This is a genomic window from Actinoplanes sp. 13 (assembly GCF_056134165.1).
In genome coordinates this window covers 516,639-574,309 of record NZ_JBVYOQ010000002.1, presented here as the reverse complement: position 1 = coordinate 574,309, position 57,671 = coordinate 516,639, and the positions used below count along the sequence as shown (strand labels likewise).

General features: G+C 72.6%; 43 protein-coding genes and 1 pseudogene (2 of these 44 cut by a window edge). 28 read left to right on the top strand and 16 right to left on the bottom strand.

The window, feature by feature from the left end:
* The 3 genes from recD2 to AC0NH5_RS07130 all read left to right on the top strand — a co-directional run.
* Window positions 1-75, top strand: the 3' portion of a protein-coding gene (recD2, locus tag AC0NH5_RS07140; RefSeq protein WP_474401141.1) for an SF1B family DNA helicase RecD2. It extends 2,106 nt beyond the left edge of the window; 75 of the gene's 2,181 nt are visible here — the last part of the coding sequence; its start codon lies off the left edge, out of view; its stop codon occupies window positions 73-75.
* A gap of 287 nt (window positions 76-362) precedes the next feature.
* The gene (locus AC0NH5_RS07135; RefSeq protein WP_474401140.1) at window positions 363-1,025 is read left to right on the top strand and encodes a cutinase family protein; all 663 of its coding nucleotides are present in this window, start codon (window positions 363-365) and stop codon (window positions 1,023-1,025) included.
* Window positions 1,026-1,230: 205 nt separating this feature from the next.
* Window positions 1,231-1,866 (top strand): DUF4360 domain-containing protein, encoded by a 636-nt coding sequence (locus AC0NH5_RS07130; protein ID WP_474401398.1) that lies wholly within the window; start codon window positions 1,231-1,233, stop codon window positions 1,864-1,866.
* Window positions 1,867-1,872: 6 nt separating this feature from the next.
* Here AC0NH5_RS07130 and AC0NH5_RS07125 read toward each other — a convergent pair whose 3' ends face one another.
* From AC0NH5_RS07125 to dhaK, 5 genes are all read right to left on the bottom strand, one after another.
* Window positions 1,873-3,156, bottom strand: coding sequence for a YibE/F family protein (locus tag AC0NH5_RS07125; RefSeq protein WP_474401138.1), 1,284 nt, complete (start codon window positions 3,154-3,156; stop codon window positions 1,873-1,875).
* A gap of 76 nt (window positions 3,157-3,232) precedes the next feature.
* Entirely contained in the window at window positions 3,233-3,898 is a 666-nt protein-coding gene (locus AC0NH5_RS07120) for an acetoacetate decarboxylase family protein (protein ID WP_474401136.1), read from the bottom strand.
* Between the two features lie 48 nt (window positions 3,899-3,946).
* The gene (locus AC0NH5_RS07115; RefSeq protein ID WP_474401135.1) at window positions 3,947-5,509 is read right to left on the bottom strand and encodes a methyl-accepting chemotaxis protein; all 1,563 of its coding nucleotides are present in this window, start codon (window positions 5,507-5,509) and stop codon (window positions 3,947-3,949) included.
* A 99-nt stretch (window positions 5,510-5,608) separates the two neighbouring features.
* The gene (dhaL, locus tag AC0NH5_RS07110; protein ID WP_474401133.1) at window positions 5,609-6,235 is read right to left on the bottom strand and encodes a dihydroxyacetone kinase subunit DhaL; all 627 of its coding nucleotides are present in this window, start codon (window positions 6,233-6,235) and stop codon (window positions 5,609-5,611) included.
* 3 nt (window positions 6,236-6,238) lie between these two features.
* A complete protein-coding gene (dhaK, locus tag AC0NH5_RS07105; protein WP_474401131.1) occupies window positions 6,239-7,240 on the bottom strand; it encodes a dihydroxyacetone kinase subunit DhaK in 1,002 nt (333 codons plus the stop codon).
* Between the two features lie 83 nt (window positions 7,241-7,323).
* Here dhaK and dhaM point away from each other — a divergent pair, with 83 nt between their 5' ends.
* The 3 genes from dhaM to AC0NH5_RS07090 all read left to right on the top strand — a co-directional run bounded on the left by dhaM (window position 7,324) and on the right by AC0NH5_RS07090 (window position 9,488).
* Complete coding sequence (dhaM, locus tag AC0NH5_RS07100) at window positions 7,324-7,710, top strand: dihydroxyacetone kinase phosphoryl donor subunit DhaM (RefSeq protein ID WP_474401129.1); 387 nt, start codon at window positions 7,324-7,326, stop codon at window positions 7,708-7,710.
* The gene (locus AC0NH5_RS07095; protein WP_474401127.1) at window positions 7,694-7,954 is read left to right on the top strand and encodes an HPr family phosphocarrier protein; all 261 of its coding nucleotides are present in this window, start codon (window positions 7,694-7,696) and stop codon (window positions 7,952-7,954) included. Before dhaM ends, AC0NH5_RS07095 begins: the two co-directional genes overlap by 17 nt.
* Before the next feature lie 172 nt (window positions 7,955-8,126).
* Window positions 8,127-9,488 (top strand): glycoside hydrolase family 10 protein, encoded by a 1,362-nt coding sequence (locus tag AC0NH5_RS07090; RefSeq protein WP_474401125.1) that lies wholly within the window; start codon window positions 8,127-8,129, stop codon window positions 9,486-9,488.
* A gap of 137 nt (window positions 9,489-9,625) precedes the next feature.
* On the opposite strand, the gene AC0NH5_RS07085 is transcribed toward AC0NH5_RS07090, so the two are convergent.
* Window positions 9,626-10,903, bottom strand: coding sequence for an acetyl-CoA C-acetyltransferase (locus tag AC0NH5_RS07085; RefSeq protein ID WP_474401123.1), 1,278 nt, complete (start codon window positions 10,901-10,903; stop codon window positions 9,626-9,628).
* Between the two features lie 52 nt (window positions 10,904-10,955).
* Between AC0NH5_RS07085 and AC0NH5_RS07080 the strand changes: the two genes are divergently transcribed.
* The 6 genes from AC0NH5_RS07080 to AC0NH5_RS07055 all read left to right on the top strand — a co-directional run bounded on the left by AC0NH5_RS07080 (window position 10,956) and on the right by AC0NH5_RS07055 (window position 18,049).
* Window positions 10,956-12,296, top strand: coding sequence for a 3-oxoacyl-ACP reductase (locus AC0NH5_RS07080; protein WP_474401121.1), 1,341 nt, complete (start codon window positions 10,956-10,958; stop codon window positions 12,294-12,296).
* Between the two features lies 1 nt (window position 12,297).
* Window positions 12,298-13,341 carry a MaoC family dehydratase gene (locus AC0NH5_RS07075; RefSeq protein ID WP_474401120.1) on the top strand — a complete coding sequence of 348 codons (1,044 nt, stop codon included), beginning with the start codon at window positions 12,298-12,300 and terminating at the stop codon, window positions 13,339-13,341.
* Window positions 13,342-13,797: 456 nt separating this feature from the next.
* Window positions 13,798-15,045 (top strand): acyl-CoA dehydrogenase family protein, encoded by a 1,248-nt coding sequence (locus tag AC0NH5_RS07070; protein WP_474401119.1) that lies wholly within the window; start codon window positions 13,798-13,800, stop codon window positions 15,043-15,045.
* Between the two features lie 14 nt (window positions 15,046-15,059).
* Complete coding sequence (locus tag AC0NH5_RS07065) at window positions 15,060-16,598, top strand: AMP-binding protein (RefSeq protein ID WP_474401117.1); 1,539 nt, start codon at window positions 15,060-15,062, stop codon at window positions 16,596-16,598.
* Window positions 16,599-16,616: 18 nt separating this feature from the next.
* The gene (locus AC0NH5_RS07060; protein WP_474401116.1) at window positions 16,617-17,426 is read left to right on the top strand and encodes an SDR family oxidoreductase; all 810 of its coding nucleotides are present in this window, start codon (window positions 16,617-16,619) and stop codon (window positions 17,424-17,426) included.
* Between the two features lie 179 nt (window positions 17,427-17,605).
* Window positions 17,606-18,049, top strand: a complete 444-nt coding sequence (locus AC0NH5_RS07055; protein ID WP_474401115.1) for a DUF6879 family protein — start codon at window positions 17,606-17,608, stop codon at window positions 18,047-18,049.
* Here the strand turns inward: AC0NH5_RS07055 and AC0NH5_RS07050 are convergent.
* From AC0NH5_RS07050 to AC0NH5_RS07040, 3 genes and pseudogenes are all read right to left on the bottom strand, one after another.
* On the bottom strand, window positions 18,039-18,668 hold the full coding sequence (locus AC0NH5_RS07050; protein ID WP_474401396.1) for a DUF3320 domain-containing protein: 630 nt from the start codon (window positions 18,666-18,668) through the stop codon (window positions 18,039-18,041). The genes AC0NH5_RS07055 and AC0NH5_RS07050 overlap by 11 nt on opposite strands.
* Window positions 18,669-18,776: 108 nt before the next feature.
* Window positions 18,777-23,216: pseudogene (locus AC0NH5_RS07045) on the bottom strand (DUF4011 domain-containing protein); the annotation flags it as partial.
* A 114-nt stretch (window positions 23,217-23,330) separates the two neighbouring features.
* On the bottom strand, window positions 23,331-24,911 hold the full coding sequence (locus tag AC0NH5_RS07040; protein WP_474401113.1) for an FAD-dependent oxidoreductase: 1,581 nt from the start codon (window positions 24,909-24,911) through the stop codon (window positions 23,331-23,333).
* Window positions 24,912-24,992: 81 nt separating this feature from the next.
* On the opposite strand from AC0NH5_RS07040, the gene AC0NH5_RS07035 reads away from it, so the two are divergent.
* Entirely contained in the window at window positions 24,993-25,598 is a 606-nt protein-coding gene (locus AC0NH5_RS07035) for a helix-turn-helix domain-containing protein (protein WP_474401112.1), read from the top strand.
* Window positions 25,599-25,736: 138 nt separating this feature from the next.
* Here AC0NH5_RS07035 and AC0NH5_RS07030 read toward each other — a convergent pair whose 3' ends face one another.
* The 3 genes from AC0NH5_RS07030 to AC0NH5_RS07020 form a co-directional block, all read right to left on the bottom strand.
* Window positions 25,737-26,675: an NAD(P)-dependent oxidoreductase gene (locus AC0NH5_RS07030; RefSeq protein ID WP_474401111.1), complete on the bottom strand. Its 939-nt coding sequence runs from the start codon at window positions 26,673-26,675 to the stop codon at window positions 25,737-25,739.
* 72 nt (window positions 26,676-26,747) lie between these two features.
* The gene (locus tag AC0NH5_RS07025) at window positions 26,748-28,283 is read right to left on the bottom strand and encodes a glycosyltransferase family 39 protein (protein ID WP_474401110.1); all 1,536 of its coding nucleotides are present in this window, start codon (window positions 28,281-28,283) and stop codon (window positions 26,748-26,750) included.
* Window positions 28,284-28,419: 136 nt separating this feature from the next.
* Window positions 28,420-30,537, bottom strand: coding sequence for a PhoX family protein (locus tag AC0NH5_RS07020; protein WP_474401109.1), 2,118 nt, complete (start codon window positions 30,535-30,537; stop codon window positions 28,420-28,422).
* Between the two features lie 301 nt (window positions 30,538-30,838).
* Here AC0NH5_RS07020 and AC0NH5_RS07015 point away from each other — a divergent pair, with 301 nt between their 5' ends.
* The 4 genes from AC0NH5_RS07015 (at window position 30,839) to AC0NH5_RS07000 (ending at window position 38,027) form a co-directional block, all read left to right on the top strand.
* Window positions 30,839-33,343 (top strand): alpha-L-arabinofuranosidase C-terminal domain-containing protein, encoded by a 2,505-nt coding sequence (locus tag AC0NH5_RS07015; RefSeq protein WP_474401108.1) that lies wholly within the window; start codon window positions 30,839-30,841, stop codon window positions 33,341-33,343.
* Between the two features lie 46 nt (window positions 33,344-33,389).
* Window positions 33,390-34,748, top strand: coding sequence for a family 43 glycosylhydrolase (locus AC0NH5_RS07010; protein ID WP_474401106.1), 1,359 nt, complete (start codon window positions 33,390-33,392; stop codon window positions 34,746-34,748).
* Window positions 34,749-34,878: 130 nt separating this feature from the next.
* A complete protein-coding gene (locus tag AC0NH5_RS07005; RefSeq protein WP_474401104.1) occupies window positions 34,879-36,333 on the top strand; it encodes a PAS domain-containing protein in 1,455 nt (484 codons plus the stop codon).
* Entirely contained in the window at window positions 36,330-38,027 is a 1,698-nt protein-coding gene (locus AC0NH5_RS07000; protein WP_474401102.1) for a putative bifunctional diguanylate cyclase/phosphodiesterase, read from the top strand. Before AC0NH5_RS07005 ends, AC0NH5_RS07000 begins: the two co-directional genes overlap by 4 nt.
* On the opposite strand, the gene AC0NH5_RS06995 is transcribed toward AC0NH5_RS07000, so the two are convergent.
* Complete coding sequence (locus tag AC0NH5_RS06995) at window positions 37,948-39,456, bottom strand: flavin-containing monooxygenase (RefSeq protein WP_474401100.1); 1,509 nt, start codon at window positions 39,454-39,456, stop codon at window positions 37,948-37,950. The genes AC0NH5_RS07000 and AC0NH5_RS06995 overlap by 80 nt on opposite strands.
* Complete coding sequence (locus tag AC0NH5_RS06990; protein ID WP_474401099.1) at window positions 39,453-41,135, bottom strand: GMC oxidoreductase; 1,683 nt, start codon at window positions 41,133-41,135, stop codon at window positions 39,453-39,455. The genes AC0NH5_RS06995 and AC0NH5_RS06990 overlap by 4 nt, the downstream gene beginning before the upstream one ends.
* Before the next feature lie 121 nt (window positions 41,136-41,256).
* Between AC0NH5_RS06990 and AC0NH5_RS06985 the strand changes: the two genes are divergently transcribed.
* On the top strand, window positions 41,257-42,066 hold the full coding sequence (locus tag AC0NH5_RS06985) for an alpha/beta fold hydrolase (protein ID WP_474401097.1): 810 nt from the start codon (window positions 41,257-41,259) through the stop codon (window positions 42,064-42,066).
* Between the two features lie 484 nt (window positions 42,067-42,550).
* On the opposite strand, the gene AC0NH5_RS06980 is transcribed toward AC0NH5_RS06985, so the two are convergent.
* The gene (locus AC0NH5_RS06980) at window positions 42,551-42,742 is read right to left on the bottom strand and encodes a hypothetical protein (protein WP_474401096.1); all 192 of its coding nucleotides are present in this window, start codon (window positions 42,740-42,742) and stop codon (window positions 42,551-42,553) included.
* Window positions 42,743-42,893: 151 nt separating this feature from the next.
* Here AC0NH5_RS06980 and AC0NH5_RS06975 point away from each other — a divergent pair, with 151 nt between their 5' ends.
* The 5 genes from AC0NH5_RS06975 to AC0NH5_RS06955 all read left to right on the top strand — a co-directional run bounded on the left by AC0NH5_RS06975 (window position 42,894) and on the right by AC0NH5_RS06955 (window position 51,670).
* A complete protein-coding gene (locus AC0NH5_RS06975; RefSeq protein ID WP_474401095.1) occupies window positions 42,894-43,649 on the top strand; it encodes an SIR2 family NAD-dependent protein deacylase in 756 nt (251 codons plus the stop codon).
* A gap of 208 nt (window positions 43,650-43,857) precedes the next feature.
* Window positions 43,858-44,316 (top strand): MaoC family dehydratase, encoded by a 459-nt coding sequence (locus AC0NH5_RS06970; protein WP_474401093.1) that lies wholly within the window; start codon window positions 43,858-43,860, stop codon window positions 44,314-44,316.
* Window positions 44,317-44,494: 178 nt separating this feature from the next.
* Window positions 44,495-46,063 carry an MFS transporter gene (locus AC0NH5_RS06965; protein WP_474401091.1) on the top strand — a complete coding sequence of 523 codons (1,569 nt, stop codon included), beginning with the start codon at window positions 44,495-44,497 and terminating at the stop codon, window positions 46,061-46,063.
* A 14-nt stretch (window positions 46,064-46,077) separates the two neighbouring features.
* Complete coding sequence (locus tag AC0NH5_RS06960; protein WP_474401089.1) at window positions 46,078-46,701, top strand: TetR/AcrR family transcriptional regulator; 624 nt, start codon at window positions 46,078-46,080, stop codon at window positions 46,699-46,701.
* Between the two features lie 136 nt (window positions 46,702-46,837).
* Window positions 46,838-51,670, top strand: coding sequence for a DUF4011 domain-containing protein (locus AC0NH5_RS06955; RefSeq protein WP_474401087.1), 4,833 nt, complete (start codon window positions 46,838-46,840; stop codon window positions 51,668-51,670).
* Between the two features lie 25 nt (window positions 51,671-51,695).
* On the opposite strand, the gene AC0NH5_RS06950 is transcribed toward AC0NH5_RS06955, so the two are convergent.
* Window positions 51,696-53,501 (bottom strand): polysaccharide biosynthesis protein, encoded by a 1,806-nt coding sequence (locus AC0NH5_RS06950; RefSeq protein WP_474401085.1) that lies wholly within the window; start codon window positions 53,499-53,501, stop codon window positions 51,696-51,698.
* A 170-nt stretch (window positions 53,502-53,671) separates the two neighbouring features.
* On the opposite strand from AC0NH5_RS06950, the gene AC0NH5_RS06945 reads away from it, so the two are divergent.
* The 5 genes in view from AC0NH5_RS06945 to AC0NH5_RS06925 are tightly spaced (each overlapping or abutting the next) and all read left to right on the top strand, a layout consistent with a single transcriptional unit that may run on beyond the window.
* On the top strand, window positions 53,672-55,090 hold the full coding sequence (locus AC0NH5_RS06945) for a tyrosine-protein kinase domain-containing protein (RefSeq protein WP_474401084.1): 1,419 nt from the start codon (window positions 53,672-53,674) through the stop codon (window positions 55,088-55,090).
* Entirely contained in the window at window positions 55,087-55,827 is a 741-nt protein-coding gene (locus AC0NH5_RS06940) for a TylF/MycF/NovP-related O-methyltransferase (RefSeq protein WP_474401082.1), read from the top strand. The genes AC0NH5_RS06945 and AC0NH5_RS06940 overlap by 4 nt, the downstream gene beginning before the upstream one ends.
* Window positions 55,827-56,633 carry a transketolase gene (locus AC0NH5_RS06935; protein WP_474401080.1) on the top strand — a complete coding sequence of 269 codons (807 nt, stop codon included), beginning with the start codon at window positions 55,827-55,829 and terminating at the stop codon, window positions 56,631-56,633. Before AC0NH5_RS06940 ends, AC0NH5_RS06935 begins: the two co-directional genes overlap by 1 nt.
* Complete coding sequence (locus AC0NH5_RS06930) at window positions 56,630-57,577, top strand: transketolase family protein (RefSeq protein WP_474401078.1); 948 nt, start codon at window positions 56,630-56,632, stop codon at window positions 57,575-57,577. Before AC0NH5_RS06935 ends, AC0NH5_RS06930 begins: the two co-directional genes overlap by 4 nt.
* Window positions 57,552-57,671, top strand: partial view of a DegT/DnrJ/EryC1/StrS family aminotransferase gene (locus AC0NH5_RS06925; protein WP_474401076.1) — the beginning only. Its footprint extends 993 nt past the window's final position; 120 of the gene's 1,113 nt are visible here — the first part of the coding sequence; it begins with the start codon at window positions 57,552-57,554; its stop codon lies off the right edge, out of view. Before AC0NH5_RS06930 ends, AC0NH5_RS06925 begins: the two co-directional genes overlap by 26 nt.

Genomic DNA, 57,671 nt, shown 5'->3' with positions numbered 1-57,671 from the left:
GCCCTGGCCGCCGCCGTCCGCACCGTCGGCGCGGGCCGCCGCCACACCGCCCTTACCGCCCGCCTCACCCCCTGACCACCCGCGTGTGAAGTTGAGGCTCGGATCGAACCGCAACTCCACACGCAGGTGGGGTGCACGCGGGTGGGCGGGACGAAGCGTGTGAACTTGAGGCTCCGATCGAACCGCAACTCCACACGCAGGTGGGGTGCACGCGGGTGGACGGGACGAAGCGTGTGAAGTTGAGGCCCGGATCGAGCCCGAAGTTCACACGCTGAAGTGTGAGACGGGAGTCGCAGATCCTGGTGGGGGTGTTCCCGCGTAGTGCGTGCCAGATGTCGGCAACCGACGGAAGGAACGTCAACATGCGCAAGAGCAGGATGGTGACACTCGTGGCGGCGGGTGCGGTGACCATCGGCGGATTGGCCGTCGCACCCCTGACCTTCGCCGCGACGGCACCTCGCAACGGATGCCCCGATGTGGAGGTGCTCGGGGCGCGCGGCACGACCGAGCGGCCCGGCCTGGGCGTGCTGCTCACCCCGCTCGCCCAGCGGATCACCCGGGACGTGCCGCAGACGGTACGCACCACCGCGGTGGACTACCCGGCCTCCTTCAACTACACCTCGAGCGTGCGGCAGGGCGTGGCGGACCTGACCGCGAAGGTCCAGCGCACCGCCGCGGCGTGCCCCGGGACCAAGTTCGTGCTGACCGGGTACTCCCAGGGCGCGGACGTGGTCGGCGATGCGGTGACCGGGCCGCTCGCCGGTGACCTGGACCAGGTCGCCGCGGTGCTGTTGTTCGGCGATCCGAGCTTCACCGCCGGTGAGCCGTTCAACGCCGGCGACGGCAACCGGTCCGGGATCTTCCCGCGCCGGCGTGGCACGCTGAGCGCCGTCGCTGACCGGACCCAGTCGTACTGCAACCGCAACGACCGGTTCTGCCAGGGCGGCGCGAGCCTCGCGGCGCACCTGGACTACTCGAAGTTCATCGGTGACGCGACCGCGTTCACCGCGGAGCGCGTCGGATAGCACAATCCGCGCCGCGGCGGGCGGCCGTTCGCCGAATTCGGGACGAATGGCCGCCTTTGCCCAAACTTCCGTTCTGCTGTTTCCGGCACTCCGCACCCCGTTCGCGGAAATCACTATGGTGAGCAACGGAAACGATGCCGAATTCTCTTTTCCGAACCATTCTCGGATCGGCTGGGAATTCATCGGACAGACGGAGGTATTTCTCATGTTGCGCACTCTCACCACCGCGGCGGCAATGCTTTCGACGCTGGGCGTGGCGGCGCCGGTCAACGCGGGGCCGCCGCCGGTGCCCGACGAGATGATGATCATCGACGTGGTCAAGGCGAACGGCTCGGGCTGCCCGGGCGACAGCGCGGCGATCACGGTGTCCGAGGACAACAAGGCCTTCACGGTCACCTACTCCGAGTACACCGCGCAGGTCGGGCCGGAGTCCGGGCCGCTGGACTTCCGGAAGAACTGTCAGCTCGCCCTGGACATCAAGGTGCCGTCCGGATTCACTTTCGCGATCGCCACCGCCGACTACCGGGGATTCGCCAGCCTGCGCAGTGGCGCCTGGGCCGAGCAGAACGCGAACTACTACTTCCAGGGCTATTCGCAGACGACGCGCACCAAGCACAGTTTCAAGGGCCCGATGGAGGACGGCTGGCAGCGTACCGACCAGGTCGGAATCGCTTCGCTCAACTACCTCAGGTGCGGTGACCGGCGCTTCCTGAACATCAACACCGAATTGCGGGTGAACCGCGGCTCGTCGGACGCCAAGAAGCACACCAGCTTCATCTCCATGGACTCCACCGACGCTTCCATCAACACCCTTTACCGGGTGGTCTGGAAGAAGTGCTGACCTAGCTCACCGATCTACGAAGGCCGCCCACGGGTCTTCCGGCGGACGCTGCGCCCCACCCCCGGCGGGCGCGGCGCCGCCGGTCGGCCGAGTGTGGTCCGCCTGCGCGGGCTGAGCGGGCCGGACCGAGCGGGCGGCCAGATACGCGGCCAGCGCCGTGGTGATCGGCACCGCGGCGACCAGGCCGATCGTGCCGACCGCGCTGCGCACCAGCTCCTGGGCGATCAGCTGCGAGGTGAGCAGCTCGCCGACCGGGGTGTTGCCGGCCGCGAAGAGCAGCATCAACGGCAGCGACGCGCCCGCGTACGCCAGCACGATCGTGTTGATCACCGAGGCGATGTGTGCCCGGCCGATCCGGGTCGCGGCGCCGTAGAGCCGCCGGAAGCCGTACGCCGGGTTGGCCACGGCCAGCTCGGTCACCGTGGCGGACTGGGTGACCGTCACGTCGTCGAGCACGCCGAGCGATCCGATCACGATGCCGGCCAGCAGCAGGCCGCGCATGTTGACCTCGCCCTGGGTGATGGTCAGGAAGTTCGAGGTCTCGTCGGCCACCCCGGTCAGATGCACCACGCTCGTCGCCACCGCCGCCAGCACCGCCGTGATCGCCAGGCTGGCCAGGGTGCCGGCCACCGCGATCGTGGTGGTGAGCGAGAAGCCGTGGGTCAGGTAGAGCACGATCAGCATGATCGCGGCGGCCCCCACCACCGCCACCGCGACCGGGGAGCGGCCGTCCAGGATGGCCGGGACGATGAACCAGAGCAGGATGCCGAAGGTGACGGCCAGCCCGGCGAGCGCGGTGAGCCCGCGCCACCGGCCGAACGCGATCACCGCGAGCGCGAATGCCGCGCCGAGCAGCCAGAGCTGGCTGTCCCGCTGGTGGTCGATCACCGAGTAACCGACGCTGCCGTCCTCCTCGTTCAGCGCGAGCAGGACCACGTCGTCGCCGGCGCTCACCTCGGGGGCGCCCGGACCGGACGGCAGGTCGGTGGTGATCTCGGCGCCGTCGTCCAGTTTCACCGTCACGGTCCCGCAGCCGGTCAGCGGCGTCTCACCCTCCGGCACCGCCGGGCACTCCACCGGCGCTACCGAGGTGATCTGGCCGAAGACGCGTACCGGCCCGTCCGGGCCGCCGGCCTGCGGGGTGTCCCGCGGCCAGAGCAACGCCATCCCGACGATCGTGATCAGCACCGCCGGGATCAGCAGGAACAGCGTGAGCCGCCGGGCGCCGGGCAGGACCGGGTGCTCCTCGCCGGGGGCATGGTGACGGTGGTCGTGGCCGGCCGGGTTCATCTCGCTCCTCGTCGCAGGTCGGCGGTACGTGCCTGGGGCGAACCGTACCTTCGACGAGAAGACGGGGTGACGACGACTAGGGTCGGGCGGCGCGGGCGCGGTCTGCGGCGGAGCGGCCGAACACCAGCCAGAAATCGGTGACCGCCAGACTGAGCACGGGACGGCGTCCGGCCAGGTGACCGAGCGGTCCGCCCGGCTCCGGGCGCCAGGCCGCATCGGCCGTACGCAAACCGGCGCGGCCTCGCACCGGTGTGCGCCGGACGGCCTCGCCGAGAGCTTGGGCGACAGTCATGCGCACCGGGAAACGGCCCGGCAGCTGTCCTTTCAGCCGGACGAGGGCCGAGCTGATCGTCGCCCCGGAGGGCGCCGGCAGCGTGGCCGTCGCGTCCACCAGCGGCTCGGTCCCGGTGTCGATCCGCAAGTCGGCCATCTCCTTGGGGATGCCCCAGAGCCGCCGGCCGCCCTCGCGCGAGGCGACGCTGTCCACCCAGATGTCGGTGATGCTCACCCGGGGCCGGCCCCGCTCATGCATCAGCACCGCGCTGAGCAGCTCCTGGTAATGCAGGACGCCGCCGGGCTCGTAACGAACCCAGGCGGCGCCGACCACGACCCGCCCGCCGATCGTGACCGGGCGCAGGCTCGCGTGCAGAACCGGGGGCAGCTGCGGGAGCCGCCCCCGGGGAATCAGGAAGACCGACAGGAACATCTGACCGCGCAGGTGCCAGGGCTCGGGCGGGTACATGCCCTCCACATTGGCACCTGTCGACGTGTCGCACCAGACACCGCGACCTCAGTAGCGGAAGCGGGACACCACCGACTGCAGCTGGGCGGCCGTCGCGGTCACGTCGTCGGCGGCGTGCCGGGTGTCGCCGACCGTGTCGGTGGTCCGGCGGGCCGCCTCGGAGACCGAGCCGATGGTGGCGGCGATGTCGCCGGCGCCGCTGGCCGCCTCGGTGAGCGTGCGGTTCATCTCCTGCGTGGTGGCGGTCTGCTCCTCCACCGCGGAGGCGATGGTGAGCTGGATGCCGTTGATCCGCTCGATGATCTCGGAGATCTCGCCGATCGCGCTGACCGCGCCGCTGGTGTCGGCCTGGATGGCCTGCACCCGCTGGGAGATGTCCTCGGTCGCCTTGGCGGTCTCCTGGGCCAGGTCCTTGACCTCGCCGGCCACCACCGCGAAGCCCTTGCCCAGCTCACCGGCGCGGGCCGCCTCGATGGTCGCGTTCAGCGCGAGCAGGTTGGTCTGCTCGGCGATGCTGGTGATCACCTTGACCACGGTGGCGATCTCCGCCGAGGAGTCGCCGAGCCGGGCCACGATCGCGTTGGTGGCCGAGGCGACCTGCACCGCCTGTGCCGCCACCTCGGTGGCCTCCGAGGTGGAGACGCTGATGTCGCGGATCGCCGAGCCCATCTCCTGCGAGCCGGCCGAGACGATCTGCAGGTTGTTGGAGACCACGTCGGCCGCGGCGGCGACCGTGCCGGCCTGCGCGGAGGCCTGGTTGGCGGCGCTGTCGACGGCGACCGAGACCGAGCTGAGCTGCCCGGCGGCGGTCTGCAGGGTGCTCACGCTGCCGGCCAGCTGCACGACGTCCTCACGAAGGCGGGCGATGCCGCGGTCCAGCGCGCCGGCCATCCGGCCGATCTCGTCCTGGCCGGTGACCCCGGAGGTGCGGGTGAGGTCACCGTCGGCGAGGCGCTCGGCGAGGTCGGAGACGCTGCGGACGGTCTGCCCGACGCGGGACGCGACCCGGAAGCCGATCAGCAGGCTGAGCAGCACACCAGCGGCGAGCACCAGACCGATCGTCCAGGTCGCGGTGGTGCCGGCCTCCTCGGCGTCGGTGATGCTCTGCTCCGCGAGCTGCACCGCGTGCTTCTGCAGGGCGGCCTGGTCGGCGGCGAGTGCGGCGCGCAGCTTCTGGTACTTCTTGAGGGACTCGCCCGAGTCGGCGTTCGCGCTCGGCGGCGCCGTGATGAACTCGAGGTACGCCGCCCAGTCCTTCTCGGCCTTGGCGACCGTGGCGTCCCCGGGCAGGTTCTTCTCGAGGATGGCGAACGCCTCGGTGAGGGCCTTCTGGTTGCCCGCCATCCCCTCCTTGATCATGGCGTCGAGGCTGGGGTAGAGCTGCATCGCCGAGACGTTGCCGCTGAACGCCTCGACGTTGGTGCTGAACGACCCGACCGCCGTCGTGATCGCCAGGGACTGGCGCTGCGCCGTGGCGGCGTCGGTGTTCAGGTCGTGCACCGTCTTGACGGCCACGCCGCCGACCAGCAGGCCGCTGACCGTCGCGGTCAGCGCGGCCGCGCTGATCTTCGTCCGCAGGGAGCGGTTGTCGAACAATCCGCCGATACCCATGTCCATGTCCTCCTCAGCCGATTGCCCGTTACAGCGGGCAAGTTCGGCTCCACCGGTGTGCGGTTGAGGAGCTGTCGGTAGCGGTTGAGGAGCGGTGCGTCAGGCCCCGGTCACCTGGGCCAGGGCGCGGAAGATCAGGGCGGTGGAGGTGGCCCCCGGATCCCGGTGGCCGACGCTGCGCTCGCCGAGATAGGAGGCGCGGCCCTTGCGCGCCTGCATGCCGGTCGTCGCCTCGGCACCCTCCTCCGCCGCCCGGGCCGCCGCCGCGGCCGCCGTGGCCAGGTCGCCGCCGCCTGCCACCGCCTCCTCGAAGGCGTCCAGGGCCGGCCGGTACGCGTCCACGATGGTCTTGTCCCCCGGCTGCGCCCCGCCCAGCTTGCGCACCGCCTCCAGCCCGGCGTCGAGACCGGCCACCAGGGCGGCGAGATCGACCTCCGGCCCGGGCGGGAGCGCCTTGCCGAGGGCGCGCAGGGCGCTGCCGTAGAGCGGGCCGGACGCGCCGCCCACCTTCGAGATCAGGGTCGCGCCGGCCTTGACGAAGACCGCGCCGACGGCCTCCGGCGGCGTCCCGTCCAGGGCGGTGACCACGGCGGCGAACCCCCGGTTCAGGTTCACCCCATGGTCGCCGTCGCCGATCGCCGAGTCCAGCCGGGTGAGCCGGTCGGACTCGGCGGCGACGGCGCCGGCGGTGGCACGCAGCCAGGCGAGGGCGGTGGCGACGTCCACTTCTCACGCACCCCAGCGCAGGCCGGGGGTACGCACCGGGGCGTCCCAGAGGCGGAGCATCTCGTCGGTGGCCCGGGTCAGCGTCAGCGACAGGCCCGCCATGTCGAGGCTGGTCACGTAGTTGCCGACCAGCTGGCGGGCGATCCGGATGCCACGGTCGGCCAGCACCGTGGCGACCTCCCCGAAGACCAGGTAGAGCTCGAGCAGCGGGGTGCCGCCGAGCCCGTTCACCAGCACGATCACCTGGTCGCCCCGGTCCACCGGCTTGGCCTCCAGGATCGCGTCGAGCGCTTCCCGCACCAGGTCCCTGGCGGGGCGGAGCTTCTCGCGGCGGCGGCCCGGCTCGCCGTGGATGCCGACGCCGACCTCGATCTCGTCGTCCGGCAGGTCGAACCCGGGACGGCCGGCCGCGGGAGTGGTGCCGGCCGTCAACGCGTACGCGAAAGAGGCGGACGCGGCATTGACCTCGCGGCCGACGGCCGCCACCTCCGCCAGCTTGCCGCCCTCCTCGGCGCGGGCGCCGGCGATCTTCTCCACCAGCAGGGTGGCGCCGGTGCCGCGCCGCCCGGCCGTCCACGTCGAGTCCTGCACCGCGACGTCGTCGTCGACCAGCACCGTCTCCACCGTGATGCCCTCGTCGGCGGCGAGTTCCGCGGCCATCTGGAAGTTCATCACGTCGCCGGTGTAGTTCTTCACCACGTGCACCACGCCGGCCCCGCCGTCGACCGCCTTGGTGGCGGCGAGGATCTGGTCCGGCACCGGGGAGGTGAAGACCTCGCCGGGGCAGGCGGCGTCGAGCATGCCGGGCCCCACGAAACCGCCGTGCAGCGGCTCGTGCCCGGAGCCGCCGCCGGAGACCAGCGCGACCTTGCCGGGCCGCGGCGCGCCGGCCCGGACCACATAGTTGTCGGTGGTGTCGACGCGCAGGTCGCCGGGGTGGGCGGCGGCCAGCCCGGCGAGTGCCTCGGCGACCACGTCGGCGGGGTCGTTGATGAACTTCTTCACGGCCGGCTCCTTCCTCGAGGGCTCGACCCTCAGCATGGTCGCGCTGGGCGATTCGGCCAAGACCTTGAGTAACATCCACGGACATGGCGCTCGTCGGGATCGTGCTCGTGTCACACAGCGACAAGCTGGCCCAAGGCCTGCGGGACCTGCTGCGGCAGGTCGCACAGGAGGGGGTACGCGTAGAGCTCGCGGCCGGGACCTCCGACGGTGACCTCGGCACCAGCTCGGACCTGATCGAGGCGGCCGTCGCCCGGGCCGGCACCGGGGCCGGCGTGGTCGTGCTGGCGGACCTGGGTAGCGCGGTGCTGACCGCCCGGACCGTGCTGGAGGATCTCCCCCCCGGTCCGGTGCTGGTGGACGCGCCGTTCGTCGAGGGCGCGGTGGCCGCGGCGGTGCTCGCCTCGACCGGCGCCGATCTGGCCACCGTCGCCGAGGCCGCCCGGGAGGCGCGCGATGTCCCGAAGCTCTGAGATGTCGGTCGTCCTGCCGGCCGCCCTGCACGCCCGCCCGGCCGGCGCCGTGGTGCGGGCGGTCGCCGTCTTCACCGCCGAGGTCGAGGTGCGGCACGGCGAGCGGTCGGCGAGCGCGCGCAGCGCCCTGCGGTTGATGTCGCTGGGCGCCCCGGCCGGGACCGCGGTCCTCGTGCACGGCGTGGGCGACGATGCCGAGGCCGCGGTGGCGGCGGTGGCGTCAGCCCTGGCGTCCGCGACGTGAGCCACCGAAACTTTCGGTCCCGCCGATGGCCATGGGCACGCTCCCATCCTCATCATTACCGGCAAGAACGGACATGTTGACCTAGGTGAATGCGCGGTGGGATCACTAAAGTTTCGGCCGTCGATGTCCCCGGCATCGACAGTCGTTCCCGCCTACCCGAAGGCAGATCCCCATGTCCCGTCCCCGCACCACCGTCGTCGCGCTAGCTGCCGGGCTCTTAGCGGCAGCCGGCACGTTCGTCGTCCTCTCCCCCGCCGCGAACGCCGCCACCACGCTCGGCTCGGCGGCAGCCGCACAGGGCCGTTACTTCGGCACGGCGGTGGCCGCCTACAAACTGTCCGACTCCGTCTACTCCGGAATCCTGGACCGGGAGTTCACCTCGGTCACCCCGGAGAACGAGATGAAGTGGGACGCCACCGAGCCGACCCAGGGCACCTTCACCTTCAGCAGCGCCGACACGATCGTCAACCGGGCCATCGCGAACGGGCAGGCCGTCCGCGGGCACGCGCTGGCCTGGCACTCGCAGCAGCCGGGCTGGGCGCAGAACATGAGCGGCACCGCGCTGCGCACCGCCATGCTCAACCACGTCACCCGGGTCGCCACCCACTACCGCGGGAAGATCGACTCGTGGGACGTGGTGAACGAGGCGTTCGCCGACGGCGGCAGCGGCGCCCGGCGCGACTCCAACCTCCAGCGCACCGGCAACGACTGGATCGAGGCGGCGTTCCGCGCCGCGCGGGCGGCCGATCCGGACGCCAAGCTCTGCTACAACGACTACAACACCGACGGGCAGAACGCGAAGAGCAACGCGGTGTACGCCATGGTCCAGGACTTCAAGGCGCGGGGCGTGCCGATCGACTGCGTGGGCTTCCAGTCACACTTCAACGCGCAGTCGCCACTGCCCTCGGACTACCAGGCCAACCTGCAGCGGTTCGCGAACCTGGGCGTCGACGTGCAGATCACCGAGCTGGACATCGAGGGCTCCGGCACCACGCAGGCGAACACCTACGCCGCGGCCGTGCGCGCGTGCCTCGCGGTGACCCGCTGCAACGGCATCACCGTGTGGGGCATCCGGGACACCGACTCGTGGCGGGCCAGCGGCACCCCGCTGCTCTTCGACGGCAGCGGCAACCCGAAGCCGGCGTACCAGGCAGTGATCAACGCCCTCGGCGGCAGCGTCGACCCGACCAGCTCACCGACCATCTCGCCGTCGAGTTCGCCCTCCAACCCGAACCCGGGCACCGGCGGCTGCGCGGCGACCGTGTCGGTGAACGCCTGGAACGGCGGCTTCGTGGCCACCGTGAAGGTCACCGCCGGGCCGGCCCGGATCACCGGCTGGTCGGTCGGCGTCACCCTGCCGTCCGGCTCGTCGGTCGCCAACACCTGGAACGCGAGCGCCTCCGGCAGCGGCGGCGCGGTCTCCTTCACGAACGTCGGCTACAACGGCGGCGTGAACGCGGGCGCCAGCACCGAGTTCGGCTTCCAGGGCACAGGCGGCGCGCCCACCGGCACCCCCACCTGCACCACCCGCTGACCCTGGCAAGCCCGAGCGTGTGAAGTTCGGGTGCGTACCGCACCCGAACTTCACACACAGCACTGTGCGCGCGAGGTCAGCGTGTGAAGTTCGGGTGCGTATCGCGCCTGAACTTCACACGCGGGGTTTGCGCGGGGTCAGCGTTCCAGGATGGCGACGACGCCCTGGCCGCCGGCGGCGCAGATGGAGATCAGGCCGCGGCCGGAACCCTTGCGCGCGAGCAGCTTGGCCAGGGTGGCGACGATCCGCCCGCCGGTCGCGGCGAACGGGTGACCGGCCGCCAGCGACGACCCGTTGACGTTCAGCTTCGCGCGGTCGATCGAGCCGAGCGGGGCGTCCAGGCCCAGCTTCTCCTTGCAGAACTCCGGCGACTCCCACGCCGCCAGAGTGGCCAGCACCTGCGATGCGAACGCCTCGTGGATCTCGTAGTGGTCGAAGTCCTGCAACGTCAGCCCGTTACGCGCCAGCATCCGCGGCACCGCGTAGGCCGGCGCCATCAGCAGACCCTCGTCGCCGTGCACATAATCCACCGCGGCGACCTCGGAGTCCGCGAAATAGGCCAGCACCGGCAGCGAGTGCGCGGCCGCCCACTCCTCCGACGCCAGCAGCACGGTCGACGCGCCGTCGGTGAGCGGCGTCGAGTTGCCCGCCGTCATCGTCGCGTCCTGGCTGCCGTACACCGGCTTCAGCGAGGCGAGCTTCTCCGGAGTGGAGTCGGGACGCAGATTCTGATCACGGGTCAGCCCCAGATAGGGCGTCAGAAGATCATCGAAGAACCCGCTGTCGTACGCCGAGGCGAGCCGCTGATGCGACGTCAGCGCCAGTTCGTCCTGCGCGGCCCGGTCGACGTTCCAGCGCCGGGCGGTGATCGCCGCGTGCTCGCCCATCGACAGCCCGGTCCGCGGCTCCGCGTTGCGCGGCAGCTCCGGCTTCAGCGCCTGCTGCGGGCGGAGCTTCGCCACCGCCTTCAGCCGGTCCCCGAGCGACCGGGCCCTGTTCAGCTCGAGCAGCGCCCGCCGCATGTCCTCGTTGAGCTGCAGCGGCGCGTCCGAAGTGGTGTCCACACCGCCCGCGACGCCGGAGTCGATCTGCCCCAGGGCGATCTTGTTGGCCACCAGGATCGCGGCCTCCAGGCCGGTCCCGCAGGCCTGCTGGATGTCGTACGCCGGGGTGCGCGGGTCCAGCCGCGAGCCGAGCACCACCTCACGCGTCAGGTTGAAGTCCCGGGAGTGCTTGAGCACGGCGCCCGCGACCACCTCGCCCAACTGCTCGCCGGCCAGGCCGAACCGGGCGATCAGGCCGTCCAGCGCGGCGGTCAGCATGTCCTGGTTCGACGCGCGGGCGTACCTGCTGTTGGAACGGGCGAACGGGATCCGGTTCCCGCCCAGGACGGCGACGCGGCGCACGGTGGGCACGACTATCCTCCACATCGACGGCAAGCAAGCTACTCACCGGTAGGCTACTCGCATGGCTGACAGGTACGCGAACTTTGCCAACTCCGGCGTCGGCCGGACCGTGGTCAAGCGACTCGGGCTGCCTGATCCGCCCCGGCTGCGGCGCCACCGGCCCGGCGACCCCCTCACCGACGGGCCCGTCCTGCTCGGCGCGGCCCCCGGCGGACGCCTCGCCGAACCGGTTCGCAAACTCCTCGAGAGCGCCGGCACCGAGGTGGTCGAGGACGGCGCCGACGGGGTACGACACGCGGCGCTGATCTTCGACGCGACCGGGATCGGGGAGTCCACCGGACTCCGCAGTCTCTTCGAGTTCTTCCACCCGTACGCCCGAAGTCTGAAGTCCTCCGGCCGCGTCATCGTGCTCGGCACCCCACCGGAAGCCACCGCCGGGCCCGGCGAGGCGACCGCGCAGCGGAGCCTGGAAGGTCTCACCCGCAGCATCGGCAAGGAGTTCGGCCGCGGCGTCACCGCCCAACTGGTCCACGTCGCCCCCGGCGGTGAGGCGGCCGTCGAGTCCACCCTGCGGTTCCTGCTCAGCGGACGATCCGCCTATGTCTCCGGGCAGGTGATCGGGATCGGTCCCGGTACCCCGCCCGTGCCGGCCGACTGGGAACGGCCCCTCGACGGCAGACTCGCACTGGTCACCGGCGCGGCCCGGGGCATCGGCGCGGCCATCGCCCGCACCCTGGCCCGCGACGGCGCCGACGTGATCGCCCTGGACGTGCCGGCCGCCGGCGATGCCCTCGCCGACGTGGCCAACGAGACCCGCGGGCGCGCGCTGCAACTGGACCTGACGGCCCCGGACGCGGCGGCGCGGCTCGCCGGATATCTGGCCGCCGGGCCGCATGCCGGGGTCGACATCGTCGTGCACAACGCCGGCATCACCCGGGACAAGACGATCGCGCGGATGGACGCCGCGCAGTGGGACTCGGTGCTCGCGGTCAACCTGATCGCGCCGGAACGGGTCAACGACGTGCTGCTCGCCCGCGACCTGATCCCTTCCGGCGGGCGGATCATCGGGGTGGCGTCGATCGCCGGCATCGCCGGGAACCGCGGGCAGACCAACTACGCGACCAGCAAGGCCGGGGTGATCGGCATGGTCCGGTCCCGCTCCGGTGAGCTGCTGGGCCGCGGCATCACGATCAACGCGGTGGCGCCCGGGTTCATCGAGACGGCGATGACCGCCAAGATGCCGCTCGGACTGCGCGAGGCCGGTCGGCGGCTGAACAGCATGTCGCAGGGCGGCCTGCCGATCGACGTGGCGGAGACTATCGCGTGGATGGCGTCACCCGGATCGGCGACCATCACCGGCAACGTGGTCCGGGTCTGCGGCCAGAGCCTGCTGGGGGCGTGACATGGTCGCGGTCGTCGAGGTGAGCGACGGTCCGGGGACGGGGGCGTCGTACGCGCGGGCGGCACTCGGCATGCTGCCCGGGACGCGGCGCGGCTCCACACTGCCCGACGTGGAGATCCGGCATCGGGGGGTGGCGGTGGACCGGGAGCACCTGGCGTCGTACGACCGGGTGTGCGGATTCCGCCTCAGCGACACCCTGCCGGCGACCTATCCGCACGTGCTCGCGTTCCCGCTGGCCATGCGCCTGATGACGGCGGCGGACTTCCCGCTCCCGCTGATCGGCCTGGTGCACGTGGCCAACCGGATCACAGTGTTCCGGGCGGTGTCCGCCACGGAGCGCCTGGACCTGGCGGTGCGGGCTGTCGACCTGCGGGAACACGCGCGTGGGCGGCAGTTCGACGTGGTGGCGACGGCCTCGGTGGAGGGTGTCGAGGTGTGGCGGGGCGTGTCCACCTACCTGCGCATCACGTCCTCGCGCCCGGCCGCCGACAGCCCCACAGGCCGCACCCCCACAAACGCCGGCGCGCCTGTCGGCGGGCCCTCTACAGGCAGGCCCTCTGCAGGTGGCATCCCCTCCACCGGCGGCGGCCCCTCCGCCGGCGACACTTCGGACGGTGGCTCCTCGGTCAACGGCTCGTCGGACGGTGGCTCCCGAGGCGGCCCGGCCGGCGGGCCGGGGCGGTCGGCAGGCGGTGCGGTGTGGCGGGTGCCTGCCGGGGTGGGCAGCGAATATGCCGCCGTCTCCGGTGATCGCAACCCGATCCACACGTCCCGCCTCGGCGCCCGGCTGTTCGGGTTCCCGCGCCCGATCGCCCACGGCATGTGGACCAAGGCACGCGCCCTGGCCGCGCTGGAAGGCCGGCTCCCCGACGCCTATACCGTCGACGCCACCTTCAAGGCGCCGGTGCTCCTCCCGGCCCGCGCGACCTTCACCACGACGCCCACTCCGGACGGCTGGGAGTTCGCCCTCGCCTCCCAGCGCCCCCACCTCCTCGGCACCGTCACCCCCGTCCCGGCATCCGGCCCCGCCTCCACCCTCGCCTGAGCCCGGCTGGCATTCCGGCATGATCCCGCGCTGTTTTACCTGCGTGAGAGCCGGCCGAGCAGCTGGGCCGGCGCTCACCCACGCTTCGCCGCCATGATTACGTGGACGGCCGCCGGCCGGGCACGCTGGGCCGGCGCCCATCCACGCTCCGGGCCATGATCACGTGGATGGGCGCCGGCCGTCGCACTCGGCCGACGCGGGACGGAACGCGGCGCGCACCGCCATCGCGGCGCAGGCAGGCAGGCGCGGCGTGGCGGGCGGGCGTGACGCGGGCGGGCGGCGCGGGCGTGGCGCGGGCGGGCGTGCGTGGCGCGGGCGGTGTGGCGCGGGCAGGGCGCGTGGAGCGCCGGCGGCGCGTGATGGCCGAGGTGGCGGCTGATGGGGCCTTGCCTGTGAGGTGGAGCACTCTTAAAGTTACCGGCGAGTTAACCACCGCTGCCGAAGGATTGATCCGCCGTGGAGTTCTGGCTCGACCTGAACGAGGAGCAACAAGAGCTGCGGGAGTGGGTGCACGGGTTCGCCGAGTCGGTGATCCGGCCCGCCGCCCCGGAGTGGGACGAGCGTGAGGAGACGCCGTGGCCCGTTCTGCAGGAGGCGGCGAAGATCGGGCTGTACGGCTTCGAGTTCCTGGTCAACACGTGGTCGGACACGACCGGCCTGAGTCTGCCGGTGGCCAACGAGGAGCTGTTCTGGGGTGACGGCGGGATCGGCATGGCGATTTCCGGCACGTCGCTGGCGGTCGCCGCGATCTACGGCTCGGGCACGCCGGAGCAGCTCGTCGAGTGGGTGCCGCAGTGTTTCGGCGACGCGAGCGACCCCAAGGTGGCGGCGTTCTGCAGCACCGAGCCGGAGGCCGGGTCGGATGTGGCGTCGATGCGCAGCCGGGCGGTCTATCACGAGGCTTCCGACGAGTGGGTGCTGAGTGGGCAGAAGGCCTATGCCACCAACGGCGGCATCGCCAACGTGCATGTGGTCACCGCCAGCGTGGACCCGTCGCTGGGTTCGCGCGGCCAGGCGGCCTTCGTGGTGCCGCCGGGGACGAAGGGCCTGGCCGGCACGCGGAAGCTCAAGAAGCTGGGTCTGCGCGCCTCGCACACCGCTGACGTGTTCCTCGATGACGTGCGGGTGCCGGGCAGCTGCCTGCTGGGCGGCAAGGAGGCCCTGGACAAGCGCCTGGCCCGAGCGCGTGAGGCCCAGCAGGCGCAGGAGCGGGGTGAGCGGGCGCCGGGCCGGTCGCGGTCGGGGCAGGCCGCGATGCGTACGTTCGAGTTGTCCCGTCCGGCGGTGGGTGCGCAGGCGATCGGTATCGCCCGCGGCGCGTACGAGTACGCCCTGGAGTACGCGAAGACCCGGGTGCAGTTCGGCCGCCCGATCATCGAGAACCAGGCCGTGGCGTTCGCGCTGGCGGACATGCGGATGGAGATCGACGCCGCCCGGCTGCTGGTGTGGCGGGCCGCCTGGATGGGCCGCAACGAGCGCCCGTTCGCGGCCGGTGAGGGCTCGATGTCGAAGTTGAAGGCCGGTGAGGTGGCTGTCGCGGTGACCGAGAAGGCGGTGCAGATTCTCGGCGGCGCCGGTTATCTGCGCGAGCACCCGGTGGAGCGGATGTTCCGCGACGCCAAGATCTACACGATCTTCGAGGGCACCTCGGAGATCCAGCGCCTGGTGATCGCCCGCGCCATCTCCGGGGTGCAGATCAGATAGAGGAGGGCGTCACCGTGGATCTGCCGTTCATCGCCGCGACCATGGCCAGGCGCGGGCTGCTCACCCCGGGGCATCCCGGCCGCGTCGTCCGGCAGTTCGGCGCGCTCGGCCGGTGGGGTTTCGGTCTGGCCGGCGAGGTGCGGCAGGCCGCCGCCCGCAGCCCGCGGCGGGTCGCCGTGGTCGACGACGAGCGGCGTGTCACGTACGCCGAGCTGCTCTCCCGTTCGGAGCGCCTGGCCCGGTCCTTGCCGGTGTCTCCCGGTGACCGGGTGGGTCTGCTCTGCCGCAACTCGGCCCGGATGGTGGAGGCCCTGGTCGGCGTGGCCACGCTCGGCGCCGACCCGGTGCTGATCAATACCGGTCTGTCGGCGACGCAGTTGAAGACCGTCGCGGAGGATCAGGGCCTCGCGGCGCTGATCCACGACGACGAGTTCGGGCCGCAGCTGGCGCTGGTGCAGGGCGTCGAGATGCTCACCGAGCGGCGGATCGCCGAGCTGATCAGCGCGACGCCGCCGGGTCCGGCGCAGCCGCCGGAGCGTCCCGGCCGCACCATCGTGCTCACCTCCGGCACGACCGGGATCCCCAAGGGCGCCCGCCGGCCCACGCCGGGCGGTTTCCGGCCGCTCTGCTCGGTGATCGACCGGATTCCGCTGCGGGCCGGCGACCGGATCATGATCGCCGCGCCGCTCTTCCACACCTGGGGGTTCGCCGGCCTGCAGATCGCGCTGGCGCTGCGCGCGACGATCGTGCTGCACCGGCGGTTCGATCCGGCGGCCGTGCAGGCCACTCTGACCGGACGCGACTGTGCCGCGCTCATCGCCGTACCCGTCATGCTGCAGCAGATGATGGAGCTCCCACCGCGGGCGAAGGCACCCGGCCTGCGGGTCGTCGCGGTCAGCGGCTCGGCTCTGCCGGGTGGCCTGGCCACCCGCTTCATGGACCGGTACGGCGACGTCCTCTACAACCTGTACGGCTCGACCGAGGCCTCCTGGGTCTCCATCGCCACCCCGGCCGACCTGCGTGCCGCACCGGCCACCGCCGGGCGGCCGCCGCACGGCACCCGGGTCGCGGTGCTCGACGACGAGGGCGGGCCGGTGCCGGCCGGGCGGGTGGGCCGGCTGTTCGTGGTCAACGAGATGCTGTTCGAGGGCTACACCAATGACGCCGCCACCCGCATGTCGGACGGCCTGCTCGGCGTCGGCGACCTGGGGCACCTCGACGAGCGGGGCCGGGTCTACGTGGACGGCCGGGAGGACGACATGATCGTCTCCGGCGGGGAGAACGTCTATCCGGGTGAGGTCGCCGACCTGCTCGCCGGCCTGCCGCAGGTGCGCGACGTCGCGGTGATCGGCGTTCCGGACCCGGAGTACGGCCGGCGGCTGGCCGCGTACCTGGTGGTGCGGGACGGCGAGAAACTGGACGAGGAGGCGGTGCGCGAGCACGTGCGGCGTCATCGGGCCCGGTTCTGCGTGCCGCGCGACGTGATCTTCGTGGACGAACTGCCGCGCAACGCCACCGGCAAGATTCTGACCAGGGAGTTACCGCGCGGCTGAGCCGGGTACCCGGGCGGCATGCCTGAACGTTTTGACAGCTATGACCGGGTAGCGGTGGTGACCGGAGGGGACTCCGGTATCGGTGCGGCCAGTGCCGTCGCGCTGGCCGGGGCGGGTTTCGACGTCGGCGTGACCTATCGGTCCGACCGGGACGGCGCCGAGAGGACCGCGGCGGAGGTACGCGCACTGGGGCGCCGCTGCGAAACCCGGCAGATCGACCTGTCCGAGCTGCCGGGCGCGGCCGACGTCATCGACGACCTCGCCGACGCGCTGGGCGGCCTCGGCGTGCTGGTCAACTGCGCCGGCACCGGCATCTCGACCCCCGTGGTGGACACCGGTTACGACCAGTGGCGTGAGGTCCTGGCCGTGGATCTGGACGGCCCGTTCCTCTGCGCCCAGCGCGCCGCCCGCCGCATGATCGCTGCCCGCCGCGGTGGCCGGATCATCAACATCACCAGCGTGCACGAGCACGCGCCCCGGGTCGGCTCGGGGGCGTACTGCGCGGCGAAGGGCGGGCTGGGCCTGCTCACCAAGGTGATGGCGCAGGAGCTGGCGGCCGACGGGATCACCGTCAACGCGGTGGCGCCGGGCGAGATCGCCACGCCGATGACCGGCAACGAGGACGTCGACCCGTTCACGGTGGACCGGCCGGGCGTGCCGGTGGGCCGTCCCGGCGACGCCCGCGAGGTGGCCGCGGTGGTGGCGATGCTGGCGTCGCCCCAGGCGGCCTACGTCACGGGCGCGTCGTGGGTGGTCGACGGCGGCATGCTGCTGATGGGCCCGCAGGCGGGTTCCCACCTGCAGAGCAGCGAGTGGCGCAACGGCTGATCGGAGATTTTCTGCAAGTTGCACAAACGACGCTCCCCACTGGACCTTGAGCACCCATCGTGACCATCGTGATACGCAGTGTCATCGATGGGTTCGGGAGGGTCCGGCATGCGACTGCTGCTCCAGGGCGCGTTCGACGATCTGTCCGGACGTTCGACCGATCGGCGTTCCATCTGGAGGTGGCCGACGTCTATCACACCGCGGAGGAGTCCGAGCCGATCCGCCGCTTCCTGGACGGGGAGCCGGACGACTTCGCCTGGCAGCAGCCGTGGCTGGACCTGATCCGGTCGGCCACGGCCGCCGGGCGCGCCGTGCAGCGGCTGCGGGTGATCACCGTCCCGCACGTGGAGTACACCCGGTGGCTGCTGACCATCTCGCATCTCAACGCCGAAGCCGGCGAGGAGATCCGCTGGCTCCCCCGGCACCAGGTCAACGGGCTGCCGATCACCACCGACGACTTCTGGCTGTTCGACGACGACCGGGTGGTGTTCACGCTGGCCGCGCCGGACGGGTCGTACGGCGGCGCGGAGACCGTCGACCCGGTGATCGTGCGGCACTGCGCCCGGATCCGCGCCGCGCTGTGGCCGGCCGCGATCCCGCACGCCGATTACGTCAGACTCTGACCACGCCGCCGCCGGCCCGGTGATGCGGCAGGGTCGCCACGTCCGGCAGGTCGAGCAGGTCGTCCGCGGGCGCGGCGATCAGCCCGTTGCGGTGCGCGATCAGCCGGCCCACCTCGACCAGCTCGTCGAGCATCAGGCCGAGCCGCGCGGTGGCCGTCTCGTCGCCGCCCCAGCCGAACAGCCGCCCGGCCGCGGCCAGCAGGTCGTCCCGCTCGACCAGCCCGGCGTCCAGCACCAGATATTCCAGACCCAGCTGGAGCTCCGGGTCGGCGACCTGATCCGGTGTGCGCTCCACGCCGTCGCCGGGCACCCGTACCGCCGGGATGGGCGGGTCGGCGGCAGTGACGAAGGCGCCGTCGAACCCCGCACCCGAGGCGCGGACGGCCGACTCGATCGCCTTGCGCAGCGCCGGGGTGACCCGGGCGATCGCCCACGCCTCCCGCAGCCGGTCGATCAGCGTGGACAGGTGCACCGGGCCCTCCACCTCGGCGATCCGCTCGACCGCGGGAACGAGCAGGGCCTGATCGTCGGCCCGGGCGCCGGCGGGCAGGGGCGCCAGGCCGGCCCGCTCGTAGGGCAGCGCCCACTCCGGCGCCTGGGCCGGGCGGGCGGAGAGCAACTCCTCGTCCGGTGCGGCGAAGACGTCCGGTGTGGCCAGCGCGTTCTCGATGGCCACCCGCAGCCGGGCGGCCTCCTCGTCGCGATGCTGGTGCCACGCGACGCTCCAGATCCGGTGCAGGTGCCAGCCCCGGGCGTGCAGGAGCTGGTCGTGCACCCGGTCCCGGTCGCGGGCTGACGGCGCCAGCCGGTACCCGGGTCCGTCGAAGCGGATGCCCAGCACGTACCGGTCGTTCGCGCGTACCCCCACCTCGACGCGGCAGGGACCGACGCCCACCTGGGGCGTCACGTCGTATCCCCAGCCCGCGACGGTTGCGAGGACGGAGTCCTCGAGGGCAGTGGACCGGTGCTCCGGCGCCGGGCCGCCGCGCTCCGCGTGGTCGAGGTACTCGGCCAGCCGGCGCTCGCCCTCCCCCGCGGACTCGTCCCGCGCCCCGGCCGGGATGGCGGTGACCACCTCGACCCGCTGCCGGGCCCGGGTGATCGCCACGTTGAGGCGCCGCGCACCGGTCGGCCCGCCGGCCGCGCCCAGGTCGGCACCGGTGCACACGATGATCACGTCGCGCTCGTCGCCCTGCGCGGCGTCGGCGCACTTGACGAAGAGGTCCGGCAACCGCCGGCCGGCCAGCGCGGCCTCGACCGCGTCGGCGACCTCGTCCACCTGCCCGGCGGTCAGGGTGACCACGCCGAGCGACAGGCCGGGCCGGGTGGTGAGGTGGTGCAGCACCCGGGCGGCGACGTCCCCGTCGGCGAACAACTCCACACCGACGTCCGCGCCGGACGGGATCGCGGCCGGGAAACTGATCAGCCGCCCGTGATAGAAGGCCTGGTTGGCGAACTCGATGAGGCTCTCGTGCCGGCTGCGGTAATGCCAGTCCAGGCCGAGCCGGGTGAACGCGCCGCAGTCGTTCGCCACCACCAGCACCGAGGTCCGGTCCGGCGCCGGCGGCAGCTGGGCGTCGTCGCCCACCACGATCAGCGACGTCCCGCGGTACGCGCACGCGACCGCCGCCGCCGGGGTCATCCGGGACGCCTCGTCGATGATCACCACATCGAACCGGGTCTCGGCGGGCAGGAGCCGGCTGACCGCGGCGGGCGGCATCAGCACGCACCGCTCGGAGACGGCCGCCTCGAGCACGGTGCCCGCCGCGTCGGCGAGCAGGGCGGCGTCGAGCCGGCGGAACTCCTCGACCAGCTCGGCGCGGGCCGCGCTCCCCAGCGGCTCCAGACGCTCGTCGCCGGCCACCACCTCGTCGATCCAGGCCCGGTACGCCGTCCGCTCGATCACCCGCACCACCCGGGCCGCCTCGACACCGTGGTCGGCGCAGTAGTCGGCGACCGTGTCCAGGCCGTACTCGGCCAGCACCTCCCGCGCGGCCAGGTAGTCGAACCACTCGCGCTGCCCGTCCGGGTCGTCGCGCAGCTCCCGCAGCAGGTCCCGGGCGGTCTCCAGACGGTCCAGCGCGGTGCCGAGGCGGACCTGGCGGGCCGGCCCGAACGCCTCGATGATCCGCTCGCGGGCGTCCTGCCAGGCCTCGATGAGCGGGGTAAGGTCGGTTGCGCTCACCTCGGCGGTGAGGGCGTGCGCCTGGTCACCGGTGAGCGGGGCGTCGACGCCGGTGCGCAGCGTGCGGGCCCGCGCGGCCCACTCGATCGCCTCGCCCAGCGCGCGCTGATCGGTCTCCCGGCCCCGGTACGCGCCACCGAGCGCCGTCTGGTGCCCGGGCCCCGCGGCGGCGAACGCGGCCTCGGCGTCCAGCACCCGCTGCCGGGCCTCGATCACGGTGGTCGCCTCCGCGACGTTCAGGTCCCGGCCGACCGCGTCGCCCAGTCGCCCGAGCAGCGCCGCCACCTCCCGCAGCGGCCCGACCTGCGCGCGCATCCAGGCGATCGCCGCCTGCACGCTGCCCTGGCCCAGCACCGGGCGGGCGGCCGGCTCGGGCTCCGCGGCGAGCGTGCCCCGCCAGTGCCGGAACACATCCCGGGCCTCGGTGACCGTGCGCAGCAACGTGTCGTCCGGGCGCTCGGCGCTCACGTGGTCGACCACGGCGGCCAGCGCCTCCGGCGGGGTCACCCGCAGCGCCTCGTCGGCGGTCTGCAGAGCCCGGCCGATCGCCCGGAAGTCGGTGTCCAGCCGACGCCAGTACCGCCCGAGCAGCCCGGCGTGCTGCCGCTCGGCGGCGAGCAGGCCCTCGTACGCGCGCCGCCAGGCCACGGCCAGCTCCAGCTCGGCGACGGCGTCCTCCACCGCGACGCCCGGCGCGGCGAGCCCGGCCACCGTCTCCTTGTCCCGCCGGTGCGGGGCGAGCAGCTTGCGGGCGCCCCGGTGCACGGTGGCGAACCGCTCGGCCAGCTCCTCGACCGGCGCGGTGAGCACCTCGTCGGTGAAGAACTCCCGCGCCGGCGCCCGGGCGGCGGCCACCGCCTCCACGTGCCGGCGCAGCGACGCCGCGGCGTTGTGCACCGCGCTCTGCGCGCCGGGCGCGAACCACGCCCGGTCCGGCTTGTCCGGGCGCCCGGACAGCTCGGCGAGCAGGTGCACCAGCTCCACGTCGGAGAAGGTCACCACGTCGGGCAGCCTGAGGCGGCCGGTCACCCGGTCCAGGTCACGCTGCTGGTGCTCCAGCTCGTCGGCGTCCGCGGCGAACCGGCCGGCCAGCGTCTTCGCGTCGGCGGCGGTGAGCGGCTCCAGGCGCACGGCGGGCGGGTCGAGCCGGGGCGGTTCCGGGATCCGGCCGTCGAGCGGGGCGGCCAGGTCCGCCCACCGCAGGCCGAGCCGGGACTCGACCTGCTCGGTGGCCTGCCGCAGCGCCTCGATCTGCTCGGCCAGATCGTCGGCGGCCTGCCGGACCGGGCGCAGCGCGGCCACGGTGAGCCACTGGTCGGGAACGTCCGGCGGGCGTTGCGCGGCGTGTGCGGCGATCTCCGAGAGCACCGCGGCGTCGGCCGGCAGGCGCAGGTGGAACGCGGCGGCCAGGGCGGCGTCCGGCGCGGTGGCCTCGGCGAGATCCTCCAGGGTGAGCTGGGCCAGGAACAGCGCGTCGTCGACCGGCTCTCGCTCGATCACCTCACGCCAGCGGAAGCCACCGCGCTCGGTGGCCGGGCGCCAGGCGGTGGCCAGGAGGGTGGCGGCCTCGCGGATCCGGTCCAGCGCGGCGCCGGTCAGGGCGGCGGCCTGGAAGCCGGGCGCGGGCGCCTCCGGCTCGCCCGCGAGGCGGTCGAATTCGCCGATCACATCGTGCAGGCTGCGGCCCAGCGGTTGGCGCGCTTCGTTCACGGCCCGGGCGTACGCGGTGAGCTGGTCCCGCCGCTCGCGGAGCAGGGCCCGGCCGGTCTCGTCCGGGCCCGGTTCCGGCTGCGCGGCCGTCGCCTCGGCGCCGTCCCGCTGCTCCCCGGCGCCCCATCGGTCGAGCAGGTGGTCGCCCAGCCCGACGGCGGCCAGCCGGGTCTGCACAGTGTCGAGCGCGGCGGCCTTCTCGGAGACGAACAGCACCCGCTTCCCGGCGTGCGCCAGCGCGGCGATCATGTTGGCGATCGTCTGCGACTTGCCGGTGCCGGGCGGCCCGTCGACGACGAAGCTGTGCCCCCGCAGGGCGGCGGACACGCAGGCGCGCTGGCCGGCGTCGGCGTCGAGGACCAGCGGCACCTCGTCCGGCAGGGTGTCTATCTCATCCTCGTCCGGGGCGATCGGGTCGAAGACGAAGGCTCCGGCGGTGCCGTCGGCAGCGGCCAGCGCCCGGACGACCGGGTGCGCGACGACGGTGTCCTCGTTGTCGATCAGGTCGCGGCGGATCTCCTCGGCGGCCGGGTCGAGGCGGGCGAGCACCACCGTGTCGGCGGTCCGCCATCCGGCGCGACCGGCGATCACGGCGTCGACCTGTGCCTTCATCGCCGCGGGGTCGAGCTCGGCCGCGGGCAGGGTCACGCCCATCGGCTCGAGCCGGGTCGCCAGCGCCGGGTTGACGCACGGGTCCCCGGCGCCGGCCCGCAGCTTCGGCATGTCGTCCGGGCTGTCGGCGACCAGCTCCACCGGGACCAGCAGCAGCGGGCTGGCGTGGCCGGCGCCGTCGCCGTCCTCCCAGTGCAGCAGGCCGACCGCGAGATGCAGCACCGGGACGCCGCGGTCCTGCTGCTCCTGCCGGGTGTGGCGGTGAAGGCGGCGCAACAGCGGGTGCAGCACGTCGGCGGGCAGCTCGGTGCGGAGCACGTCCCGCTGCTTCGCCCCGCCGGCGTTCTGTCTCGTCCGGTCCGCGCCCGTCTTCGTCCGGTCCGCGCCCGTCTTCGCCGTGTCCGCGCCCGTCTTCGTCCGGTCCGCGCCCGTCATCGTCGTGTCCGCGCCCGTCAGGAGGCAGTCGCCGCCCGACTGCAGCGCCTGCACCACGCCGGTCGCATCCGGGGTGACGATCTCCACCAGGTCGGCACCGCCGCGGGGCAGGTTGACGAGGCGGTTGGCCGCGCCCGGCTCGACGATCCCGTCGCGCCAGGCCGCGAGCGCCGCCCGGGCGTCGTCACCCGGGCCGGGCTGTTCTTCAGCATCATCCGGCCGCATGTGCTCATTCCAGCAAGGCGACGGCCGCTGTGGTGCCGATTTGCCCGGTTAGCCGGAAACGGTTACCCTGCCCCGCTCTCCTCCGAGCTGTTTCGGCCCCCTCCGGCGGACCGGTCAGCCTCGGCGGCGAGCCACCAGGACCGCGTCGTGGATCGTGATCGGGCGGCCGGCCGGATCCGTGAACGGCCGCGGGCGGGTGTCCGCCGCGACGACGTCCCACTGCTCCGGGCCCAGACCGGCGGCGATCTCCTCGGCCGTGAACAGCATGTCCGGGAAGTGCATCCGGCCGACGGAGGTGGCCAGGTCGGACGGGTGGTGCCCGACGACCAGCAGGGTGCCACCGGGAGCCACGGCGCGGGCCAGCCCGGCGTACAGCTCCTGCCGCGCCTGCGGCGGAAGGTGCATGAACTGTGCGGAAACCAGATCGTACGACCCATCAGCGGCCGGCTCCCGGCGCAGATCCACGTGGCTGAAGGTGATCCGCTCGGCCACCCCGGCGTCGGCGGCGTGCCCGGCCGCCCGTTCGAGCGCGACGGTCGAGATGTCCACCGCGGTCACCTCCCAGCCCCGGCCGGCCAGCCACACCGCGTCGGCGCCCTCACCGCAGCCGACGTCCAGGGCCCGGCCCGGCTTCAGCCCGTCGGCCTCGGCCACCAGCTGCGGGTTCGGGCGGCCGCTCCACACCGCCGGCCGGCTGCGGTACCGCTGTTCCCAGGCCTCCTCGGTGAACATCGTGGAGATCCGCTCCCGATAGCCGGCCACCGCGTTCCGGGTGTCCTCGGCGATCAGATCCAGGTTGATCGCGGCGGCCGCGGTCTGCCCACCGGCCGCGGCGACGGCGACGGTCGCCGAGAGGTTGGTGACGTTGCCGGCCGCCCAGACCCCCGGCACCGAGGTGGCGCCCTGCTCGTCCGCGACGATCCGGCTGCCCATCACGTGCCCGTGCATCTCCACGTCGGCCGGCTTCAGCCCGAGCGACTCGAGCAGCTCCGACCGTGCGACGAACCGCGGGCCGACGACCAGCGCGTCCACCGCCACCTCGGCGCCGGACTCCAGGCGCACCCCGGTCAACCGGTCCGCGGTCACCTGCACCGCGGCGATCGGGCCGGGCACCAGCGCGATGCCCCGGGCCGCCAGCTGCTCGGCCTGCTCCCCGGCCGGCTCCGGGTGACCGTTGAGCAGGAGCAGCACGTGCGGGCTCAGCTGACGCCACATCTGCGCCTGAAGGCTGCTCAGCGGCCCGCTCGTGATCACGCCGATCCGCTGGTCGCGCAGTTCCCAGCCGTGGCAGTACGGGCAGTGCGCCACGTCCCGGCCCCACCGCTCGCGGAGCCCGTCGATCTCCGGCAGCTCGTCGGCGAGTCCCGTGGTGACCAGCAGCCGCCGGCCGCGCACCTCCCGGCCGCCCGCCAGGCTCACCCGGAAAGCGTCACCGTCTCGCACCGCCGACTCGGCCCGCCCGTCGAGGATCTCCGCGCCGTAGCCGGTGATCTCCGCCCGCCCCGCGGCGAGCAGCTCGGACGGCGACTTGCCGTCGTGCCCGAGAACGTTCTGCATGTGCGCGGCCGGGGCGTTGCGCGGCTCACCGCTGTCGACCACCAGCACCGACCGCCGCGACCGGGCGAGCGCGAGAGCTCCACCCAGTCCGGCCGCGCCGCCGCCGACCACCACCACGTCGTAGGTCTGCTGTTCCACAGGTCTCCCCTTCCGTACCGTCTCCGCGTTCTCGCCCACCGTGCTCCACAGTTCGGCGAAACAGCAACTAATGTTGCCGGTATGGCAAAAGAACCCGAGGACGTGACCGCCGATCTGGAGACCGCCCTCAACGGCGTCGGACCACGACTGAGGGAGCTGCGGCAACGCCGCGAGATCACCCTCCACCGGCTCAGCGAGAGCACCGGCATCTCGGTCAGCACGCTGTCCCGCCTCGAGTCCGGCGCGCGCAAACCCACCCTGGAACTGCTGCTGCCGCTGGCCCGCGCCTATCAGGTGTCACTCGACGAATTGGTGGACGCGCCCGAGACCGGCGACCCGCGGGTGCGCGCCCGGCCGATCGAACGCAACGGCCGCACGTACATCCCGCTGACCCGCCGGCCGGGCGGCCTGCAGGCCTTCAAGCAGATCCTGCCGCCGGACGCCCCGGACTGCGACCGGGAACAGAAGACCCACGAGGGGTACGAATGGCTCTACGTCCTCTCCGGCCGGGTCCGCCTGATCCTCGGCGACCATGACATCACGCTCACGCCGGGCGAGGCCGCCGAGTTCGACACCCGGCTGCCGCATCTGGTGCTGAACCCCGGCCCCGAGCACGCCGAGATCCTCAACATCTTCGGCCCGCAGGGCGAACGCCTCCACGTCCGTGCCCGCACCACGCCCCGCTGACCCCGCACCACCGCCTGTGTGTGAAGTTCGGGTTCGCTGCGCACCCGAACTTCACACACCGCCCGGTGCAGCAGGTTGCGTGTGAAGTTGCGGTTCGGTACGCACCCGAACTTCACACACTGCCGGAGGGCGGGTGGGTCAGGTGACGACGTTGCGCAGGGGGCGGCCGGCGGTGAAGGCGGCGAGGTTGTCGGTGAGCAGGGCCGACGCGCCCAGCGGCCGTCCGCCCGCGGCGTGCGGGGTCACGATGACGCCGGGCTCGTCCCAGAGCGGGGAGTCCGGCGGCAGCGGCTCGGTCTCGAAGACGTCCAGGGCGGCGCCCGCGATGCGGCCGGCGCGCAGGGCGCCGAGGAGGGCGGCCTCGTCCACGGTGGCGCCCCGGCCGACGTTGACGACCCAGGCGTGCGCCGGCAGCAGGGCGAGGACGCCGGCGTCGAGGGCCCGGGTGGTGGCGGGCGTCGCGGGCAGGATCGAGATCAGGACGTCGGTGCGCGGGAGCAGGTCGGCGAAGGCGTCCCGCGTGACCACCGGGAAGCCGTGCCGGGTGCCGGGCGTGCGGGCGATGCCGGTGACGTCGGCACCGAGCGCGGCCAGCAGCGGGGCGAGGGTGGCGGCGATACTCCCGAAGCCCCAGACGGCCACGTTCGCGTCGCGCAGGGTACGGAAGTTGGCCGTCTCGTGGACCGGCTGCAGACCGCCCAGCTCGGTGGCCCAGCGGTGGCCGATCTGGGCACGGATCGACAGGTTGAGCCGGCGGGCGGCGGCCAGGACGAGGGCGAGGGTGTGTTCGGCGACGGTGCGGTCGTGCAGTCCCAGACCGGCCGTGACCAGCACGTCCGGGGCGAAGCCGGCCTCCAGGACCTGGTCCGGGCCGGCGGCGAGGGTCTGCACCCAGCGCAGGCTCTTCAGGCGGCGGGCGGCGTCGGCGAGGGTGTCCGGCGGGGTGCCCCACACCACCAGCACCTCGGCGTCGGTGTGCTCGGAGGGGATGGGCCGCCGCACGTCGTAGACGGCGGTCACGGCGCCCGCGGGCAGATCCGGGTCGAGTTCGATGGTGTCGGGCAGCAGGACCTTCATGGCGCAAGAATGCCACCGCCCGGGCCGCACGGCGCGCCGGGGAAGGCAGCGCGACGGGCCGGAGGGCGGCGGTCAGCCGCGCCGGACGTAGAGGGCCACCGTCGCCCGTTTCGGCTGCCAGAAACCGGCGCGTTCATAGCCGGCGAAGAAGGACCGCAGCTCGCGCCGCGTCGCGACCGGATCGGCGCGCTGGTCCCCGACCACGAACCAGATGCGGCGGGCCCCGGCCAGATGAGCCGCGGCGTCCGCGTGTTCGGTGGCGATCAGCCGGCCGGTACGCGCCGCCGGCACGGCCACCAGCGGGTCCGCCGGGCGGGACGGGAGCCGGTTCAGGTAGTGATCCATGCCGGCCCGGATGGCCCGGTTCCGCGGCTGGTAGACGACCACGTCCCCCGGCCGCTGCCGGTCGGCGATGAGCGACGCAGCCGTACGATAATCGGGTCCGTTCTTGGCCGTCGGGGTTCGCACCGCTTTCTGTCCCGGCACCGCCGCGGCCGCGAGCAGCAGCAGGACGGCCACCACGCGCACCGCGCCGAACCGGTTCCAGCCGTCCCGGCCGCCGGCCAGCGCGATCGCCGCCAGCAGGGCGAGCGGGGCCAGGACGATCAGCAGATAACGGGCCACCCACATCGGCGAGGCCAGCGCCGACACGACGGCCAGCACCACGACGGGAGCGGCGGCGAGCACCACGATCGGCGCGAGTCGGCGCATCGGCCGCCAGGTGGCGAGCACGGCGAGGCCGATCAGCAGCCCGGCCACCGGCGTGGAGCCGACGAGTTCACCCGGCATCTCGGCGATCCGGCTGAGCGAGATGGGTCGTACCCAATGCAGCTGGGTGTCGTCCTGGCGGGTGCCGAGCCAGGCGAGCGGGAGCAGCGGAACCATCGCGGCGGTCACTGTGCCGGCCCAGACGCCCGCGGTGCGCCGACGGCGGCTGCGCCAGGCGTGCAGGCCGATCAGCGTGGCGTGTGCGGCGAGGGTGGTCAGGGCCACCAGGTGGAAGAGGCCGAGGAGGGTGACGCTCAGGCCGTAGAGGATCCAGCGGTACACCCGGCCTCGGCGGGCCGCGCCGATCAGCAACAGCAGGGCGAGGACCGAGAAGAAGCAGGCGAAGGCGTACGGCCGGACCTCGGCCGCGTATCGCGAGGTGTTCGGCACGACGCACAGCACGAGCCCGGCGGTCAGCCCGATCATCGGGGTGAACAGGCGCCGTCCCAGCTCGGCGGCGAGCGCCACGGCGCCGGCCATCGCGATGATCGACGGAAGGCGGAGCTGCAGCTCGGAGGTGCCGGCCAGGTCGATCCAGTAGTGCAGCAGGGCGTAATAGAGGCCGAACACCGCGTCCAGGTTCTGGACCAGGTCCCAGATCTGCGGGAGCGACCGCTGGGCGACTTCGGCGGAGGTCACCTCGTCCCAGCTGAGCGCGGGGCGCCCGGCCTGCACGAGGCCGAGGGCGAGCATGAGCGCCCCGGGGATCAGTGCGGGCAGGAGGCGGGTGGCAGCCGGGCGCCGGCGAGCGGGGACGGGGGCCGGGCGTAACCGTGAGGTGGGCGGCGTCCTCGTCGGCGTCGGCGTCACGGTCACCCCCGCGGCCTGTAAAGATCTCATCGATCCGATTCACGGCTGAGCCTGCCGCGGAGTTCATCAGATCCTGGGGCGCGGCCGGGATTCCCTGACATCGTTCCGCGAAACACACGAAAGCGGGCCGCGGCGTACGCCGCGGCCCGCGATGTGCCAAAAGGGGTCAGCTGCCGATCGGGCCGCCGTCGGGACGCCAGGTCACCACGACCGCCGGCTTGGCGTAGTCGCCGTCCGGCCAGGTCGAGGCGGGCTTGTCGACGGTCGCGCCGCTGATCTCGCCCGGGTGCTGCACGGCGACGAAGACCGAGCGGTCGTCGCCGGTGATGAACGGGCCGCAGGTCTCGGCGCCCTTGGGCACGGTCAGGAACTGCTTGAGGTGACCGCGCTCCTTCCCCTCGATCGGGGTGGCGAACAGGCCGTCGTTGCTGCCCAGCGCGTTGCCGTCGGTGGAGATCCACAGGTTGCCGGCGCTGTCGAACGCGACGTTGTCGGGGCAGGAGATCGGCGAGACGGCGTCCTTGTCGTACCCGCCGAAGTAGGTCGACGCGTCGGCCGGGTCGCCGCAGACGATCGGCAGCGACCACCGGAAGGTGAGGCCGGTGTGGTCGCCGCGGTCCTCGACGAGCTCGAAGATGTGCCCGTGCTTGTTGGCGTTGCGCGGGTTGGCCTCGTCCGCGGCCGGGTTCGTGCCGACGCCCCGGTTGCTGTTGTTGGTCATCGCCGCGTAGATCTTGCCGGTGCGCAGGCTGGGCTGGACGTCCTCGGGACGGTCCATCTTGGTCGCGCCGACCGCGTCGCCGGCCAGCCGGGTGAAGGTCAGCACCTCGTCGGCGGTCATGCCGGGCACGAACGACCGGTTGCCGGAAACCAGCTTGATCCAGACGCCCTTGCCGTCGAACTTGCCGTCGGTGGGCAGCTTGCCGGTGCCGTCGATCTCGGTGGCCGGGCTGTCGCCGGTGACCTTGGCGACGTACAGGGTGCCCGACTCCAGCAGGGTCAGGTTGTGCCGGCGGGCGAGGTGCGAGCTGCCCTTCATGAACTTCTTGTCCGACACGAACTTGTACAGGTAGTCGAACCGCTCGTCGTCACCCATGTACGCGACGACCTTGCCGTTGTCCGCGACGATGACGTTCGCGCCCTCGTGCTTGAACCGGCCGAGCGCGGTGTGCTTGCGCGGCGGGGCGTCCGGGTCGAACGGGTCGACCTCGACGATCCAGCCGAAGCGGTTCGCCTCGTTGGGGTGCTTGGCGAGGTCGAAGCGCTCCTGCGCGCGGTCCCACTTGCGCGAGCCGCTGGGGTACCGGGCGGTGGTGGAGATGCCGTACCGGGCGAGCCTCGGCTTGGCCTCGGCCGCCACGGCGTCGCCGCCGACGAAGTACTGGTTGAAGTTCTCCTCGCCGGAGAGCACCGTGCCCCACGGGGTGACGCCGCCGGCGCAGTTGTTCAGCGTGCCGATGACCGTGCGGCCGGCCGGGTCTGCCGCGGTGCGCAGGTGCACCGAGCCGGCCGCCGGGCCGGTGACCTTGAACGTGGTCTCCAGCGCGGTGATCCGCCGGTTGAAGGGCAGGCGACGGCTCTTGACCGGCTTCCACTGGCCGCTGCGGCCGACCCGCTCCAGCTCGACCACGGACAGGCCGTGGGCGGCGATCGCGACCTTCAGCTGTTCCACGGTGAGGGCGTCCAGGCTGGTGAAGCCGGGGAACATGAGCTCCTCGTTGGTGTACTCGTGGTTGACCACGAGCAGTGCGCGCCGGTTGTCGGTGCCCGGGATCGGGAGCACGCCGACGAAGTCGTTGTTGTAGCCGAACTGCTTCGACTGGGCGGCCGCGGTCTGGTTGCCCAGGTTGAACGCGGGGGCGCCGGCCTCGACCGGGTCACCCCAGCGCATCACGATCGAGCTGCGGTAGCCCGGCGGGATGGTGACCTGGTCGAGGGTGTTCGGGGCGACCTTCTCGAAGGTCAGCTTGCCGGCCCGGACCGGGTGGTGGTGGCCACCGCCGTGCAGCAGGGCGCCGGCCGCGGTTCCCTCGACGGGAGCGGCGGCAGCCGGCGCCGCGGCGGCGCCGCCGAAGCCGAGCACCATGGCGCCGACCGCACCGGCGCGGACCACGCCGCGCCGGCTCATCTCGGTGTTGACTATGTCGCCCAGGTACGGGTTCGCGGACTCGTTCGGCACGGGGTGGTCACAGGCGTTGCCACAGCGGTACAGACAGGTCATCGCGTCCCGGCTGCCACCACTGTGCCCCAGCAGTGGAAGCAGACGGCGAATCTTGTCGGGCATCGAATCTCCTCGGTTTCACGTCGTCACCACATTCCGGTGACGACGGGCTGCCCGGACGCTAAGAAGCACAGGTGTACGGCAACCCCCGGGTCCCGGTGTGCACCCGGTGAACGAGACGTGAACGTCCGGGACAGGCCCCGCCGCCGGATCCGCCCAGGTGAACGTTAACAAAGGGTTCCTTACTGGTCCTGACATCGACACATGCCTCTTGACAGGGCTATCGATGTTTGCGTACACATTGCTGAGCTTCGTCCACCGGAAACATCCCTGAAACCGATGCCGTCGCACCGGAGGACCTCTCATGCCCCGTTCCCCCTATCGCCTCGCGGGCGTGGCCGCCGTGCTGGTCTCGCTGCCGCTGGCGGTGGCACCACCGGTCGCCGCCTCCGCGGTGGAGCCGGACTACACCATCACGGCCGACCCCGCAGCCACCGGCGCCACCATCGGAGAATCGATGTACGGCGTCTTCTTCGAGGACATCAACTACGCGGCCGACGGCGGGCTCTACGCCGAGCTGGTCCGCAACCGCTCCTTCGAGTTCAACGCCACCGACGCCGCCGGCTGGAACGGCCTGACCGCCTGGACCGCCACCGGCGCCGGCACGGCCACCGTCGTCGACGACGATCAGCGGCTGAACGAGCGCAACCGCAACTATCTGCGGCTGGCGCTGAACGGCGAGCACAGCCTGGTCAACTCCGGCTACAACACCGGGCTCGCCGTCCGCAAGGGCGACCGCTACGACTTCTCGGTGTGGGCCCGCGCCGACGCCGGGGTCCCGCTCAGCGTCACCCTGCAGACCGCCGGTGGCACCGCGCTCGCCGCGCCGGTCACCGTCGCGGTCGGCGGCGACACCTGGAAGAAGTACACCGGCACGCTGCGCGCGACCGCCACCAGTGACGTGGCCCGGCTGTCGGTGCGCGCGTCCGGCACCGCGACGCTCCGCCTCGACGAGGTCTCGCTCTTCCCACGGGACACCTTCAAGGGCCGCAAGAACGGCCTGCGCAAGGACCTGGCGGAGAAGATCGCGGCGCTGGAGCCCGGCTTCGTGCGCTTCCCCGGCGGCTGCCTGGTCAACACCGGCAGCATGTACCCGTACGACGCGGCCAACAATTACCCGCGGGCCCGGGCGTACCAGTGGAAGGACACCGTCGGCCCGGTCGAGACGCGGGCCACGAACAAGAACTTCTGGGGCTACAACCAGACCTACGGCCTCGGCTACTTCGAGTACTTCCAGTTCTCCGAGGACGTCGGCGCGATGCCGCTGCCGGTGGTGCCGGCCCTGGTCACCGGCTGCGGCCAGAACCGCGCCACCAATGACGAGGCGCTGCTGCGCAAGCACATCCAGGACACCCTCGACCTGATCGAGTTCGCGAACGGCGCGACCACCACCACCTGGGGCCGGTTGCGCGCCGAGATGGGGCACCCGAAGCCGTTCGGCCTGACCCACATCGGCGTCGGCAACGAGGAGAACCTGCCGGACGAGTTCTTCCCGAACTTCCTGCGGTTCGAAGAGGCGATCAAGGCGAAGCACCCGGAGATCACGGTGATCAGCAACTCCGGGCCGGACGACACCGGCGCCACGTTCGACAACCTGTGGGCCAAGAACCGCGCCGCCGGCGTCGACATGGTCGACGAGCACTACTACAACAGCCCGTCGTGGTTCCTGCAGAACAACGCGCGCTACGACTCCTACGACCGCAACGGGCCGAAGGTGTTCCTCGGCGAGTACGCGTCACAGGACAACAAGCTGTTCAACTCGCTCGCCGAGGCGGCCTACATGACCGGGCTGGAGCGCAATGCCGACGTCGTGAAGCTGGCCTCGTACGCCCCGCTGCTGGCCAACATCGACCATGTGCAGTGGCGGCCGGACATGATCTGGTTCGACAACGACGAGTCCTGGGGCTCCACGAGCTACCAGGTGCAGAAGCTGTTCATGAACAACGTCGGCGACCGGGTGGTGCCGAGCACGGCCACCGGCGCGGTGGTGCAGCCCCGGCCGATCACCGGCGCGGTCGGCCTCTCCACCTGGCGCACGGCCGCGACGTACGACGACGTGAAGGTCACCCGGCCGGACGGCACCGTGCTGTTCGGCGACGACTTCAACGACGGTGACGCCGACGGCTGGACCGCTGTGCAACCGCGCGGCAGTTGGAGCGTGACCGACGGGGCTTACGCCCAGACCGACACCACGGCCGAGGACACCATGGTCAAGGCGGCCGCCATCGGGGAGACCGAGTACGACATCTCGGTGAAAGCCACGAAGACCGCCGGGGCGGAGGGTTTCCTGGTCGCTTTCGGCGTGCAGGAGACCGGTCAGTTCTACTGGTGGAACCTGGGCGGCTGGAACAACACCCAGGGCGCCGTCGAGAAGGGTTTCACCAGCGCCAAGGAGCAGCTGCTCACCAAGCCGAACTCGGTGGAGACCGGCCGTACCTACGACCTCCGGATCCAGGTACGCGGCACGAAGGTCACCCTGCTGCTGGACGGCGAGGAGTGGGGCAGCTTCGACGACAACAGGGTCACCGAGCCGTTCGCCCAGGTGATCACCGAGGACCTCGAGGCCCGCGAACTGATCGTCAAGGTGGTCAACGCGCAGGACAAGCCCGCCGTCACGAAGGTCGACCTGGGGCGCCGGGTCGCGCGGACCGCGCGGATGACCGTGATCACCGGTGACCCGGCTGAGCAGAACACCCGCTCCGCCGAACCGATCCAGCCGGTCACCAGCACGGTCGGCGGCATCGCGCCGGTCTTCACCCGGGAGTTCCCGGCGAACTCCGTCACGTTCCTGCGGATCAAGACCCGATAAGGGGGAAGTCATGAATCGTCGTACCCTCTTGCGAGGTTCTCTCGGGGTGACCACTGCCGGAGCGTTCGGTGGCCTGGTGGCAAGCGGCGCCGAAGGGGCCCCGACATTGCGCAGCGACGCCGAGATCTACGGGGTCCCCACCGTCGACCCGCTGATCTCCCAGCGCGCCGACCCGTTCATCACCCGGCCGATCGGCGGGATGTACTACTTCACCGGCTCGGTGCCCGAGTACGACCGCTTGGTCGTGCGCGGCGCGAGCACCATCGCCGGCCTGGCCGCCGCCGAGGAGACGGTGATCTGGCGCCGTCCCGCGAGCGGCACCATGGGCGGGCACATCTGGGCGCCCGAGCTGCACCGGATCGGCGGCCGGTGGTACATCTACTTCGCCGCCGGCGACTCGGACGACGTGTTCCGGATCCGCACCTACGTGCTGGAGTCGGCACTCGACGACCCGCGCGACCCGGCCGGCTGGACCCTCAGGGGCAAGCTGGTCACCGAGTGGGAGGGCTTCACGCTGGACGCCACCAGCTTCACCCACCGCGGGAGGCACTATCTGGCGTGGGCGCAGAGCGAACCGGAGATCGCGGTCAACACCAGCCTGTACATCGCCGAGATGGCGAACCCGTGGACGTTGCGCAGCAAGCCCACCCGGATCGCCACGCCCACCCGGAGCTGGGAGATCCAGGGCTTCAAGGTGAACGAGGGACCGGCGGTGCTGATCCGCAACGGGCGGGTCTTCATGACCTTCTCGGCCAGCGCCACCGACGCCCGCTACGCGATGGGCCTGCTCACCGCGGACGCGGACGCCGACCTGCTGAAGCGGGAGAGCTGGGTGAAGACCCCGGACCCGGTGTTCGTCACCAACGAGGCGACGAACCGCTGGGGCCCGGGGCACAACTCGTTCACGGTCGCCGAGGACGGGAAGACCGACGTGCTGGTCTACCACGCCCGCGATTACCGGGACATCACCGGCGACCCGCTCTACGACCCCAACCGGCACACCCGCGTGCAGAAGCTGTACTGGCACGAGGACGGCACGCCGCTGTTCGGGATCCCGGTCGGCGAGGGCGGCCCGATCGTGCGGCTGTCACCGGCCGACCGGTACTTCGTGCGCCACGCCGGTGACGAGTTCCGGGTGGAGCGGTCGCCGCGGGCGCTGGAGCAGACCCAGTTCCGCTTCGTCCGGGCCGCCGACGGCATCGAGACGGTGCAGTCGGTGGACCAGCCCACGAAGTTCCTCACCGTCAGCGGCACCACCGTGTCGCTGAGCGCCACCGGCACGCCGGTGACGCGGATCGCCACCCGGAACGGGGTGACGGTCCGGGTGGCTCCCGGCCGCTTCCTGAGGTCCGCGGGCGGTGTGGTCACGGTCTCGGAGAAGGCCACCGTCTTCAAGCTGAGCTGACCCACCCCTGAGCGTGTGGACTTCGGGCTCGATTCGAGCCCGAAGTTCACACGCCGGGCTTGCCGGACGTGCTCAAGTACGGCGACGAGACGACGATAAAGCCTGAGTGTTCACCGCCCACGCCCCCCAGATGAGCGCCACGCCGGCGGCCCGGATCCGGGACCGCGCCGTGGACGCCACCGCGCTCGCCTTCGTGCACGTCGACCGGGCCGGCCGGATCCGGGACTGGAACCCGGCCGCGGAGCGCCTGTTCGGCTGGAGCCGCGCCGAGGTGCTCGGGCAGCCGCTCGCCGACACCATCGTGCCCGAGCACCTGCGCTCGGCGCACAGCGCCGGCTTCGCCCGGCGGCTGGTGACCAGTGAGGGTGACACGCTGGGGCATCGCGTGGAGGTGCCGGCGGTCCACCGCGACGGCCGTGACCTGCAAGTGTCGATGATCGTCGACGAGCTCGGCCCGGACGGCTTCGCCGCGTTCGTCTCCGACCAGACCGAGTGGTACCAGGCGCAACAGGAGCTCCAGCGCAGCAACACGCTGATCAGCGCGATCCTGCAGCACACCACCGCGGTGATCTCGGCCAAGGACCTGGACGGCCGCTACCTGTTCGTCAACGGCGAGTACGAGCGGGTCTTCCAGGTCACCGCCGCCGACGTGGTGGGCCGCCGGGAGACCGAGATGCTGTCCGCCTCGGTGGCGGCGGTCGGCCGCGCCCACGACGTCGAGGTGGCCGGCACCGGCACGGCCCGGACCGTGCTGGAGGAGATTCCGTTCTCCGACGACATCCGTCAGTACGTGGTGACCCGGGTGCCGCTCACCGACCCGGACGGATCGGTGTACGGCGTCTGCACGATCTCCATCGACGACACCGCCCGCCGCCGGGACGCGGACGCGCTCCAAGCCGGCGAGAAGCGGTTCTGGAACACCGTCAACAACGCCCCCGGCATGCTCTACCAGTACCGGATGGAGGCCGACGGCGCCGCGTCGTTCAGCTTCGTCTCCGACGGTTGCCGGGACATCTTCCAGCTCGAACCGGAGCAGGTGGTGGGCGACGCGACCCGGGTGCTGGACACCATCACCGCGGAGGACCAGGAGGGTTTCGCGGCCAGCGTCCTGCTGTCGCGCGACACCCTGGAGCCGTGGGACTGGCGCGGCAGCGTGATCCGCAAGGACGGCAGCCGCCGCTGGCTGTACGGCGTCTCCCGCCCGCACCGGGAGGCGGACGGCGCCACCGTCTGGGACGGCATGCTGCTGGACCGCACCCGCGAACGGGACACCGAACTGGACCTCGCCGCCGTCCGGAGCGACCTGGAGAGCCTGGTCGACCGGCTGGCCACCGCGTCGTTCGCCGCGGCCGTCGGCCCGGAGCGCACGGTGGCCGCGGAGCCGGTCGCCGCGCTGGAGTCGCTGATCGTCGCCGGGGAGCACGCCGGACTGGCCGAGCTGTGGCACGCCGCCCTGCGCGGTGAGCGGGTGGACGCCGTGCGTACCGGCGCCGCCGGGCCGGTGCACATCCGGATGCGCACGCGCCGCGACGGCGGCCGGATCGTGATCGGAGTGGCCTGCTTCGCGCTCGGACGCGCCCGATGACCGGGTACGGCAGCAGCCCGCGCCTCCCCCGGAAACTGGGCGAGATCGCCATCCCGATGACACCGCTGCCCGCGTGCACCCCGGTCAGCGACATCGAGGCGGCCCTCGCCGCGGACCCGCTCGCCCCGGGCGTCATCGTCGAGTCGGACGAGGCGCACCGGGTGTACAGCCGCGCCATGATCGAACGCGGCCGGCCGTACCCGGCGGGTTCGGTGGCCGGCGGCCTGCCCGGCGCCGACGCGCTGGAGTTCCTGGCCGGCACCGAGATCGACGTGGCCGCCGAGACGGCACTGGCCCGTACCGGCGCCGACCGTGAGGAGCCGGTGCTGGTCAACTGGCCGGACGGCCGGTTCGGTATCGCGCCCATGATCGAAGTGCTGGCCGCGATGGCCGGCCGGTTCGCGCGGCTGTCGCGCACCGACCCGCTCACCGGGCTGCCCAACCGGGCCAAGGTGCAGGCCGAAGGGCAGCGCCGGCTGGACACCGGCGACCTGGTGGCGGTCATCCACCTCGGGCTGGACCGGTTCCAGGACGCCAACGACGTGCTCGGCCACCACGGCGCGGACACCCTGCTGCACCTGGTCGCCACCGCGCTGGGTGAGAGCCGCGGCGCCGGCAACCTGGCCGCCCGGCTCGACGGCGACCAGTTCGTCGTGCTCGTCTCCGAGCTGCCCCCGGGCCAGTCGGCGCAGGCGGTCGGCCGGCGGCTCGCGGCCGGGCTGCGCGGCCCGCACCGGGTGGACGGCTTGCCGATCAGCGTCGAGGCCAGCGTCGGCATCAGCCTCGCCGACCACCACGACGTCACGGTGCTGATGCGCCGGGCGGCGGCCGCGATGCGCCGGGCCAAGCACGAGCGGACCGGCGTGGTCGAGTGGTCACCCGGGCTGGACACCAACCAGCGCGTCGACCTGCGGCAGCTCACCGAGCTGCGCACCGGCCTGCGGTCGGGTCACCTGCGGCTGCACTACCAGCCGCTGCACGACGCGTGGACCCGGCGGATGCACGGCGTGGAGGCGCTGGTGCGCTGGCAGCACCCGCAGCGCGGCCTGCTGGCGCCCGGGGTGTTCCTGCCGGACGCGGAACGCTCCGACGTCATCGTCGAGCTGACCGACTGGGTGCTCGCCGAGGCGCTGCACCAGTCGCTGCTCTGGCACCGCGCCGGGCACGACGTCCCGGTCTCGGTGAACCTGCCGGCCGCCTATCTGGCCCAGGAGCGCGCCGTGCCGACCATCCTGACCCTGCTGGAGCTGGAGCGCCTGCCGGCCTCGCTGCTCACCGTGGAGATCACCGAGACGGCCGTGCTGACCCGGCCGGACCAGGTCGCGGCGCAGCTCGCCCAGTTGCGGGCCGCCGGCATCCGGGTCGCCATCGACGACTTCGGCACCGGGTACACGTCGCTGGGCCTGCTGCCCCGGCTGCCGATCGACGAGCTGAAGATAGACCAGTCGTTCGTGGTACGCGTGCACGACTCCCCCGTGCACGCCACCATCATCGACTCGGTGATCGCGATCGCCCGGTCCCTCGGGCTGACCGTGGTGGCGGAAGGCGTCGAGGACGAGCCGACCGCGGCCGACCTGGCCGGTGCCGGGGTGGACCTGTTGCAGGGCTATCACCTCAACCGGCCGCGGCCGGCCGAGGCGATGACCGCTCTGCTGGCGGCCGGGATTCCGGGCGCGCTGCCGCAGGCGGCGTAGCGACCCGGAAGTCCGCCCGGTCCAGGCGCGCGGTCCGCCGGCGGTACTCGGCGGCCGTGCCCGGCCAGTTGGTGACGATGCGGCCGGCGGCGGTCCGGTACCAGCTCCGGCACCCGGTCCAGACGCTGCCGGCCAGCCGCCCCTGGATCTCCTCGTCGTAGGCGGTCGCGCGCTCCGGTCGTACCTCCAAGGGTTGGCGGGAAAGAGCGACCACCCGCGCGGCCTGCGCGATGTACCGCGCCTGAGCCTCGTGAAAGAAGATCACCGAGGTGTTGCCGGTGTTGGTGTTCGGGCCGTAGACCAGGAACATGTTCGGGAAGCCGGGCACGGTGACGCCGAGGTACGCGTGCGCGCCGTCCCGCCACACGTCGTCCAGGCGCACCCCGTCCCGCCCGGTGATCCGCATCGGCGCCAGGAACTCGGTCGCCGCGAACCCGGTGCCGTAGACGAGCACGTCACAGGGATGCTCGGCGCCGTCCGCGGTCCGTACCCCGGTCGCGGTGATCTCCACGATCTTGTCGGTGACGAGGTCGACGTCGGGCCGGGTGAGGGCGGGCAGCCAGGCGTTGGTGAACAGCACCCGCTTGCAGCCGAGCGGCTCGTCCGGCGTGACCTTGGCACGCAGCTCCGGGTCGCGCACCTGCCAGTGGCGCTGCGCCAGCGAATAGCCGCGGATCAGCGGGTTGACGACCGGGTGACCGGCCACCGCGGCGCCCTGGACCAGCGTGAGCACCCAGGTCGCGCCCCGGGAGGCCCGCATCAGCACCGGGAACCGGCGGTACGCGGCGCGGCGCAGGCGGCCGTAACGGCGGTCCGGCTTCGGCAGGGTCCACGGGGCGGTGCGCTGGAAGACCGTGACGTGCGCGGCCCTCCCGGCGAGCTCCGGGACCAGTTGGATCGCGCTGGCGCCGGTGCCGATGACGGCGACCCGCCGGCCCTCGACGGGGATGCCCGGATCCCAGTGGGCGGTGTGCATCGCGTCGCCGCGGAACGCCGGGGCACCCGGGATCAGCGGGATGCTCGGCCGGGACAGCTGCCCCACCGCGGGGATCAGCACGTCGGCGGTGATCTCCTCGCCACCGGCCAGGACCAGCCGCCAGGCGGCGCCGTCCCAGTCGGCGGAGATCACCTCGGCGCCGCAGCGGATCAGGCCGGTGACCCCGAGGTCGCGGGCGCAACGGTCCACATAGGCCAAGATCTCCCGGTGCGGCGGATAGCGCCGGGACCAGTCCGGGTTCAGCGCGAACGAGAAGGAGTACAGCGGCGCCGGGACGTCGCACGCGCACCCGGGGTAGACGTTGTCCCGCCACACGCCGCCGAGCCGGCCCGCCTTCTCCAGCACCACGATGTCCCGGAAGCCCTGCCGGAGCAGCTCGGCCGCGGCCGCCACCCCGCCGACCCCGGCGCCGATGATCACGATCCGGGTCACGGCCGGTCCCCCTCGGCACGCACCCTGATCAACCGCAACGCCGCCGGGGCGCTCGCCGGAACCACCGGGCGGCGCGGCGGCACCGGGTCCAGCGGCGCGTAGGCCGAGCCGGCGGCCGGCCGCGGATCGGTCTCGCCCGCGTTGGGCCACAACGCGATCGCCCGCTCGGCCAGCGCCGTGATCGTCAGCGACGGGTTCACCCCGAGGTTCGCCGCGATCACCGAGCCGTCGATCACGTGCAGCCCGTCGTACCCGAACAGCCGCTGGTACGGATCGACCACCCCGCTGCCCGGATCGCCCCCGATCGCGCAGCCGCCGATGAAGTGCCCGGTGACCGGCCGGCCCGCCAGCTCGGTGTAGGCGCCCAGCGGCACCCCGTCGATCTTTTCCGCGGTGCGCCGCGCCACGTCGTGCGCCGCCGGGTTCCACACCGGGTTGGGCTCGCCGATCCCCGGCCGGCTCGTCAGCCGCCCCCGGCGCCGGTACAGCGTGATCGAGTTGTCCAGCGGCTGCATGGCCAGCAGCACCATCGTCTGCCGCGACCAGTCCCTCGGCGACACGTACAGCCGCAGGTCCCGGCCCGCCCGCAGCAGCGTCCGCGCGGCCACCGTCCACCGGGAGCGGCCACCCGTCTCCCCGACCAGCGCGGTGGCGAGCAGGGCCAGCAGGTTGCTGCCCGGCCCGTACCGGACCGGTTCGACGTGCGTCACCGGATCCGGGTGGATCGACGACGTCACCGCGACGCCGTGGCTGTAGTCCCGGTCCCGGCGCCGGGTGCGCGCTCCCAGGATCGATTCGGAGTTGGTCCGGCTCAGCTCGCCGAGCCGCGCCGAGACGCGTGGCAGCGTCCCCCGGTCCCGCAGCCGGTGCAGCAGCCGCTGGGTGCCCAGCGCGCCGGCCGCGAAGATCACCTGCTGCGCGGTGAACCGCTTCCGCCGCAGCCCGCCGGTGCGCCGCGTCTCCACCGCGTACCCGCCGCCCGGCAACGGCGTGACCGTGCGGACCGTCGTGAGGGGATGGACCACCGCGCCGGCCCGCTCCGCCAGATAGAGGTAGTTCTTCACCGTCGTGTTCTTCGCCCCGACCCGGCAGCCGGTCATGCAGGCGCCGCACAACGTGCAGCTGCGCCGTGCTGGTCCGGCGCCGCCGAAGAACGGGTCCGGCGACTCGGCGCCGGCCACGTCCGAGAAAAGGACGCCCACGGGGGTACGCCGGAACGACTCACCCACCCCGAGATCGTCCGCGACGCTGCGCAGCGCCACGTCGGCCACCGTCTCCACGGGATTGACCACGACCCCGAGCATCCGGTTGGCCTGCGCGTAGTACGGCGCCAGCTCGGACTTCCAGTCGGTGATGCCGGCCCACTGCGGGTCGGCGTAGAACGCGTCGGGTGGCTCGTACAGCGTGTTCGCATAACCCAGCGACCCGCCGCCCACTCCCGCGCCGGAGAGCACCAGCACGTCCTTGAGCAGTGTCATGCGCAGGATGCCGTAGCAGCCGAGCGCCGGCGCGTACACATAGTCACGCAGCCGCCAAGAGGTCTTGGCGAACTGGTCGTCGGCGAACCGGCGGCCCGCCTCCAGCACGCCGACCCGATAGCCCTTCTCGGTCAGACGTAACGCGGACACGCTCCCGCCGAACCCGGAACCGATGACGAGAACGTCGTAGTCGTACGACATCGCCGTACCATCACACCGCTATTGGCAACATGTCAACAACGGATTCCCGGTTATCACCCGCTCCGCGGATTCCCCCGAACGCGTCACTGCCATTCAGGTCCGGCGATGGAAGGGTGGAGCGATGACGGAGCTGTCCTACGCCCGCCGGGGATACGGCCCACCGCTCGTGCTCCTGCACGGCCTCGGCAGCCATTGGCGCGTGTGGTCACCCATCCTCGACCGGGTCAGCCGGCATCGCGACGTGATCGCCCTGGACCTGCCCGGTTTCGGCGACTCGCCGTACTGGCACGACCCCGCCCCCGGCGGCCCCGAACCCGGCTCGGTGGCCCACCTCGCCGACCAGGTCACCGGCTTCCTCGACGAACTCGGCATCCACCACCCCGACGTCGCCGGCAACTCGCTCGGCGGCGGCATCGCCCTCGAACTCGGCCGCCGCGGCCACGCCCGCTCCGTCACCGCCTTCGCCCCGATCGGCTTCTGGCGCGTCACCGGCCGCCGCTGGTGCCAGGCCGTCGTCGCCGCCGCCCGCGCCGGCGCCGTCACCCTCTCCCCCGCCCTGCCCCGCATCATGGACACCCGGGCCGGGCGGGCCGCCTTCTGCTCCGTCTTCTACGCCCACCCCGTCCGGCTCCCCGCCGGCGACTGCCTGGCCGCGGCCCGGGCCCTGGCCGCCGCCTCCGGCTTCAGCCAGGCCCGCCGCTGTTTCGCCGGCCTCGCCCCGTGGTCACCGACCTCGCTCGGGGACCTCACCCGCATCCCGGTCACCATCGCCTGGGGCACCCGCGACGCCGTGCTCCCCTACCGCCCACAGGCGCGCCGGGCGCGGGTCGCGCTGCCGACCGCCCGCCACATCCGGCTGCCGGGGTGCGGCCACCTGCCGTTCGCCGACAACCCCACCGCCTGCGCCGGCCTGCTGCTCCGCTCCCGCTGACCCCCTCACCCGGCGCGGCCTCTCCCGCCACGGCATCCCCCGGCGTGGCCGCTCACCCGGCGCGGTCCCTGAACAGCACCACACAGCATTTGATACGGCCACGACTCCCCAACCGCAGCGTCCGCGCCCCGTGGCCAAACCGCGACCATTTGCCACGCAAGCCTTTGCCGCGTCCGCCGGGCTGAGCTCATCAGCCCACTGTGGTGACTTGCGGTTCGCTCCGCACCCGAAGTCCCCACACACGTCCTGGCGCTTCGGGGTCGCCGCCGGCTGGCAGTCACGCAGCAAGAACGGGCCGGGATCATGTCCCGTTGCCGGCTCGACGCGCCCGGCCGGCACTCACGCAGCAAGAACCGGCCGGGATCATGCGCCACTGCCAGCCGGCCCCACGGCTGGTTGTCCGCCCGCGGCGTGTGCGGTCAGCCTGTCGGCGGGTGCGGCGGCTGGTGCGGGCGGCCCGTCGGCGGGTGCGGGCGGTGGGTGGTCAGCGGGTCAGCCAGGTGATCAGCATGATCAGGAGGAAGGCCACGCCCGCCACCGCGGTGACTGCGGCGACCAGGGTGCTGACGTGTTCGTCGGAACGGGCCGGACGGTCCACCGGGGTGGCGAGGTTGCCCACGGCGGAGAGCACCCGGGAACCGGTCTTGCGCACGCGGCTCTTCCAGGCCCCGGTCATCAGCCGTCCACTCCGGACACTAAACGACTCCTCCGCACACCGCCTCACTCGACCGGTCAACGACCCATGGGCGCAACAGTGATGCGGCGGCGCGGGTGACGCTGCCAGACTCATGCGTGCCGGGTACGCGTTCACGGCGGGAGGGGTTCGGATGGAGCACCTGACTGAGGCGGCGAAACTGCTGGCCCAGGCGCAGCGGGTGGTCGTGTTCACCGGCGCCGGGATCTCGGCGGAGAGCGGTGTGCCTACTTTTCGGGATGCCCTGACCGGGTTGTGGGAGCGGTTCGACGCGCAGTCGCTGGCCACCCCGCGCGCCTTTCAGGACGACCCCGATCTGGCGTGGGGGTGGTACGAATGGCGCCGCCACAAGGTCAGCAGCGTGCAGCCCAATCCGGGGCACGAGGCGGTGGCCGCGATCGAGGCGCACGCCCCGCACACCGACGTGATCACCCAGAACGTCGACGACCTGCATGAACGTGCCGGCTCGGCGCGGCCGGCACACCTGCACGGCAGCCTGTTCGCGCCCCGGTGCTCGGTGTGCTCGCAGCCGGCGCCGCTGCCCGACTCCGACGGCGAGCCGGAGGACGGCCGCCGGTTGCCGCCTCCGCGGTGCACGGTGTGCGGCGGTGCGGTACGCCCGGGGGTGGTGTGGTTCGGTGAGTCGCTGCCCGAGTCGGCGCTCGAAAGTGCGGTGCGGGCGGCGGGCGGCTGCGACGTGCTGCTGACCGTCGGCACTTCCGGACTGGTGTACCCGGCCGCCGAGATCCCCCGCCTGGCCGCTCGATCGGGCGCCGCGGTCATCCAGGTGAACCCGCAGCCGACGCCGCTCGACCCGGTCGCCCGGGTGAATCTGCACGGCTCGGCCGCGCGCGTGCTGCCCGACCTGGTGACCGCCGCCTGGCCGTGAACCCATCTGCGTGGGGACTTCGGGTGCGAAGCGAACCGCAAGTCACCACGGTGGGCGCGGCGCGGAGGGCGGCGGCAAGGGCGGGGCGGAGCGGACGGCGTCGGCGGGTGGGGATTTTCGGTGGTACGCGGTAACCGGCGATTTTCGCGGTGACCGGGACGGGTGCGCCGTGGCACGGTGATCTCTCACCGTCGTCGAAGGAGTCGCCATGACCACCACCGTGCAGGGGCTCGAAGGTCTCAAGTCGCTCGTCGGGAAGGACCTCGGGTCGTCCGAGTGGTTGGAGATCACCCAGGAGCGGGTGAACACGTTCGCCGACGCGACCGGGGACCACCAGTGGATCCACGTGGACGTCGAGCGGGCCAAGGCCGGCCCGTTCGGTGCGCCGATCGCGCACGGCTATCTGACGCTTTCCCTGGTCATCCCGCTGTTCTCGTCGTTGCTGACGGTGCAGGGCATCAGGATGGGCGTGAACTACGGGCTGGAGAAGGTGCGGTTCCCGAGCCCGGTCCGGGTGGGTGCCAAGATCCGTCTGAACGCCACGGTGGTCAGTGTCGAGGACGTGGCGGGTAACGGGGTGCAGAGCACGTTCGACTTCACCGTGGAGGTGGACGGGTCGTCGAAGCCGGCCTGCGTGGCGCGCCCGGTGTACCGGCACTACGCCTAGGAGCGGCACAGCCGCGGGAGTCGGCCACGCGCCGGTCGTACCCGCTCAGGGCCTTGAAGATCTGGGCGGCAGTGACCGGCAGCACAATTCGATACGAGACCGTTCCGTTTTCCCGACCGTAGGCCTACGGTGCCCTAGGGATACGGAACCGTTCCGTATCGAAACCGGGGGTAGCGACATGGACACACCTCAGACCGGGCATCCCCGGCGCTGGGCGATTCTCGGCGTGCTGGTCGTCAGCCTGCTCGTCGTGGTGCTCGACAACACCGTGCTGAACGTCGCGATGAGCACGATCGCCAACCCGGAGCAGGGTCTCGGCGCCACTCAGAGCGAGCTGGAGTGGGCGATCAACTCGTACACCCTGGTCTTCGCCGGGCTGCTCTTCACCGCCGGCATCCTGGCCGACCGGCTGGGCCGCCGGATCACCCTGATCACCGGCCTGGTGATCTTCGGCGTGGCGTCGTTGATCTCGGCCTACGCCAGTTCGCCGGACCAGCTGATCGCGGCCCGCGCCGTGATGGGTCTCGGTGCCGCGGCCGTCATGCCGTCCACGCTGTCGATCATCGCCAACGTCTTCGACCCGAGGGAGCGCGCCCGCGCGATCGGGGTGTGGGCCGGTGCCGTGGGCCTCGCCGTGGCGATCGGGCCGGTCATCGGTGGCCTGCTGCTGGAGAACTTCTGGTGGGGCTCGGTCTTCCTGATCAACGTGCCGATCGTGATCATCGGCGTCGTGCTGGTGCTGGTGCTGGTGCCGGAGTCGCGTGACCCCAAGCCGAACCGCGTCGACGTGCCCGGCGTGCTGCTGTCGATCGTCGGCCTGACGCTGCTGACCTACGGCGTGATCAAGGGCGGCGAGGACGGCTTCGGTGAGATCGCGGCCTGGAGCACGATCGCCGGCGGCCTGGTGGTGCTGACCGGCTTCGTGATCTTCCAGAGCCGGATCGAGTTCCCCTCGCTGGACGTGAAGCTCTTCCGCAACAGGCAGTTCTCCGCGTCGGTCGGCATCATCGGCCTGATCTTCTTCGCCGCGATGGGCTCGATGTTCTTCGGCGCGTTCTACCTGCAGCTGGTCCGCGGGTACGGCCCGCTGATGTCCGGCGCCCTGTTCGTCCCGTTCGCCGTCGGTCAGATGATCTTCGCGCCGCTCAGCGCCGGGATGGTCAAGCGGTTCGGCCCGAAGGTGGTCAGCACGGTGGGCCTGCTGCTGGTCTCGGCCGGGCTGTCGACCTGGCTGCTGATCGGTGCGGAGACCCCGATCTGGGTGGTCGGCGCGGCGTTCTTCCTGATGGGCGTCGGCATGGCCAACGTGATGCCGCCGGCCACCGAGGCGATCATGGCTGCCCTCCCCCGGGAGAAGGCCGGCGTCGGCTCGGCGGTCAGCAACACGATCCGGCAGCTGGGCGGCGCGCTCGGTGTCGCCGTGCTCGGCGCGGTCGTCTCGTCCGTCTATCGCGGGCACCTCGGCAGCGCCACCGAGGCCCTGCCCGCGGCCGCCGAGGAGGCGGCCCGGGAGTCCGTCGCCGGGGCGTACGCGGTGGCCGCGCAGGCCGGCCCGGCCGGCGCCGAGCTGATCGACCAGGCGAACGCGGCGTTCATCACCGCGATGCACTACGCGGCGGTGGGCACCACGGTGTTCGCCCTGCTCGGCACCCTGGTCGCGGTGCTCTGGCTGCCCGGTAAGCGCCCCGCGCCCGGACCCGACGCGGCCACGACCGAGCCACCCGCCCTGGCGTTGGCCGACGCGTAAACCTGTCGGTAACAATGAACGCCATGACCACGGCCGACGCAGCACCCGAGACCGGCCAGGAGCGCAAGGCTCCTGGCCGGCCCCGCAACGCCCAGGCCGACGAGGCCATTCTCGAAGCGGTGCTGGCGCTGCTCGCCGACGGCCAGAGCGCGGCCGCCATCTCCGTCGAGGCGGTGGCGGCCCGGGCCGGCGTGGGCAAGGCGACGATCTATCGGCGGTGGCCCAACAAGGAGGCCCTGCTCGTCGACGCTGTCCGCGCGATGAAGGGCCCGCTGCCCGAGCTTGCCGGCGAGTCGGTCCGCGACGACCTGGTCACGTTGATCGCCGCGAACCGGGGGGCCCGCGCGAAGCGGTACGGCCGGGTCACCGCCTGCCTGCTCCCGGAGCTGATCCGCGACGACGAGCTGGCCCGGATGTACCGGGCGGTGATCGAACCCCGGCGGGACGTGATGCGGCAGGTGCTGCGCCGTGGTGTCGAGTCCGGGGAGCTGCGGGCCGACCTCGACGTCGAGCTCACGCTGCTGATGCTCAACGGTCCGTCGATGATGCGGTCGATGGTGCCGGGTGCGTTCACCGTGCCGGGCGAGGGCTTCGCGGAGAAGCTGGTGGACGCGGTCCTGCGCGGCGCGGCCGCCTGAGAGGGCGCGCCACCGTCCGCCGGCGATCACATCCGTGGATGCTCCCGGCCCGGCAGGCCGATCGCCCGTTTCCCGCACGATCGGCCCGCATCACGATTCGCCAGCAAAAAGATGGCCTCTTTGGTGCAATCGGGACATGAGACACCCTTCGGGAAAAGCGCTGGTGCCGGCCCGGACCGAGGTGCGCGCGGCCCTGCACGCCTGGCGGGACAGCCTTGTCGATCTGGGCGACACCAATCGGCTGATCAACTTCCCGACCGACCATCCCGACCTCGTGGAGATCGTCGGCCCCGAGCCGGAAGTCGTGATGGGTGCCCTGCACCAGGGATCGGAGTGCGGTCTCGTCGGCACCGGCGCGGACCCGGACCGGTACGCCTCCGCCGACCACGTCCTGCGCACCGAGATGCCCGACCCGGCCCTCGACGCGGTGCTGCGCCGGATGCTCAAGAAGGCCCGGCAGGAATACCTGGACCGCGGCGTCTCGGTGCTGCACCTGGTGTTCGGCCTGCTGCGGTGGCGCGACGAGGCCGGCAACGCGTACGCCAGCCCGATCGTGCTGCTGCCGGTCGAGCTGGTCACCACCGGTGCCGGCGACCCGCCCCGGCTGCGGATGCGCGACGAGGAGGCGGTGCTGAACCCGGCGCTCGCCATCCGGTTGCGCCGGCTGGGACTGGAGCCACCGGCCGCCGGTCCGGACGTCGAGGTGGGCCGGATCTGGTCCGAGCTGCGCAGCGCGGTGTCCCGCCGGCGCGGCTGGCACGTCGAGCAGACCCTCTTCCTGTCCTATCTGACCTTCCACAAGGAGGCGATCTACCGGGACCTGCTGGTCAACGAGGACCGGATCATCGGGCACCCGGTGATCCAGGCGCTCGCCACCACCGGCACCGGCCGGCAGACCGACGCCTTCCGCTTCCACCCGATCCCGGCCGACGAGATCGACCGGGTCGCCGCCCCCGAGCACGTGCCGCTGGTGCTCGACGCCGACGCGTCCCAGCGGGCCTGCATCGCGGCCGCGGTGGCCGGCCACAGCTTCGTGATGGACGGCCCACCCGGCACCGGCAAGTCGCAGACGATCGCGAACATGATCGGCTGCCTGCTGCACGCCGGCAAACGGGTGCTGTTCGTCTCGGAGAAGGCCGCGGCGCTCGACGTCGTGCACCATCGGCTGGTCGAGGCGGGCATCGACCGCTACGTCCTGGAGCTGCACGGGCACAAGGCCGGCCGCAAAGAGGTGGCGACAGCGCTGGCCGCGGCCCTCGACGACGGTCCGGCGCCGCGGGGCGCCACCGCTCAGGCCGACCGCAGGGGTACGCGCGAACGGCGCGAACAGCTCAGCACGTACGCCGAGGCGATGAACGAGGTCCGGCAGCCGCTCGACCGTAGCCTGCACGACGTGCTCGGGCTGTGCGCCCAGCTCGCTGACGCGCCGGCCGCCCCGGTGCCGGTGATCCCGCCCGCGACCATGACACCGGAGTCGATCCGCCGGGTCCGCGAGGCCGCCGATCGGCTCGCCGCGGCCTGGCGCACCGCGGTGCAGCGCGACGACCTGCCGTGGCGGGACGTGGCGAAGCGCGAGCCCCTCGACCCGGTCCTGTCCCGGGCCGAACGCGCCCTGGCCGGGCTCACCCGGGCGATGCGCGGCGACCGGGCGTCGGCGTCCGCCTTCGGGCTGGACAGCCCGGACGACGCGGGCACCCTTGCCGAGCTGGCCGCGCATGCCGGCCGCCGGCCCGACCAGGCCCGCGACGACTGGCTGACCGCGCCCACGCTCGATCCGGTCCGGCGGGCGGCGCAGGCCCTGGGCCGGGAGCTGACCGCGATCAGGGCCGCCCGCGAGTCGGCGACCCGCCGGGCCGGCGCCTCCTGGTCCGCTCTGCCCGCGCCCGCCGAGCTGCCCGCCGTACCGGATCTGGGTGGTCTGGTCCCGGCGGCGGTGGATCTCGTGTCGCTGACCGCCACGGAGGCGGACCGGCAGGCGAAGACCTGCACCGAGGCCGCCGACGAGCTGGAGCGGCACCGCGCCGCGGTGGACCGGGTGACCGCCAAGCTGGGCCTGCCGAAGGCGGTGACGGTGGCCGACATCGGGCGGGTCGCCGACATCGCCGAGCTGGGCACGCGCCGGCACAAGCCGGAGCCGTTCTGGTTCGGCCCGGGCGCGGCGGCAACCGTCGCGACCGGCGCGCAGGCGCTGCGGCGCGCGCTGGAGAACCTGGTCGCCGCCGAGGTGCGGGCCCGGCCGTTCTTCTCCGAGGCGATCCTCACCCAGCCGGTCGAGGAGCTGGCCGACCGGTTCACCCGGGTGCACCGCGGCCTGCGCAAGCTGTTCGGCGCGTACCGGCGGGACCGCCGCGTCGTCGCGGCCTTCGTGCTGCCCACGGCCGCGGTGCGTGACGCACTGCCCCGGCTGGAGACGGCGGTGGCCTGGCAGCGTGCGCGCCACGATCTGGCCGCGGCGGAGCAGACGTACGGGCCCGCGCTCGGCCGGTACTGGCAGGGGCGGGGCACCGACTTCGGTTCGATCGACGAGGCGTTGCAGGTCGTCGAGCAGGCTCTCCGCTCGGCGCCGCCGGCAGCGGTGCAGGCGGTCGCCGCGTACGTCTGCGCGCCGTCGTCCGATCAGGAGATCATCCGGCTCGCCACCGCCGCCCGGGACGCGGTGCTGGCCGGGCGGCCCGGGCCGTACGCCGCGGACCGCCCGGAGCTGGTCTCCGGCCCGATCGACGGCGCGATCGACTGGCTGCGGCAGCACGCGACGGCCCTGGGGACGGTGGCCGCCGTGGTGCACGCGTACGACGTGGCGACCGGGCGGACGCTGGACTTCGCCGAGGTGAGCCTGCTGGGCCGGCTCCGGCAGGAGGTGGCCGGCGCCGAGGCGGCACTGTCCGCGCACACCACCGAGTTCACCGGCGTGTTCGGGGACGCCTACCGGGGAGCGGACACCGACGAGGCGGCGCTGACCGCCGCGGTGGAGTGGACGGCTGCCGCCCGGGCCCTGGTCACCGGGTCCGACGCGCCGCTGAGCCCGGCGCAGGCCACCGCGTTGCGCAAGCTGCGGCCCGTCTCCGGGCTCGCCGAGCTCGCCGGCCAGTGGGCTACGGCCCGGCAGGGCGTGCTCCAGGCGTTCGCCCCGGCCCGCCGCGCCGACCTCGCCCAACGGCTCGCCGACCCGGAGCAGGCGCGGGTGTTCCTGCAGCAGATCCGGTCCGAGCCCGGCGGTCAGGAGGAGTGGTTCGCCGCCCAGGACGCCCGCGCGGTCCTCAGCGGGTACGGCCTGGAAGGCGTCGTCGACTTCTGCGCCGACCGGCAGCTCTCCGCCGACCAGGTGCGACCGGCCGTGGAACGGGCCGTGTACCACGCCTGGGCGGACGCGGTGATCCAGAGTGACCAGCGCCTGCGCCCGTGGCGGGCGGCCGACCGGGACCGGCTCGTCGCCGAGTTCCGTGGTCTGGACAGCAGATTGGCCGCCACCGCGGTCAGCGACATCGCCGAGGCCGTGGCGGCCCGCCGCCCGGCGGCCGACAGCCCGGCCGCCGACCTGGTGCGCCGGGAGGCGATGAAGGCCAGCCGGCATCTGCCGGTCCGGGAGCTGATCGCGCAGACCCGGGATCTGGCGCTCGGCCTGCGCCCGTGTTTCCTGATGTCGCCGCTGACGGTGTCCCAGTCGCTGCCGCCGGACATCCGGTTCGACGTGGTGATCTTCGACGAGGCGTCCCAGGTCACCCCGGCCGACGCGATCAACTGCATCTACCGCGGCGCCGCGCTGATCACCGCGGGCGACGACCGCCAGCTGCCGCCGACCTCGTTCTTCGACCGGGCGCTCGGCGCCGCCGACGAGCTCGAGCACGAGCTGCCGGTGCTGGATTTCGAGTCGGTGCTGGAGCTGGCGAAGGGCTGCGGCGCGTTCGCCAGCCTGGGCCTGAACTGGCATTACCGCAGCCGGCACGAGGCGCTGATCGCGTTCTCCAACCACGAGTTCTACCAGGGTCGGCTCAGCGTCTTCCCGAGCGCGAACACGGGTGGGCCGGACAGCGGCGTGGTGCTGATCCCGACCGACGGGGTCTATCGGCGCAGCAGCAGCCGGGACAACCCGGTCGAGGCGGAGCGGGTGGCCGAGCGGATCGTGCACCACTTCACCACGCGGCCCGGCCTGTCGCTGGGCGTGGTGACGTTCTCGGTGGCCCAGGCCGAGGCGATCGAGCTGGCCGTCGAGCGGGTCGCCGCCGACCGGCCGGAACTCACCCGGATCCTCGACGACGATCGGCTGCACGGCTTCTTCGTGAAGAGCCTGGAGGCGGTGCAGGGTGACGAGCGGGACGTGATGATCTTCTCGATCGGGTACGGCTTCGACGAGACCGGGAAGATCAGTTCGAACTTCGGGGCGCTCAACCGGCCCAACGGCTGGCGCCGCCTCAACGTGGCGATCACCCGGGCCCGCTACCGGGTGGAGATCGTCACCTCGGTCTCGGCCCGGGACGTCCCGGAGAACGACAACGAGGGTGTGCGGCTGCTGGCCCGCTATCTCGACTACGCCGAGCGGGGACCGTCGGCCCTGGAGGTCTCGGTCCCGGAGCGGGCGGCCGGCGAGCCGGAGGGACCGTTCCAGGAGTCGGTGCTGGCCACGATCCGGTCCTGGGGCTACCCGGCCAGCCCGGCCCTGGGCTGGGCCGGCGGCCGGGTCGACCTGGGCGTGCGGCTGCCGGGGCAGCCGGAGGCGGGGTATGCGCTCGGCATCCGGTGCGACGGAGCGGCGTACGGGGAGTGCTCGGCGGCCCGCGACCGGGACCGGCTCAGCGAGCAGGTGCTGCTCGGCCTGGGCTGGAACCTGCACCGGATCTGGTCCATCGCCTGGTACCGGGACCGCGACGGCGAGGAGGCCCGGCTCCGGGCGGCCCTGGAGCGGGCGGCCGGCGGCCGGATGACGCTGCCCGAGCGGCACGCCGGAGCCCTTCCGGTCGCCGACACGGTCTGAGAAGTCGCGCGGGACGGCGCCGCTCTCAGCGGCCCGGGGAGAGCACCGGGTGCCCGGTGGGGTCCTCGGCGGTGCAGAGGGCGGCCAGCTCGGCGGTGACGGTGGCCGGATCCGCGTCCGGGTGCAGGCGCCCCAGCAGCGCGGCGTCCAGCGGTGGCACCTCGACGTGCGAGATCAGCGGATGGAACGGGCGCCGGTCCACCTCGCCGGCTCCGAAGAGCGTCTCGGCGAGCTTCTCCCCCGCGCGCAGGCCGGTGTACTGGATGGTGACCGGGGCCGGCGCGAGCTGGGCCATCTGCCGGGCCACCTCGGCGATCCGCACCGGCTCACCCATCTCCAGCACGAGCGCCTCGCCGTCGCGGCCGATCGCGGCCGCCTGGATGACCAGGTGCACCGCCTCCTGGGTGGTCATGAAATACCGGGTGACGTCGGGGTGGGTGACGGTGACCGGCCCGCCGTCGGCGATCTGGGCGCTGAACGTGGTGAAGACCGAGCCCCGGCTGCCGAGCACGTTGCCGAAGCGGACGCTGAGGAAGGTGCCGGGGCGGCGACCGGCGACCCAGGCGGTGAGGCGCTCGGTGGCGCGCTTGGCGTACCCGAGGACGCTGCTCGGGTCGGCGGCCTTGTCGGTGGAGATGTTGACGAACCGTTCCACGTGCTCGGCGGCTGCCAGCACGTTGAGGGTGCCCAGCACGTTGGTCTTGACGGCCTCGCCGGGATGGCGCTGGAGCAGCGCGAGATGTTTGAGCGCTGCGGCGTGGAAAACCACCTCCGGGCGGCGGTCACGGAAGATGGCCTTGATCTGCTCGGCGTCCCGCAGGTCGGCCAGGATCACCGACGGGTCGTCGAGCCGGCCGCGCGCGTCCAGGGAGAGCTGCACCGCCTGCAGCGCGGTCTCGTCGCGGTCCAGCATCATCAGCTCGGCCGGGTGGAAGTGCTGGATCTGCCGGCACAACTCGGAGCCGATCGAGCCGCCGGCCCCGGTGACCAGCACCCGCTTGCCGGTCAGGTAACCGGCGATGGCCCGCAGGTCGGTCTCGATCTGGTGCCGGCCGAGCAGGTCGGTGACCTGCACGTCGCGGATGTCCTCGACGGCCACCGGGTGGTCCATCAGCTCGCTGACCGAGGGCACCACCTTGAACGTCGCGCCGGCCGCGACAGCCCGGTCCCGGACGTCGCGGACCAGCTCGGCCTCGGCGTTGGCGACCGCGAAGACCAGCGTGGTCGCGCCGGTCGCGGCCAGCACGGCGGCGATGTCCTGGCGGGAGCCCAGCACCGGCACGCCGAGCACGTGCAGGCGCCGCTTGTGCGGGTCGTCGTCGAGCAGCCCGACCGGCAGGTAACGGCTGCCGGGGTCGTGCAGCATGGAGCGCAGCAGCAGGGCGCCGGCCTCCCCGGCGCCGAAGAGCACCACCGGGGTCGCGGTCTGCCCGTCCGGGCGCCGGCTGCGGGAGCGGCGCGCGCGCCAGAGATAGCGGACCGCGAGCATGAGCAGCAGCGCGACGGCCCCGCCGACGGCCGGCACGACGCCCGGCACCGGTTGCCGGGGCAGCAGCAGGCCGATGACGAGCAGGCCGGCCGCGGTGGCGACGGTGGTGGCGGCGACCGCACGGACCTCGTCGAGGCTCGCGTACCGGTAACGGCCGCGGTAGAGGTGCCAGATGTGGCCGACAGCGGCGTGCAGAACCACGGCGAGCACGGTGGCAGCGGACAGGCCGGAAAGCCGGTCGCGGGTCAGGTCGGTGCCGTACCGGGTGAGGACGGCGGCCAGCAGGCCGGCGGCCCAGGCGACAGCGTCCACGGCCAGCCGGAGCAGGCAGCGGTGGCGCATCAAGCGAGCGCGTACGTCGTTTGCGAAGACCAAGCCGACCTCCAGCACGCTCGAGTCGGTACCAACCACCTTATCTAGGTTTTTCACGTTAAAGGTGACTTCTCGTTTTGCTGCACTGGCGACCGGTAAGCGCCATATCGTGGCAGTGACCACGAAACGGGGAGGTCTGCATGGGCCTACGCGATTATCTCCGGGTCGCCAAGCGGCACTGGTGGCTGGTCGTGACCTCTGTTCTCCTCGCTCTCGGAGTGGCTCAGGCGGTGAACATGCGGACCACAACGGTGTACGCGGCCCACGTCACGTTCATCTTCACCACGCCCTCGGAGATGGCCGCCGACCTCTACCCCGGCACGATGTTCTCCACCAGCCGGATGGCCACCTATGCCGAGCTGCTGGACAGCGACGAGATCGTGCTGCCGCTCGCTGCCTCGGCCGGTGTCGGCATCGGCGCCACCGAGCTGCGCGAGCGGATCAGCGCGGAGGCCATCGCCGACACCGTGATGCTGGAGCTGATCGTCGAGGACCCGTCGCCGGTCAAGGCGGTGGCGCTGGCCACGAAGGTCGCCGCCCGGTTCATGACCGTCGTCGAGACCCTGGAGGCAAGCGCCGACGACGACGGCCCGGCGGTACGCGCGAAGATCGTCAACGGGCCTCACCTGGCCGAGGACCCGGTCGCGCCGCAGCCGCTCAACAACTTCGCTCTCGCGCTGATGGCCGGCCTGATCGTCGGCGCCGGGTCGGCAGTGCTCCGGGAGGTCTCCGACGCCACCGTCCGCAACGGCGAGTCGTTGCAGGCCCTCGCGTGCGCGCCGGTGCTGGCCCGGGTGCCGGCCGACCGCCGGGCGCCGACCGGGCCCGGACCGTTCGTGTCGGAGAGCCGCTCGGCCCGCACCGAGGCGCTGCGCCAGGTGCGTACGCTGCTGCAGTCCGCCGCGGCCGGGACCTCGCTGAAGACCCTCGCCGTCACCAGCGCGGTCCCCGGCGAGGGCCGCTCGGCGACCGCCTGCAGCCTGGCCATGCTGTTCGCCGAGACCGGCCAGCGGGTGCTGGTCGTCGACGCCGAGCTGCGGCACCCGCGGCTGGCCCAGTTCCTCGGCCGCGACGACGCCGCCGGGCTGAGCACCGTGCTGACCGGCGGCGCCACCGTGGACCAGGCGATCCAGCCGTGGGGCGCCGGTCTGTGGCTGCTGGCCGGCGGACACCCGCCGCCCAACCCGAGCGAGCTGCTCAGCTCGCCGCGGATGACCGAGGTGGTGGACGAGGTCCGCCGGCGCTTCGACGTGGTGATCTTCGACTGCCCACCGCTGCTGCCGGTGACCGACGGCGAGGTGGTCGCCGCCCGCGCCGACGGCACGCTGCTCGTGGTCCGGTTCAGCCGGACCACCGGCGCCCAGGTCACCGCCGCGGTCCGGGCCCTGAACGGGGTCAACGCCACCCTGCTCGGCTGCGTGCTGAACATGGTGCCGGGCAAGGGGCCGGAGGCGTTCCCCAACTTCGACGAGTACGTCTCCCCGCGGACCCCGGCCCAGCGGCGCCCCGGCTTCAAACCGAAGTGGTGGTCCCGCGAGCTGATCGGAGTGACACCATGACCACGCCCGGCGGGCTGCAGAACGAGGTCGAGCGGCAGGTGCCCGGCGCCATCGCCGAGGTCTTCGCCGCCAGCCCCGACGACCTGCCCACCCGGCTGGCGAACATGGCCCGGTACGCCCGCCGCGCCCAGGTGACCCGGTTCGCCGCCCTCTACGAGCTGTTCAAGCTGGCGTTGCCGGTCAAGGGCTCGATCGTCGAGTGCGGGGTGTTCCGGGGTGCCAGCTTCATGACGTTCGCCCAGCTCAGCGCGGCGCTGGAGCCCACCAACCTGACCCGGCGGATCTACGGGTTCGACTCGTTCGGCGGCTTCCCCGCAGTTTCTGAACAGGACCGCCCGGAGGCCACCCGGGTCCGCGCCGGCGACCTGGCCTCGGACAGCTACGACGAACTCAGCCGACTGCTGGAGATCTACGACACCGACCGGTTCCTCGGTCACCTCCCCAAGGCCCGGCTGATCCGCGGCGACGTCACCGAGACCGTCCCGAAGTTCGTCGCCGACCACCCGCACCTGGTGATCAGCCTGCTCTTCCTCGACCTGGACCTGTACGAACCGACGGCGGTGGCGCTGCGCCATCTGCTGCCCCGGCTGCCCCGCGGCGCGGTGCTCGCCTTCGACGAGCTGGACAACCCGCTCTGGCCCGGTGAGACGGCCGCCGTCCTGGACGAGGTCGGGCTGAACAACTTGCAGCTGCGCCGGTTCGAGTTCGACCCGTACATCGGGTACGCGGTGCTCTGATGGAGCTCGCCTCGGAGTCCACCGCCCGCGCCGTCCGCGGCCACGTCCTGCGGATGACCAGCAGCGGCCGCAGCTCGCACGTCGGCTCGGCGCTGTCCTGCGCGGACGTGCTGGCCGTGCTCTACACCGACATCCTTCGGGTGGACCCGGCGAACCCGGGATGGCCCGGCCGGGACCGGTTCATCATGAGCAAGGGCCACGCCGGCGCCGCGTTGTACGCCGTTCTCGCCGAGCGCGGCTTCTTCGATCCGGCCGTGCTGCACCGGCACTACCAGAACGGCTCGTACCTGTCCGGGCATGTCAGCCACGTCGGCATCCCGGGCGTCGAGCTCTCCACCGGCTCGCTCGGGCACGGCCTGCCGGTGGGCGCCGGGCTGGCCTGGCGTGCCCGGCAGACCGGCCGGTCGTGGCGCACCTTCGTGCTGCTCGGCGACGGCGAGTGCGACGAGGGCAGCGTCTGGGAGGCGGCCATGTTCGCCGGCCACCACGAGCTGTCGCACCTGACCGCGATCGTCGACCGGAACAACATGCAGTCCCTCGGCACCTGCGAGGAGACGTTGCGACTGGAGCCGTTCGCGGACAAGTGGCGCTCCTTCGGCTGGGCCGTGACCGAGGTCGACGGCCACGACCACGGGGCGCTGGCCGCCGCGCTGCGGATGCCGGACCGGAGCCGGCCGCGATGCGTGCTGGCGCACACGGTCAAGGGCAAGGGCGTCTCGTTCATGGAGGACCAGGTGCTCTGGCATTACCGGCCACCGTCCGCCGAGGAGCTGGCCAGGGCGCTGGCCGAGGTGGGCGCCGGATGAGGAACCGCTTCTTCGCCGGGCTGCTGGCCGCCGCCCTGGTCGACCCGGACCTGGTGCTGATCACCGCCGACCTCGGCTTCGGAGCGGTGGACGAGTTCGCCGCGGCCCGGCCCGGTCAGTTCGTCAACGCCGGGGTGGCCGAGCAGAACATGGCCGGGCTGGCCGCCGGGATCGCGCTCGGCGGGGCCCGGGTCTTCACCTATTCGATCGCGAACTTCCCGACCCTGCGATGTCTGGAGCAGATCCGCAACGACATCTGTTATCACCAGGCGGACGTGACGGTGGTGGCGGTCGGCGGCGGGCTGGCGTACGGGGCGCTCGGCATGTCCCACCACGCCACCGAGGACCTGGCGATCATGCGGGCGCTGCCCGGGATGGCGGTCGCGGCGCCCGGTGACCCGGCCGAGGTGGACGCGGTGCTCACCGACCTGTTGGCCGGCGGCGGCCCGGCGTACCTGCGGCTGGGCAAGACCGGTGAGCCGGCCGTGCACACCGGCGCCGTGCACGCTCCGCGCGGCAGCTCGATCGCGCTCGGCAGCGGCGGCGAGGTGCTGCTCTGCAGCACCGGCGCGATCCTCGACGTGACCTGCCGGGCGGCCGAGCTGCTGAGCCGGCAGGGGATCAGCGCGGACGTCCGGTCGTTCCCCTGGCTGGACCCGTTCGACGCCGCCGCGGTCCGGTCGGCGGCGACCGGGTACGCGGCCGTCGTCACGGTCGAGGAGCACTCGATCGTCGGCGGGCTGGGCAGCGCGGTGGCCGAGGTCCTCGCCGAGACGGCGGCCGCGGTCCCGCTGATCCGGATCGCGCTGCCGCATCAGTCGTCCTCCGTCGTCGGAGACCAGGAGTTCCTGCGCGGCGCGTACGGCCTCGACCCGGAGTCGATCAGCCACCGCGTCCGCACCCATCTGGAGGCGCACCATGGACTGGCGAGTCAGGTTCGTTGACTACCCGGAGCAGTGGCGGCGGCAGCGTGCGGAGCTGCTGCCGATCATCGAGGACACCATCGCCCGCGGTGACCTCATGCTGCGTCAGCAGCTG

What these genes read in the sequence shown, in the direction of transcription:
- AC0NH5_RS07135 (WP_474401140.1), top strand. Translation starts at nt 363, where the DNA reads ATGCGCAAGAGCAGGATGGTGACACTCGTGGCGGCGGGTGCGGTGACC.
- AC0NH5_RS07130 (WP_474401398.1), top strand. Translation starts at nt 1,231, where the DNA reads ATGTTGCGCACTCTCACCACCGCGGCGGCAATGCTTTCGACGCTGGGC.
- AC0NH5_RS07125 (WP_474401138.1), bottom strand. Translation starts at nt 3,156, where the DNA reads ATGAACCCGGCCGGCCACGACCACCGTCACCATGCCCCCGGCGAGGAG.
- AC0NH5_RS07120 (WP_474401136.1), bottom strand. Translation starts at nt 3,898, where the DNA reads ATGTACCCGCCCGAGCCCTGGCACCTGCGCGGTCAGATGTTCCTGTCG.
- AC0NH5_RS07115 (WP_474401135.1), bottom strand. Translation starts at nt 5,509, where the DNA reads ATGGGTATCGGCGGATTGTTCGACAACCGCTCCCTGCGGACGAAGATC.
- dhaM (WP_474401129.1), top strand. Translation starts at nt 7,324, where the DNA reads ATGGCGCTCGTCGGGATCGTGCTCGTGTCACACAGCGACAAGCTGGCC.
- AC0NH5_RS07095 (WP_474401127.1), top strand. Translation starts at nt 7,694, where the DNA reads ATGTCCCGAAGCTCTGAGATGTCGGTCGTCCTGCCGGCCGCCCTGCAC.
- AC0NH5_RS07090 (WP_474401125.1), top strand. Translation starts at nt 8,127, where the DNA reads ATGTCCCGTCCCCGCACCACCGTCGTCGCGCTAGCTGCCGGGCTCTTA.
- AC0NH5_RS07080 (WP_474401121.1), top strand. Translation starts at nt 10,956, where the DNA reads ATGGCTGACAGGTACGCGAACTTTGCCAACTCCGGCGTCGGCCGGACC.
- AC0NH5_RS07075 (WP_474401120.1), top strand. Translation starts at nt 12,298, where the DNA reads ATGGTCGCGGTCGTCGAGGTGAGCGACGGTCCGGGGACGGGGGCGTCG.
- AC0NH5_RS07060 (WP_474401116.1), top strand. Translation starts at nt 16,617, where the DNA reads ATGCCTGAACGTTTTGACAGCTATGACCGGGTAGCGGTGGTGACCGGA.
- AC0NH5_RS07035 (WP_474401112.1), top strand. Translation starts at nt 24,993, where the DNA reads ATGGCAAAAGAACCCGAGGACGTGACCGCCGATCTGGAGACCGCCCTC.
- AC0NH5_RS07030 (WP_474401111.1), bottom strand. Translation starts at nt 26,675, where the DNA reads ATGAAGGTCCTGCTGCCCGACACCATCGAACTCGACCCGGATCTGCCC.
- AC0NH5_RS07025 (WP_474401110.1), bottom strand. Translation starts at nt 28,283, where the DNA reads ATGAGATCTTTACAGGCCGCGGGGGTGACCGTGACGCCGACGCCGACG.
- AC0NH5_RS07020 (WP_474401109.1), bottom strand. Translation starts at nt 30,537, where the DNA reads ATGCCCGACAAGATTCGCCGTCTGCTTCCACTGCTGGGGCACAGTGGT.
- AC0NH5_RS07015 (WP_474401108.1), top strand. Translation starts at nt 30,839, where the DNA reads ATGCCCCGTTCCCCCTATCGCCTCGCGGGCGTGGCCGCCGTGCTGGTC.
- AC0NH5_RS07005 (WP_474401104.1), top strand. Translation starts at nt 34,879, where the DNA reads ATGAGCGCCACGCCGGCGGCCCGGATCCGGGACCGCGCCGTGGACGCC.
- AC0NH5_RS07000 (WP_474401102.1), top strand. Translation starts at nt 36,330, where the DNA reads ATGACCGGGTACGGCAGCAGCCCGCGCCTCCCCCGGAAACTGGGCGAG.
- AC0NH5_RS06990 (WP_474401099.1), bottom strand. Translation starts at nt 41,135, where the DNA reads ATGTCGTACGACTACGACGTTCTCGTCATCGGTTCCGGGTTCGGCGGG.
- AC0NH5_RS06985 (WP_474401097.1), top strand. Translation starts at nt 41,257, where the DNA reads ATGACGGAGCTGTCCTACGCCCGCCGGGGATACGGCCCACCGCTCGTG.
- AC0NH5_RS06980 (WP_474401096.1), bottom strand. Translation starts at nt 42,742, where the DNA reads ATGACCGGGGCCTGGAAGAGCCGCGTGCGCAAGACCGGTTCCCGGGTG.
- AC0NH5_RS06975 (WP_474401095.1), top strand. Translation starts at nt 42,894, where the DNA reads ATGGAGCACCTGACTGAGGCGGCGAAACTGCTGGCCCAGGCGCAGCGG.
- AC0NH5_RS06970 (WP_474401093.1), top strand. Translation starts at nt 43,858, where the DNA reads ATGACCACCACCGTGCAGGGGCTCGAAGGTCTCAAGTCGCTCGTCGGG.
- AC0NH5_RS06965 (WP_474401091.1), top strand. Translation starts at nt 44,495, where the DNA reads ATGGACACACCTCAGACCGGGCATCCCCGGCGCTGGGCGATTCTCGGC.
- AC0NH5_RS06960 (WP_474401089.1), top strand. Translation starts at nt 46,078, where the DNA reads ATGAACGCCATGACCACGGCCGACGCAGCACCCGAGACCGGCCAGGAG.
- AC0NH5_RS06955 (WP_474401087.1), top strand. Translation starts at nt 46,838, where the DNA reads ATGAGACACCCTTCGGGAAAAGCGCTGGTGCCGGCCCGGACCGAGGTG.
- AC0NH5_RS06950 (WP_474401085.1), bottom strand. Translation starts at nt 53,501, where the DNA reads ATGCGCCACCGCTGCCTGCTCCGGCTGGCCGTGGACGCTGTCGCCTGG.
- AC0NH5_RS06945 (WP_474401084.1), top strand. Translation starts at nt 53,672, where the DNA reads ATGGGCCTACGCGATTATCTCCGGGTCGCCAAGCGGCACTGGTGGCTG.
- AC0NH5_RS06940 (WP_474401082.1), top strand. Translation starts at nt 55,087, where the DNA reads ATGACCACGCCCGGCGGGCTGCAGAACGAGGTCGAGCGGCAGGTGCCC.
- AC0NH5_RS06935 (WP_474401080.1), top strand. Translation starts at nt 55,827, where the DNA reads ATGGAGCTCGCCTCGGAGTCCACCGCCCGCGCCGTCCGCGGCCACGTC.
- AC0NH5_RS06930 (WP_474401078.1), top strand. Translation starts at nt 56,630, where the DNA reads ATGAGGAACCGCTTCTTCGCCGGGCTGCTGGCCGCCGCCCTGGTCGAC.